The sequence below is a fragment of the Gluconobacter sp. genome, assembly GCF_047723935.1.
Lineage (GTDB): Bacteria > Pseudomonadota > Alphaproteobacteria > Acetobacterales > Acetobacteraceae > Gluconobacter.
Genome location: NZ_JBDOBO010000011.1, coordinates 1 through 57,671, shown reverse-complemented (window position 1 = coordinate 57,671; position 57,671 = coordinate 1). Strand labels below are relative to the sequence as shown.

The window sequence follows — 57,671 nt, the reverse complement described above, 5'->3', positions numbered from 1 at the left end:
CAAGTCGAACACGCAGCCGAGGACATGCGTCTTCTGGCAGAAAGTGGCGTGGATCATCAGCTTCTGAACGTCGATGAAATCATTGCGCATGAGCCAGGTCTGGCCCATGCCCGCCATCGCCTGCGCGGTGGCCTCCGCCTTCCAGGCGATCAGACGGGTGATGCGCATCTCTTCACACGTCGCCTCGCGGCCATGGCCGAGCAGAAGGGTGTGAAGTTCCGCCTTGGCACCACGATTGAAGCCATCGAAGCGGCTGACAAATCTATCGTGAGCATTCGTACCAGCGCTGGCCGCCTGACAGCAGATGCGTATGTGCTGGCTCTTGGCAGCTACTCCCCGCGTCTGATGAAGCCGCTGGAGCTGCGTCTGCCAATTTATCCGGTCAAGGGTTACTCCCTGACCATGCCAATCACAGATGAGAGCCGTGCGCCGGTATCCACGGTGAATGATGAAACCTACAAGGTTGCCATCACCCGCCTCGGGGATCGCATCCGCATTGGCGGCACAGCCGAACTGACTGGCTTCAGCCTGCGCCTCAGCCCGGACCGTCGTGAAACGCTGGAACTGTCGTTCAACGAGATGTACGGCGGCGGCGACCTCTCCGCCGCCCGTTACTGGACCGGTCTGCGTCCCTGCACGCCAGATGGCACACCCATCGTCGGACCAGCTCCGCGCTACGGCAATCTATGGCTTAACACCGGTCACGGCACGCTTGGCTGGACGATGGCAGCGGGCTCCGGCCAGATCGTTGCAGACCAGATCTCCGGCCGACAGACGGCCATCCCGTCACTGGATCTCTCTCTCGATCGCTACCTGTAAAACGATGCTGCTATCGGCTTTATAAAGCTGATAGCAGCGTTCTTTCTCTGGCAGACCGATCTGACGTGATCTGCCAGAACCAGCTTTCAGCCATACTCTTCCGCTCAGGCGGACAGAAAAGCCTGAACGTCCTCTGCGGACACTGTGCCTTCGTGCTCAAGCAGCTCCTGCTTGCCACCAACATGATGGGGCATCACCATCAAAGGTGTTCCGTCATCCATGAAACGAATACGCAACGTCTCCCAATCTGGTGCCACAAACTGCTTGTAAGCCTGCACTAAAGCGCATTGGTCGATACACCAGTTGGTCGGATTATCCGGATTGTAGGCAATTTGAAGATAATTATGCAGGAAACGGGCGATGTCGGGCACTTTCTCCGCATTCCCAAAGTAGGAGATGCCAGCCCCAAAACCCCACGGCTCTCCAAAAAACTGATGGCCGGCCTTATCGTAAGCATAAAGGCGGAAGCCATAATCTGCCGTGGCTTTCATCTCTTCCCAGAGTGTCAAAAAATCTGACGGAAAGTAGCCGTCGCAGTCTGCAGTAATGACCGGACAGCTCCAGCGCTCGGCAATTTCCGGAAAAATCAGATATCGAATGGCCGTATAGGTTGCACCGTCGCGGTAGGTCAGCGGGCCATGCGCGACGGTGAAATCAAGCCCATAATCATGCCCTGACAAGGCACTGACCATTTCTTCCAACCAGTCCAACTGTTCACTAGTCGGGCTATCGATACCCAGACAGAGCCGGATGCGGCCACCCTTCGCTCGGGCCATGCACACTTTCAGCAGAGACAGGACAAGCTTGGGAATAAACTGGAAGTATCCAGTATCACAGCCGAAAACCAGACAAAGCTCTGGCTGAACGTCCTCCTGCCCCGGAAGAACACTGGACTTCCAAGTCCACCCCGAGGTTCCAAGACGGTCTTCCACGACTTTGTTTTCAAGGCCAGCAACCTCAGCTTCAGGCAACCAGGAAAACACACCGCAATTATAGTGGATTGGCATGATCCCGTTTTCGATGGCTTGGGTCTTGGCCTCGCCATAATGCCTGTCTGCGGCAGCTCGATCCCCGGACAGCCACGCATCATGCCCTAAACAAATCTCGCTCCAGTAACGGACGCCATTACCAGTCTGATCATGGCGCAAAAGCGCCCGACCACGGTCTCGGCTTTTACTGAAACAGAACTGCTCAAACATCAGACTATAGGCCTGCACCACATCCTGATTGTTTGTTGCGGCCAGCTTCTGAGAGAGCATCAGGGAATCAAAAAGAGGATCGAAGCCACTACCTGAAACCTGTTGCATCAGTTCTGGCAGAAGAAGAAGCATGTTCTCTCCTGCTGCCATTCTGGCCTGCAGGTAATCAAACTGCTTGAGCATGGTCGAATCAGAAAATTTTTGCGCCAGCGCATCCGAGAGATGCTTAGTCGCAGTGGCATGATCTCCCATGCGCTCCGCCAAGACGGCCTGGAAATAACCTAGATCCGGACGGTCATCATAAAGGCGGGCATATTTTAGAAACTCTTGTCCGAAAGTCAGTCTTTCCTGCTCTACACACATCCGGGCCAAATACAGGAGATGAATGATTTCATGCGGTGCAGCGGACACCCTTAAAATCTGCCTGCGCAGTTCTTCAATCTCAGGGGTAGAAACTGCCCCGACGAGACTTTCGGACATGCCACGCAAAAGCCTGCACAAGAGGGGGGACGGGCACGCTCCTAAAATCCAGACGGTTTCATCGCCTGCAGTCTGCAGAAGAATAGTATCCCCTTCGATTGTCCCCAGAAGTGTCTCCAATGGCCATTTCTGATCCCCAATGAAGAGAGAAAATTCCTGAATATACGGCAGCTGTAGAGGCCCATTCCCAATGGACCACCTCCGCGAGAGCAGCGCATGCAGGACAGGAAGCAGAGAGGCCTTGATTGGTAAGAAGCTCTCCCATTCCAGATGATAACCTGCCCAGTCCAGGTCTATGGCGTTGCGACTGGACAGGAACTCCGTACCCATCGTCAAAACACACAACGGTCGTACGGCCCCCGGCAAAGGACAGAGCGACAAACCTGCCCAACTGGGCATCATGTCATATCCGCCTTCTACCAGAACGGGTGTGACCACTTTCAACAATACGTCTGCAAAAGATGCTGTGCATAAACAGGCTTCCCTGCTGGAAACAAGCGTCCCATGCCAAGACAAAAGATAAGAGGCCATGAAATCCACACCCGGAAAATTGAAACGACTGTATGTCTTGCAAGCAAAGGTTTGAGAGGACCGTACAGTAAAAACAAAAAAAGCGGGACCAGCCTGAGCCAATCCCGCTTTCCTCTACTTACCGCCCGGTAAAACCGGGTAAGCCGCCATTAGTTGGACGGTGCTGCTTCATCCGTCGTGGAGGCAGCAGCGGCAGCCTTCTTGTGCTTCTTGTGATGGTGCTTCTTGTGATGATGCTTCTTCGTGGTGCTCGTCTTGTCGGACGTTGCAGCATCCGTGGATGCAGCTTCCGGAGCGGCGGCAGGCGCCGCCGGTTCTGCTGGCGCGGCAGGAGCCGTCGGAGCAGGCGTTGCTTCGACCGGAGCAGACACTGGATCAGCGAAAGCCGGAGCAGCTGTCAGGGCCAGAGCAGAAACGGCGGCGATTAGGGAACGATTGAAAAGGCGCATCTGAGAACAAAGCTCCAGAAAACTAAAAAACGGACCACATTTCAGAAAAATCGAAGTGGCCATGCTTTGAAATTAGCACCAGTGCGCGTCTTCGTCGTGCATTAACTTTATGAAATTTCAGGGGGATAGAGGTTCCTCTTCGCAAATACGCCTCAATTCCGCCAAAGTCCCGTCGAGGACTTCCTGATTTCTTGCCCCTCGACTCTTAGCCATAAAAAAACGCGCACCGGAAGCCCGGTGCGCGTTTTTCAAAATCTATTCCCTAAGGGGAAAGATCAGCTTTCGCGGCTCTTGGAAGCGCGCTTACGCTCGTTCGGATCCAGATAACGCTTACGGATACGAATGGCGGACGGCGTCACTTCAACCAGCTCATCGTCTTCGATGTAGGCGATGGCCTGCTCAAGGCTCATACGGCGCGGCGGCGTCAGAAGCAGGGCTTCATCCTTGCCGGATGCACGCATGTTGGTCAGCTTCTTTTCACGGACCGCATTGATGTCCAGATCGTTCTCGCGGGAGTGCTCACCCAGGATCATGCCTGTGTAAATCTTCTCGCCAGCGTCCACGAACATCGTGCCACGATCCTGAAGGGCGAACAGCGCGTACTGCGTTGTCTGACCATCTTCAGCGGAGATCAGCGAGCCGTTACGACGGCCTTCGATCGTGCCGACATATGGCAGATAACCATGGAACAGACGGTTCATGAGGCCCGTGCCGCGCGTGTCGGTCAGGAACTCACCGTGATAGCCGATCAGGCCACGGGACGGGATCAGGAACGTCAGACGAACCTTGCCACCACCGGACGGACGCATGTCCTGCATCACACCCTTACGCAGGGACATCTTCTCGACGACAACACCGGAATACGGCTCGTCAACGTCGACCAGAACTTCTTCGAACGGCTCTTCACGATCGCCGGTCTCTTCGTTTTCACGGAAGAGAACGCGCGGACGACCGATCGTCAGCTCGAAGCCTTCACGGCGCATCTGCTCAATCAGAACACCAAGCTGAAGTTCACCACGACCGGCAACTTCAAAAGCTTCGCTTTCCGGGCTTTCCGTAACCTTAATGGCCACGTTGCCTTCGGTTTCCTTGAAGAGACGGTCACGGATCTGACGGGACGTAACCTTCTTGCCTTCACGGCCACCCAGCGGACCATCGTTAATACGGAAGGTCATGGACAGGGTCGGCGGATCAACCGGGCGGGACGGCAGCGGCTCGCTGATGGACGGGTCAGCAATCGTGTCCGGAATCGTTGCTTCGGACAGACCGGCAACGGCCACAATGTCACCAGCTTCGGCTTCATCAACCGGCACGCGATCCAGACCACGGAAAGACAGCAGCTTCGTCAGACGGCCGGTTTCAACAACCGTTCCGTCCGGACGCAGCACGCGAACCGGCATGTTCACCTTCGCACGGCCCTGATCGATACGACCCGTCAGGATACGGCCGAGGAAGTTGTCGCTCTCAAGGATGGTTGCAACCATGCCGAAAGGCGCATCCTTGTCGACGTTTGGCGTCGGGACGTGGCGCAGAACCAGATCGAACAGCGGGGACAGGTCCTTCTTCGGTCCGTCCAGCTCAAGATCAGCCCAGCCCTGACGGCCGGAAGCGTACAGCATCGGGAAGTCGAGCTGGTGCTCATCAGCGCCCAGGGACGCGAACAGATCGAAGATTTCTTCGTGCACTTCGTCCGGACGCGCATCGCTACGGTCGATCTTGTTCACGACCACGATCGGGCGAATGCCACGGGCCAGAGCCTTGCCCAGAACGAACTTCGTCTGCGGCAGAGCACCTTCAGCGGCGTCAACAAGGATGATCGCGCCATCCACCATGCTCAGGATACGCTCGACTTCGCCACCGAAGTCAGCATGGCCCGGCGTATCAATGATGTTGATACGCGAGTCTTTCCAGACAACGGATGTGCACTTGGCGAGAATGGTGATGCCACGCTCGCGTTCGAGGTCATTGCTGTCCATCGCGCGATCAGCAACGTGCTGGTTCTCGCGGAAAGAGCCGGACTGCTTGAGGAGCGCGTCAACCAGCGTGGTTTTGCCATGATCGACGTGCGCGATGATGGCGATGTTACGGATTTCCATGTGGTCTTCCAGACGGTGCATCGAAGATGAGAATTTGCGCCGTCTTCTGCACCGAATCCCGCGAATATGCAAACTCTGTCGCAGTCTTTTCGTAAAGGGGCCGGGTTGAGTGAGGCGCAAAGCTGGTCCACATCTTCGGAAAACACAGTCTTTCCGCGAGAAGAATCCACCATGTCCGACCATCATCCAACGGGGCCTTCCGCCCCGGGAACTGACGCCCTGAGCCAGCTTGGCCGTAACACGGCCGCCGCAAACAGCCCGGAAGAAGCTGTTCTGGAGCGTGTGCCCTCCCCTCATCAGGGTCGCAAATACGTTGTGCGCTTCACAGCACCGGAGTTCACGTCTCTTTGCCCCGTAACTGGCCAGCCGGACTTCGCGCACATCGTCATCGATTACATCCCGAGCAAATGGATCGTGGAGAGCAAGTCTCTCAAGCTGTACCTGACCAGCTTTCGCAACCATGGCGCTTTCCACGAGGATTGTTCCGTTGCGATTGCCGAACGCCTTGTCGAACTACTCGATCCGGAATGGCTGCGCATCGGAGCCTACTGGTACCCACGCGGCGGCATCCCAATCGATGTCTTCTGGCAGACAGGTGAGCCACCAGCAGGCGTCTGGATTCCCTCACAGGACGTTCCCGGCTATCGGGGCCGCGGCTGAGACATGACTGAAGCGGCTGCCATTGCCCGTGCCCGCGGTCCTGTCACCCAGGCACGGCTGGCGGTTGATTTCAGACGGATTGGCCTTGAACCCGGCATGACGGTTCTGGTTCATACGGCCATGAGCCGTATTGGCTGGATCTGTGGCGGAGCAAGAAGTGTTATTGAGGCTCTTCTTCAAGTTGTGGGGCCGGAAGGCACGATTGTCATGCCTGCGCAGTCTTCGGACCTGAGCGATCCCGCCGGATGGTGTGATCCACCCGTTCCACAGACCTGGTGGGACACGATCCGAGCCAGCATGCCTGCGTTCGATCCTCGCACAACCTCCACGCGGGGCGTTGGCACAGTTGCCGAGACCTTCCGCACATGGCCTGGGACGCTCCGAAGCCTGCATCCGCAGGTGTCCTTTACAGCCCGGGGGCCACGGGCTGCAGATATTCTCTCCAGCCAGCCCCTCGAAGACCCGTTTGGCGTTGTTTCACCTCTCGCGGTTCTGAACCAGTGCGGCGCTCACGTGCTGATGATCGGCACAGGCTGGGAAACCTGTACGGCACTTCATCTGGCGGAACGGCTCTCAGATCCGCACGGCCCCACGTTTGAAGATGGAACTGCTCTGCTGGTGAATGAAGAACGTCGTTGGGTCCGGTTCCGCATGCCGCAAACGAATGTGGAGCGCTTTCCGGCCATCGGGGCAAAGCTGGATGGACAGGCCATGCTGCAACATGGCCATGTCGGGGCGGCCCCCTCGCGGCTGTTTCCAGTTGCGCAGGCCGTTGATACGGCCGTGGAAATGTGGAGCTTACCGTCCCTTATGACGTAACCGGGATACGTATTTCAGTCCCCCTGTGCGGGCTCTTCCTGAGGGCCAGCACAATGAGAACCACTCCATAAACAAGCGCCACACCATCCACACTCACAGCCAAAGACGTGGCCGTTCCCGACGTCAGAGATCGTGTCATGTCTGTCAGGGGGATCAGAAGGGTCAGCACGCCAGCCACACTCAGAAGGGGGCGAAGACTTTTCGTTCCGCCCCAACACGCAGCGACAGTAAGGCAGATGAAAAAGACTGTGTAAAACAGGGCCTCGGCTGCCTGATAGTGGCCGCCTTCTGGTAAGAAAGGCGCGGCAGCAAGAACTGCGGATACACCGCTGATGCAGCCAATAATGCAGCCTGTTGTCAAAGCCGAAAGGCAGCGCGTTCCAAAGCTGTCTTCCGTCAGACCAGCGGAGCGGTCACGGCGCCTGCGCGATGAGATCCAGAGCTGATTGCCTGAGTAAAACAGGAATGCTCCACCAAACCCCAAAACAGCATAGCCCCACCGGATCAGCCACCCTCCGTAAGTCCCGAAATGCAGAGCGTAGATCAACGTGAGGGCCTGGAATGCTGGCTTCTGATGGTTGGGCAGAAAATCAGTTGAGATCAGGCGCCCTGTGTAAGGATTGACCTCGCCATACCCCCCATCCGGTCGCCGGCTGATCTGCGCCGCATCCTGTACCGTCACGTGCAAAGACAGCTTCCCGCCCCGGCTGGAATAGGCCAGCGTGTCCAGCTCAAGCCCCGGAACCTGCTTTCGGAAGGCATCGACAATCGCCAGCGGCTCAAGAAGTGCCTGAGGCCGGTCACCCTGGTGCGAGTGATTTTTCTGAGGCGGATGTGCGGACACTGCTGGCAGAAACAGGGTTTTTTCCACCGCCATGATGGGCTGATGAAATGCAAACCCAGCAGCCGTTGCAGCCATCACGATGTGAAACGGCAGGGAGCAAACACCCAGCAACGTATGGAAATCGAGCCACATGCGGCGCAGATTTTCGGTCAGTCTTACGGCAAAGAGATTACGAACCAGAGAGGGCAGCAGAACAATCGTGCCCGACACAAGCGCCACAGCATACAAGAGCGCCACAATCCCCATGATGAGGCGCCCATATTCCCGGTTCAGGGGAAGGCCTATTCTTTGATGCAGGATGTTGAGGAAATACCCGACCTGCGAGGGTGTTCTCGTCTGGGTAACGAGTGTGCCATCTGCGGCCAGACCTGCATAAACTGTCCGTGCAGGCCTATGGTCCCTGTCTGATGAGACAACCCACATGAGGCTCGATGGACTGGTCTCATCCGGATGCAAAACCACAGTATGGTTGGCAACCATGGACGGATTTGCCGTCTCGGCCTTCTGCACCAGTTCGGACAGGCGATCTGCCGGAACCGGCGCTGGCAACGTAGCTGTGCGAGAGGCCCAGTTCCCCAGCGGCAATTCAAACATCGTCATTCCACCGGCGTAGAAGGCGATGAACAGGAACAGTCCCGCCATAATGCCGACCCAGCTATGAACGTTCCGGTAAAGCCGGACGAGATCCCCGCGAATCTTCATGCCATGACACCATGCAGAAGGAAAAACAGGACCCACACCCCGGCATTTGCAACAGCCAGTGCCAGCCATGCCTGACGGGGCGAGCGGAACAGAAAAGAAAATGCCACCACGAGCCCCCAGACAGGCCCGGGAAACCAGCGCAGGATTTGAGACGTAGCTGTCTTGAGTTGGGCATCGGCGTGAAACAGTAACCCAAGGACGCCCATCAAACCGATCGCCAGCGTCGCGCCAAGGATCAGGCCAGCCAGCACCTTTCCGATCCACCCGGTTCCATCCAGGGGCTTGGCCTGTGTCGAACTACTCACGATGATCGTTCCTGAGGTCTGAAAAGCGCCAGGGCCAGAGGCAGCAGACTACACGCCAGCATCAGCACGGTTCCAACGGCCAGCAGTGCTGTGAGGAGATGCATCCTCAGGGCCATTACCTCTACCGCAGCCAACAGACTGAGCAGACCCGACACTACGCCTGCACGCAATGAGAGAGAGCGACGTATCAAACACTGAGACGGCGCCGACAAGTAAAACAGTTCTGCTGCGAGAACGGTCAGGACTACAGAAAGGAGTTCGAACACCACGGGCCATTTACCAACGATAGGACAAAGTAACGAATACTGCTCGTCCAGGCGCCCAGGCACAGGCAACCGAACGCGTACACATTGCTACGTAATGTCGGTTTGCGATGTTGGTCCCATTGAACTGCATTCCAAAACGCCGGTAATCCAGATGAGCCTGCAAATCCCAGACAAGCTGGCTTGGAACCGTGAATGTTTCCGGCAATGCTCCTGCCGTATTGCCTGTATAGCGTACACCTGCACCTAGTCCCGTAACCCAGTTTTTCGTCAGCCGAAAATCCCGCTTCAGGAACAGGGATGCCATATGAGACGGGACCGCAACCGGGCGCTGGTTTTTCTGGGCCGCAACGGTTGTCTTTGTAATCCGGGGATCCTGATAGGTGAAAGAGGCCAACATATCGATCCTGTATGGAAGACGTCCGACGCCTTCCGCCTCAAACCCACGCGTTCTCTGTTCGCCCGTCTGGATGTCATAGGTCGAATCAGCCGGGTCAGTTGTCAGAACATTGGTTTCGACCAGATTGAAGAAATCAGCCGTCAGCATGAAATCTTCGCCCCAAGGCGTTCCGTGCGGCGGCTTGTATTTCAGGCCAGCCTCGATCTGCTTTCCGCGCGTTGGCAGGAAAGGCGTATTCTCACGCGTCGTTCCGACCTGAGGCTGAAAAGATGTCGCATAAGAAACATAAGGCGCCAGGCCGATAGAGGACTTGTAGAGCAGCCCGACACGCCCAGTGAAAGCATTGTTCTGTTGAGGGGTCTGTGTCCCCGTACGATTATCGACAGTGAGACTTTCCGTAAAATCCTCTCGTCCTGAAAGGGTCAGATAGAAATGATGCCACTCCGCCTGTTCCTGCGCGTAAATCCCAGTCTGCGTCTCGGTCTCGTTCGTATTGGTCGTAGTGCCATAGGTTGGCCAACTGATCGTGCGATAGACGGGGTGGTACAGATCCAGGGACGGAGCCGTTCTCTGTCCGCGGCGGCTGGCCAGAAAATCACTTCGGAAATCCACACCAGCCAGTAGCTCATGATGCACCGGCCCCATCTTGAGCTTCAGGTTGGAGCGCGTATCCAGCGTCACGTTGTTGTAATTGGCGGACTGTAGCAACGCCCGTCGCGTCAGTGTGCGTTGATCAGAAGACAGGGCAACAGCCGTCACGAACCGATAGTCCAGATCCAGATGCGCGTATCGCATATTCTGGCTGATGGTCCAGTTCGGGGTCAGGCGCCGCGTGAAGCTGTAACCAAGGGCGACCTGACGCTTCGAATACACATCATAATCAGCATCGCTACTCAGGAAATTACGCGCAATGTACCCGTAAGGACTGGCAAAAAGCGTTCCAACAGACGGGAGAAACTGCGCTGTTGACCCTGCATCAAGCTGTTCATAGCTCGCAAGAATCGTGAAATCTGTCTTGCTATCCGGGCGCCATCGCAGGGACGGCGCCACATAGACTTCGTTATTCTTGATATTCTTCGCGTAGGTGTCGGACTTACGCAAAAGACCATTGAAACGCCATAGAAGCGTCTTGCCGGAATCAATGGCTCCCCCGACATCCGCAGCGCCCTGAACGCGGCTGTAAGATCCAGTCTGAAACGCAACCTCGTTCTGTTGATTTTCACGGGGTCGTTTGCTGACCGCATTGATGATGCCGCCAAGCTGCCCGGAGCCATACAACGCCGATGAAGCCCCACGCAGCACGTCCATTTCTTCAAGTCCCCACGGCTCTATGCTGAAGGACTGCGAGGACGCGGCATCGGGCGTACGTGTTCCATCAAGATAGATATCCGGGGAAAAACCCCGGATTGTCCCGAAATATCCGCGTGGGTCATCCTTGGAACCATAGTCAGAAACGCCCGCAGCGTAGCGAACCGCCTCGGACACACTGCGTGAGTTCAGCATCGCCATGCGCGCCTGGGTAATAACCGTCAGGTTCTGAGGAACATCTTCAAGCGGCGTGGACGTTTTGGTTGCAGCATTTCCGCCAGCCGAAAGCAACCCGACATGGCTGCCCTTCACTTTCAGGCGCTCTTCCCGGGCGTGATCAGCCGATTGTCCCTGCCGAACAGGCTCAGGCTGATGATGCCTTGAACCTTCCTTCTCCGGCTCCTGCGCGAACACCAGACCCGAAGGCAGCCCCAGCAACACTGTTGCACAGGGAATAAGACACGACCGTACCCGCATCGCCAAATCTCCGAAAAGCGAGCGGGGAGATAACACTAATGATAATTATTCTCAACAACTGAAAGCTGGAAACTCCGAAAAGCCTTCGAAATCTCCATCACTTTTTCAAATCATTACCTACGGTCGCACGCCTGTAACCAAACAAGCGTGCTCCTACGCCTCAATTCCCAACTGTCCCTGGAAGTAAAGCAACGGGGCTTCATCACGAACGGTGATGGACGTCGGCTTTGCCATGAACAGCGCGTGCGTACCGCCCTGAAACGTCTCCACCAATTCGCAGTGCATCTGCACCAGTGCGCCATCAATAAACGCCGTACCGTCTTCCGCTCGCACCACGACGTCTGATCCGAACTTATCTGCCGTGCGGCTGGCAAACAGCATGGCCACATCCTTGTGGCTGTTGTTCAGGATGCTCAGACCAAAACGCCCGGCTTCAGCAATGGCCTTGTAGGTCGAGCTGCCACGATGCAGGCAGATCAGAAGCAGGAGCGGATCAAGGGAAACAGATGTCAGGGCGCTGATGGTCGCCCCCTGTTCGCCTTCGCTTCCTTTGGCGGTCACAACAGCGACACCCGTTGCGAAATGGGACATCGCCCGGCGAAAGTCCTGCTCATTCAGTGTCGTCATGACAACTCTCCTGCCATCGTCGGAATTTTTGGTTCCGGCACCATTACAGGAGAACCACGACTGTCACCAGAAGCGGCCCTTTCGCAAGACGATCTCTTTTTCAGAAGCGGGCCGTCATGGGGTGGGCGCCCATGCGGCCATCTTCACGATCAAGTTTTGCGATCGCCGCCATGTCGTTCTCTGTCAGGGTAAAATCGAAGACATCCAGATTCTCCGCCAATCTCTTCAGGTTCGCCGATTTCGGTATCACGATAAGACCGCTCTGCAGATGCCAACGAATGATGACCTGAGCGGGCGTCCGCCCTACACTTCGAGCAATTTCCCCGATCGTGGCATTATCCAGCACCTGCCCTTTCCCAAGCGGACGCCATGATTCCGTGCGGATATTGTGTTGTTCGTTAAAGGCCCGCAGCGCCTTCTGCTGAAAAAATGGATGAAGTTCGATCTGGTTAACAGCCGGCACAACGCCGGTTGCATCCATGATGCGCGACAAATGTTCTGGCTCGAAATTGGACACGCCAATGGACTTGACCCGCCCCTCCTTTTGCAGCGTCACGAGGGCCTTCCATGTTTCTACGTACTGACCCTGTTCCGGCATTGGCCAGTGAATAAGATACATGTCCAAAACCGGACGACGCAGCAGACGGCAACTTTCCTCATAAGCGCGCAGCGTACTATCGTAGCCCTGCTCGTCATTCCAGACTTTCGTTGTCACGAATACATCGGGGTAGTCCGCCAGACCTTCACCGACGCCATCTTCGTTCCGATAGAGGCGTGCCGTATCGACGGAGTGATATCCGAGCTTCACAGCCTCCCGCACAACCGTTGCTGTCTCTTCAGGAGGCGTCTTCCACACACCCAGCCCAAGCTGCGGAATAACGCGGCCATCGTTCAGCATAATTCTTGTCTGGTTATCCAGATATGGCACCTCATCGTTCATCAGAAATTCCTTTTCAAATCTTGTTCTTACAGACCAAACGCCTGATCGGCCGCCTGAGTTCAGGCTGGCACCACGAGCTGTGAAAGCTTGCGCGCCAGAGCTTCTGTGCTGAAAGGTTTCACCAGCAGAGCACATCCAGGTTCAAGCAGGCCTTCGTCCAGAATATTCTGCTCCGCATAGCCGGTAATGAACAGAATTTTCAGATCGGGAAATCTGTCTCGCATCCGCGCAGCAAGCTGCCGCCCGTTCATTCCCCCTGGCATACCGATATCCGTGATCATCACGCTGGGCTGAACGCCATTCGAAAAACGATCTGACAGTTCCAGAGCTGAAATACCGTCTTCTGCTGTCAAAACCCGCGCGCCCAGATCTCCAACGACATCACTGACAATAAGTCGGACCGCTTCCTCGTCATCCACAACCAGAACCAGCTTCCCAGACAGTCGAACAGACGCCGTTTTTGTCAGCAAATCACCTTTCGAAACATCTGCTACCAACAGGTCGGCTGGGCCGTCATAACGGGGCAGCCACAGACTGACTGATGTTCCTTCTCCGGGCCGGGACCTGATCTGCGCCTGCCCACCAGACTGACGGGCGAAACCATAGATCATGCTCAACCCCAGACCTGTCCCCCTCCCCAGAGGCTTAGTCGTGAAAAACGGATCAAACGCGCGCTGAAGCGTCTCTTCCGCCATGCCGCAGCCGTTATCCTCAACCTTCAGAAGCACGTAGTCGCCAACAGACACACCCGCTTCATGACTGGCCACAGGGCCCAGAGAGGTATTGGCGCTCACAATCCGAATGGTTCCGCCGCTCTCCTGCATGGCATCCCGTGCGTTGATACAGAGATTGAGCACTGCGTTCTCAAGCTGGTTGGCATCCACCCGTGTCGTCCAGATACCCTGTTGCAGATCAAACTGGATCGACACCAACGGGCCGACACTCCCGCGCAAGAGCGTCTCCAGACCACACACCAGACCATTCACATCCGTAGGAACCGGATCTAGCGGCTGACGACGCGAGAACGCCAGCAAACGGTGTGTCAGGGATGCTGCACGCCGCACCGCGTCCTGTGACGCCGTGATATAACGGTCAAGACCAACAGTCCGTCCCTGCACCAGCCGGGTTTCAAGGAGTTCGAGACTTCCACCTATTCCGGCGAGAAGGTTGTTGAAGTCATGAGCAAGGCCACCTGTGAGCTGGCCCACGGCTTCCATCTTCTGGGACTGACGCAACTGCTCTTCCAGATCATTGCGTTCAGTAATGTCGCGGCCAACACCGTAAATGGTGTCACCTTCATTATTGAAATTCCAGTTATACAGCCGCCATGTGCCGTTCCGGTGCTTCATCCGCACATCCAGTGCGACATCGGACCCAGGCGTACTGAGTCGAACCCGGTCAAACGCTTCACAGACCGCAGCCTGATCATCCGGATGACACAGGGCTTCAATCCTCAGCCCGATCAGACCTTCCTGTGTGTAGCCCAGCGCTCGCAACCAGGAGGGACTAACAGCCATGTAGTGACCACTTCGGCTGATGATAACGAACAGGTCCTTGGCGATGGTCCAGAGGCGGTCACGTTCCCGCGTTCGCTGGCGGATCCGCTCCTCCAGCATCACGTTCATCTCACGCAGTTCCTGCTGGGTCTTGGCCTGGCGCATGGCGGCATGGGTGCGGTCCGCCACAGCGCGTGTGAAAACGATTTCTTCTTCCGTCCAGACATGCGGAACCGTGGAGTACACACACATCACGCCAACCAGCCTGCCAAACTTGAACAGGGGGACATGAAGAAGAGCGCAAATATTGAGATTTTCGAAGCGTTCGACATGCTTGAGGGTCAAGGCATCCAGACGCACATCCGAAATCGCGACAGTCCGCCCACGCGCCAGAAGCGGTCCGTAATCGCCATAATCGCGGAAGGCATGAAATCCACGAATGGATGTCTGATGCTGAACCTTGCTTCCTGATCCGAGCGTGACCGTGCGCATGGCGCCGATCAGAATACCTGTTCCCGCTTCGTCGACTGTCCCGTAAGCAGCACAGTTTGCGGAGAGCTCGCGACACAGGATCTGGGCGGCAACGCCTTCCATTTCATCAGCATTTTCTAGGGCGCGCAGCCGATCCCCAAGCTCCACCAAGGCTGCCTGACGCAGAGACTGTCTCTTGCTGTGATCAATATCGAGCACGATACCAGGAAAACGCAGCGGGCGTCTGTCTTCGGTCAGATCGCAGCGACCATTCCCTTCAAACCACCGCGTCCCCATCGGTGTGCGGACACGGAATTCGAAATCACATTGTCCGCCCGTATGCAGGGCATTCGTAATAGCGGCTGCAACACGCCCCTGATCTTCAGGCTCAATGGCGGCATAGAACGCGGTAGCTGGAACACCCTGCTCCAGTGCCTTTGCGTCGAGGCCAAGCGTTTCAGCCAGGCGGGCATCCCCGATCACGAGAGAGGAATTGTCATCCCACATCCATGTTCCGGCGATAGCACCTGCGTCCAGTGCAAGCTGAAGCCGAAGACTGGATTGATTGACTTCCGTCAGATCACGTCCGGTCGCCAGAAGACGCTGAACGTCTCCGTCTTCTCCGAAGATCGGCGTAACGGCGACATCCCAGAAGCGACGGTTTCCCCGCATGGTACTGGCATAGCCCTGAAAACGCCCGGCCTCTCCACTCAAGGCCGTCTTAACTGCTTGCATGGCCATGATACGAGCCTGACCTCGCCACAGATCAACCCAGGGAACACCGTGCAGGATAATCGGGCTATCGAGCTCCATGGCCTCGATACCACCCGCGTTGATGAACCGGATGCACCCGTCCAGATCGAGGATATGAATGCAGTCCGGAGAGCTGGACAGAAGAAGATGGGTAAAGGCTTCACTGGACCTGAGCGCTTCAGCCACCATGGAAGCATTTGAAACATCCATGATCACACCGACGGAATACAGATCCTCGCGGTCGGGCTGATCATCATCCCGCCAACCTCGAATGAGCAGATGCCGCACCATTGTCGGCCCCTGCGCATGCGAAACCATAAGGCGGACACGGTATTCGAAGCTGCCCTCTTCCCTGAGTTCGTCTTCTGCAACGCTCTCATAAGCAGCACGATCGTCCGGATGGAGGCAAGCATATGCATCCTCCATCGGAAGCCCTTGCATCAAACGTTCTGGAGGAAGCCCCCAAATCTGCGCAAAACGTTCATCCCCAAACAGAATACGGCGCGTCAGGTTGCAACGGAAAAAACCCATTTCTGCGGCTTCAGCCATACGCTTGATACGGCGGTCCAGCCGATGAAGCTGACTGGCCAATCCAGAACCATCTGCCATCGAAAATGATTGGGCAATATGGCGCGCGCACAGTGCCTGAACATTCTCCAGCCCCGGCGTTTTACATCTGACACACAACCAGACCTCGGGAGCGTTTTCATAAACCGGGAGGCTGCAAACACCCTTAGGATTTCCGCTTTCAAGCTCGGCGAGAAAACTGCTGTCTCCGCCAGAAGCTATCACCCATTCCCCACGACGATCCCGCAGGACCAGCGCAGCAGCCCCACCACCCAGACTGGCTGCCAGGGCCAGCAGATGCTCCGAGAAGTCTTCAAGAGCTGTTCTGATCTGATGCACGATCGAAGGAAGAGCATTGCCACTGGCTTGCGCTACTTCTGAACCGGCCGTCATGCTGTCTCTCCCGGTCACGCCGCTTTTCCGGGATGGACGAGGGCCGACCTCACACTAACAGATCTGCACAGGAACGCAGCCTCCTGCCTGTGTCCTTTTCCATAAAACCTTTGCGACCATCAAGACCGTGCTGCGTTTCCTTCGCCATGTGCCATCTGCTGAAGAAGGAAACCCGCCATGCTTGGAATTGATCTGAGTGGTCGTACAGCCCTTGTTACAGGGTCCACTGGCGGGATCGGGCTCGCCATAGCGCGGCGCCTGGCAGAAGCTGGCGCAACCGTCATCATCAACGGCCGCAAACAGGAAAGCGTCGACAAAGCGCTAGACGTTCTCCGGGAACGTATTCCTGGTGGTACCTTTCGCAGTGTGGTTGCGGATGTTGGAACGGCCGAAGGATGCGACACGCTTATAAATACTGAAAGCGCCGTTGATATCCTGATCAACAATGCCGGAATTTTTGGCCCCAATGACTTCTTCAAAACCACGGATGAAAGCTGGCAGAAGCTGTTCGAGGTAAACCTCTTTTCCGGTGTCAGGCTGGCGCGTGCCTATATGCCCGGCATGAAAGAGCGTAACTGGGGCCGTGTCCTTTTCATTGCATCGGAATCGGCAATCAATATTCCTGTGGAAATGATCGACTACGGTGTCAGCAAAACGGCCATGCTGGGCCTTGCCCGCGGTCTGGCCAAGGATATGGCGGGGACGAATGTCACGGTAAATTCCATCCTGCCAGGACCGACCCTTTCCGAGGGTGTAGAAGACATGCTCAAGGCCCAGCACCCTGACAGCACTCAGCCTGTGGAAGAGCTTGCGGCGGATTTCGTCCGGAAGCACCGCCCAAGCAATATCCTTCAGCGCATGGCAACAGTTGATGAAGTCGCGAATATCGTTGTTTACGCAGCATCGCCCCTCGCCTCTGCCACGACGGGTGCAGCTTTGCGGGTTGATGGTGGAACCGTCGATACGATCTAAAGACCCGAATTGAGAATAATAAAAAAGCCCCGGCGCCTTTCGACGCCGGGGCTTTTTTATGGGCCGTTACAGGCTCAGCCGCGACGTGCAGCGGCCAGCTTCTGATCTGTGCGATACTGGCTCAACGCATACACGGACCAGATTGCAGCCGGGATCCAGCCAATGACAGTCACCTGAAGGAACAGGCAGATAATACCTGCAAACGGGCGACCAATGGTGAAGAACTGAAGCCACGGCAGAAGCAGGGCAAGAATGAGACGCATAAGATAGTCCTTTCCTTAAAACAGGATCCGTCATTCTTCGTCAGGTCTGACATGGATGCAATGTTTCATCCGCCATGTCCGCCGTCAGGCACACTCGCCAGCTTCACGACAAATCAGTTCCAGCAGCAGCAGAGATCGACCGGTGACGGTGTATTCATGCTTCTGGTCAAAGACTTCTTTCTCAATCTCGCCACCAGCGTCTGGCTGGTTTGTGTCCAGCAGAAGCTTCCACCGGCCTTCTCCTGTCTCTGGCAGTATGAATGGAACGGCGTCTTTCCATCCATTAAATACAAGCAGAACAGTCGCATCTGACCCGCGTCGCATGATGCCACTCCGCTGGCTGCGGCCGTCAATCATCAGACCAAAACACTGATCATGCCCCCAGTCTTCCGGCATCATCTGGTTGCCGCCAGCAGTCAGCCAGGTAAGTTCCTGAACATCCAGCTCTTTATTGTAAGCCTCCGTCAGAAAGCGCCCACGCCGGAGAATGGGATACCGGCGCCTCAATCCTGTTAAGCGGCGAACGAAACTCTGAAGTTGGGCGCCTTCTTTGCCGATCTCCCAGTTCAGCCATGAAATCTCACTGTCCTGGCAGTAGGCATTATTGTTCCCCTGCTGCGTCCGGCCAAATTCGTCACCGGCCAGAAGCATCGGCGTTCCCTGTGACAGCAGCAGTGTGGACAGCATGTTCCTGCATTGGCGCCAGCGAGTAGCATTAATATCCGGGTCTTCTGTCGGTCCTTCCACACCATAATTGAAGGATCGGTTATCGGGAGAACCATCCTTGCCGTCCTCCCCGTTCGCATCGTTATGACGCTCGTTGTAGGAAACGCAGTCCATGAGCGTGAAGCCATCATGAGCCGTGACAAAATTCACACTGGCCCATGTCTGCCGCCCACTGTGGTTGAAACGGTCCGGGCTGGCCAGAAGCCTGGGCGCAAGGGCGCCTGACTTGGCCTCGCCACGCCAGAAATCACGAACAGTATCCCGGAACGTGTCATTCCACTCCGCCCAGCCCGGCGGAAAATTCCCAACCTGATACCCGCCGGGGCCAACGTCCCAAGGCTCGGCAATCAGTTTCACATGCGACAGCACCGGATCCTGACGGCAGACACGCAGAAACGTTGCATCATTGTGGAAACCGTCTTCTTCACGGGCAAGTATTGTTCCGAGATCAAACCGAAATCCATCAACACCCATTTCCTTGACCCAATATCTCAAGCTGTCCGCAACAAAGCGGATGCAGTTCAGATGTGTCAGGCTGAATGTGTTTCCGGTTCCTGTTTCGTTTATGTAATGTCTTTTGCTGTCCGGCATGAGCCGGTAATAGGAAACATTATCCAAGCCCCGGAATGAAAGGGTAGGGCCAAGCTCGTTACCCTCGGCTGTATGGTTATAAACAACATCCAGAATAACTTCGAGGCCCGCCTCGTGGCAGGCACGCACCAAAGCCCGGAATTCCTGAGCCGCATTATCAGGCTCTGCTGCGTAATGGCTTTCGGGGGCAAAAAAACCGATCGTATTATAGCCCCAGTAATTTCTCAGGCCCTTATCCGCCAGAAATTTGCTACTGACAAAGCTCTGAACAGGCAGGAATTCCACCGCCGTCACACCCATATCCCGAATACTTTTCAGAAGTTTCGGGTCTGACAGTCCGGCATAGGTTCCGCGCAGTTTCTCGGGCACTGCACCATTCAGCCGCGTGTATCCTTTCACATGCATTTCGTAGATGACCGTATCCGTCCAGGGTGTGTCAGGATGGTCAAAATGCTGAGGTGTCGGATCTATGATGATCGCTTTTGGTACGAATGATGCACTGTCTGCCGTACTGTAACTCAGGTCCTTGTCAGGATGGTCCAGCTCATATCCAAACAGGGAAGGATCCCATGTCAGATCGCCATGAAATGCCCTGGCGTACGGATCCATCAGCAATTTGTTGGGATTGAACCGATGTCCTTCATCCGGCTCATAAGGCCCATGAACACGGTAACCATATAACTGCCCCGGCTTCAGATCCGGGATCCATCCATGAAAAACATGATCGGTATATTCGGGCAGACGGATCCGGTCTGTTTCACGTGTTCCGTTTTCATCAAAAAGGCAGACTTCAACAGCTTTGGCGTGGGCAGAAAAAACGGCGAAATTGACCCCGGAATCGTCATACGTAGCTCCGAGATTATTGGGGTTTCCTTCCTGTAATCCCTTCTGACGCGAACTGCTCATCTTGATTGTTCCAGCAAAAACGCAAGCCAGCTTTCCTGCCCCGTGGCAGAGCCGTGCAGCTTTCAAGGCGGTAACGCTGGAGCGGGGTCTGACATGGCTGTAAATTATTTGTGAAGGCGTTTCCAACACCATCCATCAGACGTTGTGCCCTCGACAAAGCCAAAAAATATCCAACTCCGCATGATAGCGAGAAGGGGGTGTGTGATGACAACGAATACGCCCGTATCAGCCCTGAGAGAACTGCAACTCCTGTCTGTGGCTGCGGAGATCTATCCGCTGATCAAGACCGGAGGGCTGGGAGATGTTGTTGGCTCACTGCCGGCCGCACTTGAACCTCATAGAATCTGCACGCGCACCCTCGTTCCCGGCTACCCAGCCGTTCTGCACGCACTCTGCAATCGCAAAGAAACGATCCGGATTGATAATGTTCTTGGATATACCGTCACGATCTGGGAAGGCCGGACCGATGGAAACACGCTCTATGTCGTAGACGTCCCAGAACTCTATAACCGTCCCGGCAATCCATATCTTACTCCAGACGGGCAGCCCTGGAGCGACAACGGCATCCGTTACGCAGTCCTCTGCCGAGCGGCTGCCTTGATTGCCTCCGGAACACTCCCGGGCTGGAAGCCCGACGCAGTTCTGAGCCATGACTGGCACGCCGGGCTGGTTGCCGCCTATCTGCGCTATATGGAGGGCCCGACACCGCCGGTGGCCCATGTCGTGCATAATCTCGCGTTTCAAGGGCTCTTTCCCCGCGAAATGCTGCATACATTCGGTTTGCCGGACTGGTCTTTTACCTTCGACCAACTCGAATATTACGGCCAGATCAGCTTCATGAAGGCTGCGCTTCAGCTTTCAGATCGGCTGATCAGTGTGTCACCAACTTATGCAGAAGAAATTCAGACCCCTGAGGAAGGAATGGGGCTGGATACCGTCCTGCGGGCACGTTCCAACGCCTTGACCGGTATCCTGAATGGCGTGGACCTTCGGGAATGGAACCCCATGACCGATCCCTCCGTTTTTTTTCCTTATGCGGTTGGAGACATCATCGCGCGCCGTGCGAACAAGCGTGTGTTTCAGGCTGAGTTTGGCCTTCCCCAGAAATCGGATGCTCTGCTTCTCGGGATGGTCAGTCGTCTGACAACACAGAAAGGGGCTGACCTTCTCGCAAAGCTGGCCCCTCGCCTCTTTCAGGAGAATATCCAGCTCGCTGTTGTCGGTGTGGGTGATGAAGGCATCATGCAGGAGTTTGCGGCCCTACGAAGCCGGTATCCGCAAAATTTCGTCTGCCATCTGCGGTACAGCGAAACACTCGGCCACAGACTACACTCTGCGGTCGATGCATCCTTAATCCCCTCGCGCTTTGAACCCTGCGGCCTGACACAGTTTCATGCGCTGCGTTACGGATCAATCCCGATTGCAGCCCGCGTGGGAGGGCTGAGCGACACCATTATTGATGCCAATTCAGCCGCCGTGTCAGAGGGCGTTGCAAACGGAATCCTGTTTTCCCCCACAACGGAAGACATGCTGTATCTGGCAATCCGCCGCGCGCAGGCATTGTTTCGTCAAAAAGCCGTCTGGGCACGGATGCAGCGGAATGGGGCGCTGCACGATGTGTCCTGGAATGGCAAAGCCGCGCAATACGCCCGCCTGCTGCAGGATATGACCGGCCATGAAACAGTCATGACAGAGCCGGGCAGTGATATCGCCCCACGCCGGGCCGATCCGGCATCTGCACGTCCACGGCTGTCACGGCAGGTTGCCCGGATGCCGCGCACCGCGGGCGACACAGCCACGTCCGCACTTGTTCCATTCACGCCCCGTACGGGCACCCGATCCTGAAGGTTTTCCGCATAATGGCTCGTCCGGTCGATCCCGTTCTTCAATCCATGACAGACGCACTTATGGCCGGGCAGTGCAGTGACCCGTTTGCTCTGCTCGGCCGCCACCGGGATCATCGCCAGGATATTGTGAGAGTCTTTTACCCTGATGCAGTGGAAGTCCATCTCATGGTGGAACAGGCATCAGGGCAGGTCCTGGAAAAGACCATGCGTCGGATCGATGATCGCGGCCTGTATTCCGCCACGCTCCCCCGCTCCGCCCGCTATCACCTGCGCATCCGCTGGGCCGATGCCTGGCAGGACACCCATGACCCATACAGCTTCGGCCTTCTTCTGGGCGACATGGATTTGTATCTTTTTTCAGAAGGGAAGCATCAGCAGATCGACCAGATGATGGGCGCCATCCCCATGACCGTTGACGGTGTGAGCGGCGTCCGCTTCGCAGTGTGGGCGCCAAATGCCAAGCGTGTTTCCGTCGTGGGAGATTTCAATATCTGGGATGGCCGCCGGCATTGCATGCGCCTGCGTCATGGCTCTGGCGTGTGGGAGTTGTTCATTCCCAGCGTACACGCTGGAGAGCGTTACAAATACGAAATAGTCTCTCAGGATGGACGCGTCCTTCCCGCCAAGGCTGACCCCTATGCCAAAGCCGCAGAACTTCCGCCTGCCAATGCCTCTGTTATTGCAGCACCAGATGACTTTGTCTGGCACGACGCAGACTGGATGAGCACGCGCGCGGCCAGACATGCCAGTCAGGCTCCCATTTCAATTTACGAAATTCATGCCCCCTCATGGCGGCATCCCCAGCATGGCAATGACATCATGACATGGGAGGAACTGGGAGATGCGCTCATTCCGTATCTTCAGGATCTGGGATTCACTCATTTGGAGCTCCTCCCGATCGCGGAATATCCCTATTCCGGCTCATGGGGTTATCAGCCGCTCAGCCTGTATGCGCCTACAGTGCGCCATGGTTCACGTGCTCAATTTGCCAACTTCGTTAATCGTTGCCACCAGGCTGGCCTCGGCGTCATCATCGACTGGGTCCCGGCCCACTTCCCAGCGGATCAGCACGGGCTTAGCCAGTTCGATGGCACACACCTCTATGAACATGCAGACCCGCAGGAAGGCTATCATCAGGACTGGCACACCCTGATTTATAATTACGGGCGCAATGAAGTCTGTGGTTTTCTGGCGGGGAGCGCTCTCCATTGGCTTGAACAGTTCCATGTCGACGGCCTGCGCGTCGATGCTGTCGCGTCCATGCTGTACCGGGATTACAGCCGCAAAGAAGGCGAATGGCGCCCCAATATTCATGGAGGGCGCGAAAATCTGGAAGCGGTCAATTTCCTGCGCCATCTTTCAGAAACACTGGAAGACCTCCACCCCGACACAATGCTGATCGCGGAAGAATCGACGTCCTGGCCAGGCGTGACAGCGCCCGCCAGAACAGGCGGCCTGGGCTTTACCTACAAATGGAATATGGGCTGGATGCATGACACGCTGCGGTACATGGAGCTTGATCCGCTCTGGCGCAGTTACCACGCAAACGACATCACTTTCGGCATGATCTATGCTTATTCGGAACGTTTTATCCTGCCACTTTCCCATGATGAGGTTGTTCACGGAAAAGGGTCTCTCCTGACCAAAATGCCGGGAGATGAGTGGCAGAAACATGCCAATCTGCGCATACTCTATGCCCTGATGTGGGCCTATCCGGGCCGAAAACTTCTCTTCATGGGTGGAGAGCTGGCTCAACCGCACGAATGGAATCATGAAGGTGAGTTGGCATGGTATCGGCTGTGGGACGGGTATGGCCGCGGCATGCATGAGACGGTTCGTTCCATCAACACGCTGTATCGCTCGCACCCTGCTCTTCACGCTTCCGATGATGAGCATGAAGGGTTTCAGTGGCTCGTTGCCGATGATATCGCAAACACCGTTTTTGCCTGGCTCAGACAGTCTCCAGATGCACGCCCTGTTCTTGTTGTGGGCAACATGACGCCTGTTCCCCGCATGAACTACCGCATCGGCGTTCCATGGCGCGGTGAATGGCGAGAGCTCCTCAATACAGACGCAGCCCATCTGGGCGGAAGTAATCTCGGCAATCATGGGCGAGTGTACGCCCAGGATATTCCCGCCCATGGCATGCCACACTCTGTCGAACTGATCCTCCCACCCCTTGCCGTGCTTTATCTTTCTCCAGCCCCCTGAGACAAAGGACGCAGCGCATGTCTTCCTTCAGGTTTAAAAACCGCCTGGGTGCAGAACTCATCGCTCCCGATCGGACACGGTTCACGCTCTGGGCTCCCTCCTGTGAGAGAGTTTTCGTGGAGGTGGAGGACCTTCCGCCCATCGCCATGAGGCGACACGCAGATGGAACATTCGTCGCCGAAGCACCTTGCGGTGCCGGAGCGCGATACCTCTACCGCGTCCGCGACAACGTCACGGTTCCTGACCCGGCCAGCCGCTTTCAGCCTGATGGCGTACATGGGCGAAGCGAAATTCTTGACCCCGATTTTTATGATTGGAAAACACCAGACTGGAAGGGGCGCCCATGGGAAGAAACAATCATTTACGAGACGCATCTGGGTCTTGAAGGCAATTATGAGGGCATGAAAGCCCGCCTTCAGGAACTGGCAGATCTGGGCATCACAACCGTTCAGTTCATGCCGGTCAACAGTTTCAGTGGTCACTGGAACTGGGGATATGATGGCGTTCTGGTTTATGCCCCAACGCCAGCTTATGGACGGCCGGAAGCCCTGAAGGACCTGATCGACCATGCTCATTCACTGGGTCTGATGGTCTTTCTGGATGTTGTGTACAATCACTTCGGCCCAGATGGGAATTACCTGCTGGAATATGCAAAGGGCTTCTTCGACCCGCGCTACGACACACCCTGGGGTGATGGTATCGACTTCCATAACCCAATCGTAGCAGATTTCTTTATCGACAATGCGCTTTACTGGCTGATGGAATATCGCTTCGACGGCCTCCGCATCGATGCCGCATGGGCCATTACGGATCGACAATGGTTTTATAAACTTCAAAGCCGCATTCACAAGACTGTCGAAAAAGGGCGGCATGTCCATTTAATCCTTGAAAACGAGAACAATGACGCGGGCCTTCTGCGCGATGGCTATTCCGGACAGTGGAGCGAGGACTGGCACCACACCCTGACCGTCATGCTCAGCGGAGAGGACAAGGGGTTTTTCCTGCCGTTTCATCACGAAACAACCGGCTTGCTTAAACGTGTCCTGACAGAGGGGCTTGCGTGGCAGGGCGAATATTTTCCGCCGCGTCGGAAACCGCGTGGCAGTCCGAGCAGCGATTTGCCTCCAACAAAATTCGTAACGTTTTTACAAAACCACGATCAGATCGGTAATCGCCCTCTGGGGGAAAGATTGATCACCCTTTCTGACCCGGACGCCTTCAAAGCCGCCTATGCACTGCTTCTTCTTTGCCCCATGACGCCAATGCTATTCCTTGGGGAAGAGTGGGGCTCAAAAGCACCATTCTATTTCTTTTCAGATTTTCACGGCGCTATTGGCGAGAAGGTCCGTCGTGGGCGCGAAGAGCAGTTTGCCGAATACTGCAACCTGACGGACCCGGAAATTCTTGCGACACTTCCTAGCCCCACTGACCCGAAAACATTTCGAATTTCTCGCCCGGACCGAGCCGAACGGGACACACCGGAGGGTCAGGCATGGCTTGCCAGAACAAAAGAACTTTTGGCCTTACGCCATTCCAGAATTACGCCGCACCTGAAAGGAGCTTACAGCGCGGGAGCTGATATTCTGGGAGAGAAAGCTGTCATTGCCTCCTGGACTCTTGGGGACGGCAGCCTGCTGACCATCGCCGTTAATCTGGGGACAGACACTGTCTCGCTCTCCGAGCCAGAAAACATCTTTTACGAAACCAGCCTTAAACGAGCATCCCAGACGCTTCCGCCCGGAACGCTCGTTGCGGCACTTGGTCGCGCCTTTTAACAAGAGCGACCTACAAAATTACAGCGGACGGTCGCCCTGGCTGGACGCTGTTTTTTCGTTCAGCCAGCCGCCCTGAAATCCCGCGCGCTTCAAACCATCACGCAGGTAAGGATTCTTTTTCATCGTGTTCCACACGAAGCCACTGCGCCAGTTTTCCAGCATCAGCAGAATAGGTCCCTGATCAATGCCAAGCTGCTGCCCGTCGACCCAGTAATCATTCTTGTCTTTGAATGACGGGTTGAAGGAGTCCAGGAAGCCATACTGATTGTAAATCCGGCTTCCGTAGCGCTTGCGCATCTCTTCCAGTGCGGGAAGAGCAATTTCAGGCGCGAAGGCAATCGATCCGCCCGCGGCTGTTGGTGCAATGGTGCCATCGTCCAGAATGTAATCCCGGCCTGCACCACGCGCACTGTAGGCGAGGTAATGGCGATGCTTTCCGTCATAATCCTGCTGAATGTCCCCGGGGCCATCACAGGCGGTCAGACCCCAGATATTGGCACCGTAGTCCTTCCAGTCTCCGGGATTAGCCTGTGCGTAAGCGCGCTGCGCGTACACGGCTTCACGCCCGTTTTGGAAATAGTCATCATCATGCTTGCGATTGAAATCGTCCTGAATGCCACGGAAATCAATCCAGGATTCGCTGTACTGGTGACCAAAGAGTGGTGCGAAATTCAGCAGCTTATGGCCCTGAAAATCTCCCCATTGCCCGTCGTAGGTTGCCGTCCAGGTCTTCCATGTTTCTGCCGCAAGGGGATGCGTCGGCGATGCAATGGCCAGAAGATAAATGATCAGACCTTCATTATAGCCCTTCCAATCCGTCGTGATGAACGTGTTGGGCGGCGACCAGCCCATGCTCAGCCAAGGGCCATGCGCTTTCATCCACGTCCAGTCGATACGACGGTACAGGCGATCAGCAATGTCGCGGATTTCTTTTTCCTGCGCAGTATCCCGGTCATAATAAGACTGGGAAAAGAGAACACCGCCCATGAGAAGCGTTGTGTCTACACTGGAAAGTTCAGACCAGTCCGCGACGCGCAGGCCGGTATTGGGGTCCAGAAAATGGTAGAAAAAGCCTTTGTACCCTGCTGCACCTGAAACCTTGTCGTTCTGCGGCAGACCAATCAGAAATCTCAGGGTCGTCAGCGTGCGGTCCGCAGCCTGTTGGCGGGTTATGTATCCGCGCTCCGCTCCAATCCCATAAGCCGTCAAACCGAAGCCCACACCCGCAATGCTCGCAGCACCATTCGGCAAGGGAGACCGATCAGGGATCAGCCCATTCTTGGGGTTGGCCGTATCCCAGAACCATCGGAACGTCCGATGTTCCAGATCTTCCACAAAAGCCTGATCCGCTGTCGTGAGGGATGGTGGTTTGTCGGCCTGCGGTATCGCCGCGCCTGCCGCAATGGCAGACCCTGAAAAGATGGCAAGATGCACAACTCCTGCCGCCACTCCAGTCCGGAGGATACGGGAGGATGAAGCACAGAACTTTTGTCCTGCACGTCGTGCTGTCGAGAGAAACCTGCTGCCTGGCGCAGGCTGCATCCGAAAGTCAGTGCTCATAGGTTCACCATAAGCGCAGAAGATGCATCACTTGAACGTGGTGTTACATCACAACGGCGTGATGTCTGCGAGGCTTGGAAAACTGCCAGAAATATCGAAAATTATCCACTCTGAAATTCAAACATCCGGAGCGGTTTTGTAAGCTTTCGTTACATAGACGATTCTCACATCCCGATGTCGTCAGACCTCCAGAAGACGAGCAGCAATTTCTGCCGTTACGAAGGCTGCAATCATCTCAGGACGCTTGTCCCGTACGCCAAAATCTCCAATCGGGCACACCAGTTTATCAATCTGCTGCTGCGGGATGTCGATTGCCCGGAACGCACTTTCAAAACGTTTCCGTTTCGTACGAGAGCCGATCATCCCAACGTATCGCAGATCATTTCGCGCCAACGCTGCCCCCGTAATGAGGGCATCCAGAGTGTGACTTTGTGTCAGCACCAGAACGCCCGAACCAGCAGGCGCTGCATTCAAAGTGCTTTCCCAGTCGGATGTGATCTGTGCTTCGACTGTTGGCGGAACAGGCCCGAACTCATCTTGCCGGGCATCAACCCAGACAAGCCTGAGGGGCAGAAGCGCCAGCGATTTCGCCAGCGCTCTCCCAACATGCCCTGCTCCGAACAGAATCAACTGAGGCAGCATCTCCCGCTCCTTCCAGGCCCGACGCTCAATGTCATCCAGGTCCCGTATACGCTCGATGCTAACCGTTACGGCACCGCCACAGCACTGATTGATGGCAGGCCCCAGCGGGATATGCCGCTCCAGATGATCGTCACCATTGGTGAGAAGGGCGCGGGCATCCGCCATGCAATCCCACTCCAGACGCCCGCCACCGATCGTGCCAACCTGCTCGTGTTGTGTGAGGAGCATATAGGCTCCGGCCTCACGCGGCGTGGAGCCCTTGGCGACCAGAACCGTAATTCTGGCCACCGCCTCCCCCGCATCACGCCAGCGGCGGATGGCTTCCAGCATGATCAGTCGATCTCGCCACGGAGGCTCATGGCAGTCCGCAGAACCCGTTCCGGCGTCGCGGGCGCATCAAGCTGCGGGCACGTCCTGTAATCGTTCAGGCTGGCCAGCGCATCCGAAATGGCCTGAAGAACGGCCACGCCATGCACAAACGGTGGCTCTCCTACCGCCTTGGACCGGAAAATCGTCTCTTCCCGGTTCGGCATATTCTCAAGCAGTTCCACGTTGAAAATACGCGGACGATCCGAACAGGCCGGAATCTTGTACGTACTCGGAGCATGGGTCCGCAGACGGCCAGCAGGATCCCAGACCAGTTCTTCCATCGTCAGCCAGCCAGCACCCTGCACGAAGCCGCCTTCAATCTGCCCGACATCAATATCCGGATTCAGGGACTGCCCGGCGTCATGGAGAATATCCACGCGGTCCATGGTGTTCTCACCCGTCAGCAGATCAACGGACACTTCGGCACAGGCCGCGCCATAAGCGAAGTAATAAAACGGACGTCCCCGCCCCGTTGCTGGGTCCCAGGAAATCTTGGGCGTTTTGTAGAACCCATTGGAAGACAGGGAAATACGGGCAAAATAAACCTGCCAGGCGAGTTGCTGGAAAGTCATGACGTCTGACCCGACATGCACGCCATCTGGCAGGAACTGCACGTCTTCCTCAGCAACGTTCCACTTCTCGGCGGCAAACGCGATCATGCGGCGCTTGATCTTGGTGATGGCATCCAGAACTGCCATGCCGTTCAGATCTGCCCCGGAAGACGCAGCCGTTGCGGATGTGTTGGGAACCTTGCCCGTTGTGGTGGCTGTGATGCGGACCCGATCGGACGTCAGGCCAAACTCACGCATGGCAATCTGCACCATTTTCGTGTGTAGACCCTGCCCCATCTCCGTCCCGCCATGGTTCACCTGCACGGAACCATCCGTGTAAACATGAACCAGAGCACCAGCCTGATTGTAATGTGTCGCCGTGAAGGAAATGCCGAATTTTACTGGCGTCAGGGCAATCCCGCGCTTGATGTAACGACTGGTTTTATTGAAAGCGCGGATCTCTTCCTTGCGCTTTGCATAATCGCAGCGCCGCACCAGTTCCGTGACAATTTCCCGGCTAATCGAGTCTTCCACCGTCATATGATACGGCGTGATGTTCCGATCCGTCGTTCCATAGAAATTGCGTAGTCGCACGGTCACAGGATCAAGCCCCGTCGCGAATGCGACTTCCTCAATCACGCGCTCTGCCGCGACAATGCCTTGCGGGCCACCGAAGCCTCGATAAGCCGTGTTGGACTGCGTATTGGTGCGCAGTGGTTCGGAACGAAACCGTACGTCCGGATAAAAATACGCGTTGTCCGCATGAAACAGCGCACGATCCACCACAGGTCCGGACAGATCGGCGGACCAGCCACACCGGGCGGCCAGAACCATATCGACCGCCAGAATGTCACCGTCATCCGTGAAGCCGACATCATAATCTACGACAAAATCATGCCGCTTGCCGGTCATCATCATGTCGTCGTCACGGTCCAGACGCATCTTGGCAGCCTGCCCGGTCAGATCAGCCGCAATGGCCGCCAGACAGGCCGCAGCATTGGCCTGCGTTTCTTTGCCCCCAAAGCCCCCGCCCATCCGGCGCACTTCAGTCGTGACCAGATGATGCGGCCGCCCCAGAACACACGCCACCAGATGCTGCGTTTCAGACGGATGCTGCGTGGAAGACCAGACACGCATTTCCCCGGCCTCACCCGGCTGAGCCAGAGCGGCCTGGCCTTCGAGGTAGAAATGCTCCTGGCCGCCCATCGTGATATTGCCAGACAGACGACGCGGTGCGGCAGCCAGTCCGGCATCCACATCACCACGCTTCATGACCAGCGGACGCCAGACCAAATCACCGCCAGCTTTCCGCGCCTGAGCGACGTTCAGGATAGCGGGCTTTTCTTCATACTCAATCTTGGCAAGCCGGACGGCCTGACGGGCAGCCTGCCGGGACGTTGCCACTACGGCAAACATCGGCTGGCCCCAGTAATAGACATGATCCGTGGCCAGCAGAGGCTCATCATGCGCATGAACCGGGCTGATCTCGTTCTCGCCCGGAACATCCTCGGCAGTCAGAACCCGCACCACACCCGGAGCAGACCGCACGGCGCTCAAATCCATGGACACAATGCGGGCATGCGCCTTCGTGCTCAGTCCCGGGACAACATGCAACATGCCTTTCGGCTCAGGCATATCGTCAATGTAGTTTGCGCGCCCTGTCACATGCAGGATCGCGCTTTCATGCTTCATGCTGGTCGAGGCAGCACCCTGAACCATCGGGATCTTGCGAGCTTCAGACATGGGCGAGCCCTCCCGTACGGGCCAGACGGGCCTGTGGGCCGCCCGTTGTTTCCTCAAAGAAGCGCGTCAGCAGATTCGCGGCGACTGTCCGGCGATACCAGTCTGTGGCGCGCATATCCGTCAGAGGCGTGAAGTCCTGTGCAATCGCATCCCTTGCGGCGTCCAGCGCAGCCTCATCCCACTGGCGGCCGAGCAGAGCCGCTTCAGCATTCGCTGCGCGTTTCGGTGTCGCTGCCATCCCACCATAGGCCAGCCGGACGGACGTAATGATTCCGTCTGCATTCCGGCGCATGAAAAAAGCCCCCAGAACCGCTGAGATATCCTGATCGAACCGTTTGGAAATCTTGTAAGCGCGGAACTGAACGTCCTTTTCAGGAACCGGAAGGGTAACGGCTTCCACAAACTCCCCGGGCCGCCGATCCTGCTTTCCATAAGCAATGAAATAGGCTTCCAGAGGCATGGAGCGACGTTCATTGCCCAGTCGCAAATGCAGGGTTGCACCAGCGGCAATGAACATTGGTGGCCCGTCGCCAATCGGCGAACCATTGGCGATATTTCCACAGACTGTCGCGCTGTTTCGCACCTGCGTTGAGCCCAGCCGACGGATCATCTCTGCCGCATCGGGGAGAAGTTCTGCGATAAACGGCTTGGCTTCCTGATAGGTCACGGCAGCCCCGATCGTCAGGCCTCCATCCGTGCGCTCAATCTTCCGCAACTCAGGGACACGGCCGATCGAGACAACATGCCGCAGTTGCTTCATGCCTTTGGTCACCCACAGACCCACATCCGTTGCCCCGGCGACAATCGTGGCATCGGGATGCTGCACCAGCGTTTCGGCCAGAACATCGACACTCGCCGGAATTGTGAGGGTGCCTTCCGTGCCGGACAACTGAACGGTTTCACCATCATTCAGGGCTGTTAGACGCTCCGTGATCGTTTCAATCTGAGCATCGAAACGGTCCGGCCCGGCGGACATGGACTGTTTCATGGCCCGTACGATCGGCGCGTATCCGGTGCAGCGGCAGAGATTTCCAGCCAAAGCATCGTCAATCTGGGCGTCATCGACAGTCGCGTCAGGCCTCTTGCGATACGCGGCCATGGACATGACAAAACCAGGTGTACAGAAACCGCACTGTGAACCGTGCTGTTCAACCATGGCAGCCTGCACAGGATGCGGTGCGTCCGGCGTACCGAGGTCTTCAATCGTATAAACCTGTGCCCCGTCCAGCATGCTGACAAACTGGATACACGCATTCACAGCACGCCAGACGAGCCGGTCCTGATCCAGTCGCACGACCAGTACAGTGCAGGCACCGCAGTCGCCTTCGTTACACCCTTCTTTCGTTCCGGTCCGGCCACGGTCACGCAGCCAGTCCAGAAGTGTCAGGGTCGGGCTCAGGCCACTGAGAGTGCAGTGCTCGTCACCGAGATAGAATTGTACAGCCTGTCTCATGATTCTTGCCCTCCATGAGGCAACACGCGCAAAGCAAAACGAAAGAAGGCTGGCTGGACTGTCAAAGTTCGACCCTGGGTAAAGATGGGGAAACCCCGAATATGAAAATGGGAGACTAGCAGAGTCCTGCACTGAAGAGGGCGTTGCCGTCCATATCCAAGATACGCATAACGCGTTGCTTTTTCGAGAGCACAAATTACGCCCGCTGGAGCATACGACCGAGCACACTTTTGGCTTCGTTATGCAGCAGATTGAACGACGCCTTTTAAGTGCGCAGCCTTAGAGGAGGCCTTTCAGAACAGACCAGAGTTCGGGCTGCTCCACAGCACTGATTGTGAACCTCAACATGCTCGACGGTGCCTGCGTTGGAGAAAATAATGTTCCGGGTGCCAGAAGCATCCCTTTTGCAGATGCCGCCCGCGCAACGGCCTCAGAATCCTGCCCACAATCCGCCCAGACGAAAATACCCGCAGGCGGAAGATACGGCAGCGTAAGACCACATCCGATGAGCGCATCAACACATTTCTGGCGCGCCTGATTGACCCTCTGCCGGAGCCGGGAAAGATGCCGACCGTAGTGCCCATCTTTCAGAAGACGCGCCATGACGTTTTCTCCCAGCTGCGGCGTACATAAACCGGCCAGAAGTTTTAAATCCGTCAACCGCGCCACAATATCCGGACGGGCCGCCAGCACACCCACTCTCAGGCCAGCCGCCATCGTCTTGGCATAGCCTGTGACGAGAATAACCCGTTGCAGGCGGTCCATGGATGCAAGACGAATAGCAGTGCCGTCATGGAAGTCCGCGTAGGTATCGTCTTCCAGAACCATGAAGTCATATTTCTCGGCCAAACGCAGGATATCATGCGCCGCTGCGGCTCCGAGAGTATAGCCCGTGGGGTTGTGAACGACGCTGTTAATCAGGAAAAGCTTCGGTTTATGCTCCGCAGCCAGACGCTCCAGAACCTCCAGATCCGGCCCTTCCCGTCCCCGCGGCACACTGATGATTCTTGCCTCGTAAGCGGCCAGGCGACCGAAAATCAACGGCCAGCCCGGCTCCTCAACCAGTACCGTATCTCCACGCTGGACCATCAATCTCAGCACAAGATCAATTCCATGCGTGACACCCGCCGTCATCAGCAGATGATGATCCGGATGCGCAGCGATGCCCTGACCACCCAGCATGGCTGCAATATGTCGGCGTAACTGCGGGCTCCCCTGGGGGTGGCCGTACTGCAGCAACCCAGCAGAATCTTCCCGTGCGGCAGCCCGAATGGCGCTGGCGATCAGATCCGCATCCAGCCAGTGAGGTGGAAGAACACCAGATGCCGCAGTCAGGCGATTAGACTGCCCGGTGCCGAACATTTCGCGCAAAAGCCATGTCACATCGAGCTTTGACTGTTCCGACGGCGCCTGCGTTATGGCTTCCGCAAAGACCGGCGGCTCGACGGGCGAGCGCACGAAATATCCCGCGCCCGGCCGTGACAAAACCAGCCCGCGCGCCAGAAGACGCTCATACGCTTCCATCACCGTATAGCGACTGAGCCCTGCACTTTCGGCCATTTTGCGAACTGACGGCAGGCGGCTGCCGGGCCTGAGCCTGTGTGTCTCTATACGCTCGGCGAATTCAGTCTCGAGTTGCGCAACGAGCGTTGTGTCACCACCACGGACGGGCTTCCAGAGAGGAAATGTCCCATGCTGAGCTGGCGTTACTGTCATGGTCAAACCTCCGGAACAGTCTGAAAGAATCCTGTTCAACTGTACCGGTACTGTTCCGGTAATCCTTGTCATAGTGATCAGGATCATCCCGTCTGCAACAGGAAATTCCGTCATGCCGACTTACTGGCAGGCTTTTGCGCCTCTCGTTCTTTTCACGTTTGTCGCATCCGTTACGCCCGGCCCCAACAATATGATGCTGGCGTCCTCCGGGCTGACACACGGTTTCCGCCGAACGATCCCACACATGCTTGGGGTTGCGCTGGGGTTTGTCCTGATGGTGGTCATTCTCGGCCTTGGTTTGGGAAGCCTGTTCGAGCATGCACCCTGGTTTTACGTTGGCCTGAAATATGCCAGCGCGGCCTATCTGCTCTGGCTGGCTTGGAAAATTGCTACATCCTCAGCAACGCCTGAAGCCAATGGGAAAGGAAAGCCCATCAGCTTCCTGCAGGCTGCTGGTTTCCAGTGGGTCAACCCGAAAGCCTGGGTCATGGCCGTCGGTATTGTTGCAGCCTATGTTCCGAAGGAAGGTTTTTTCTTCAACCTTGCCATCGCTGGCGTCATCTGTGGGTTGGTGAATTGCCCTTCCGTCGCGCTCTGGGCTGGCTTTGGCGCAGGCATGAGACGGTGGCTCCATCGGCCGCTTCTGTTACGGAGCTTCAACTATGCGATGGCTCTGTTACTGGTCGCTTCCCTTTACCCATTGGCTTTCGAAACAGCCTCTCGCTGAATTTCAACGTCACAGAGGGTAATGGCAGGCAACCTGCCGTCCCTCACCAACGGGCTGAAGTATAGGACGTTCTGTTGCACAACGCGGCTGGGCAATCGGGCAGCGGGTATGGAAACGACACCCTGATGGCGGATTGATCGGGCTAGGCACGTCACCTTGCAAAGGAAGCGGCAAAGCCCGATCCGGGCGCGGAACCGCATCCAGCAATGCTTTGGTATAGGGGTGTGCCGGCCGGTCCAGCACGTCCAGACCGTGTCCCTCTTCCACAATGCTGCCCAGATACATGACAGCAATGCGATCTGCCATTTGCCGGACAACGGACAGATCATGAGAAATAAAGATGCATGCCACGCCGAGAGAGGCCCGCAGATCCCCAAACAGATTGACGATCTGAGCCTGAACAGAAACGTCCAGTGCGGAAACGGGCTCGTCTGCGACAAGAAGCTCCGGCCCTAGCGCCAAAGCGCGGGCAATGTTCAACCTCTGTCTCTGCCCCCCGGAGAACTCATGCGGGAAACGCCCGGCGACCGACTGGGAAAGACCCACCTGATCAAGTAGTTCTGCAACGCGCTCCCTAACCCCGTGCCGACGATGAATGCGGAGGGGCTCGGCCAGAGACTCTCCCACCGTTCGACGTGGATTGAAGGCAGCAGAAGAATCCTGAAAGACCATCTGCATTCGCGCGCGCCAGGGGCGCATTGCGCGATCGGACAGCCCGGAAATTTCCTGCCCGTCGAACAGGACCTTGCCAGATGTCGGCTGCGTCAGACCAATCAGAGTACGTCCCAGGGTCGACTTTCCGCAGCCGGATTCCCCGACGAGCGCCAGAGCTTCTCCTTTCCGTACCTGTAGGGAAACACCCGAGACAGCATGCAGCACACGTCCCCGGCCAAAATGGTAAGATTTCTCCAGATTGCGCGCTTCCAGCAGAACACTCATGCCGCATACAGGACACACGCCACGCGTCGTCCCTCCTCGATTTCAGTCAGGGGCGGACGCACGGCACATTCTGGCCGAACGACGCTGCATCTGGGAGCAAACACACACCCGGTTGGACGATTATCAGGTGTCGGCGGCTGACCTGGAATGGTTGGAAGCCGTTCGGGTCTGGGACCGTCCAGGGGTGGAATGGCCGCTAGCAACGCCTGAGTGTAGGGATGCAAGGGATGATCCAGCACATCCCGAACCGGGCCATTTTCAACCACCAGTCCCGAATACATGACTGCCACATGTGTGCAGGCCTGCGCGACAACACCCATATCGTGCGTAATCAGCATGACCCCGGCGCCTTCTTCCCGGATTTCGCGCAGCAATGTCAGGATCTGAGCCTGCACTGTGACGTCAAGCGCCGTCGTTGGCTCATCGGCAATTAGCAGGGCCGGTGTGCAGGAGAGTGCCATCGCAATCATGGCGCGCTGGCGCAGACCGCCTGACAGTTGATGAGGGTAACGCTTTGCGGCCATGGCCGGATCGGGCACACCCATCCGTTCCAGAAGCTGCACCGTCCGTGCACGGGCCTCACGTCTGCTGACGCGATGATGCAAACGGATCTGCTCGTCAATCTGCGCCCCGATAGACCTTACTGGCAAAAAAGCCGTCATCGGGTCCTGAAAGATCATCGCAATCTGCGCACCCCGGAGCTTACGCATCACCTTGTCCGGGAGATTGACCAGTTCCTGTCCAGAAAAGAGGATGTGCCCGGATGCTTTCAGGCCGGGAAGAAGCCCCATGACGCTCATGGCCGTGAGGCTCTTGCCCGACCCGGATTCCCCCACGACCCCCAAAGCCTCGCCAGCATTCAGACGCAATGAAACACCTTCAAGGAGCCGCGTACCGCCGGGCAGGTCCAGCTTCAGGCCCTGAATATCGAGCAACTGTTCAGCGTCCATGCTGACCATCCCTGATACGCGGATCGAGGAGCGCATACAGTCCATCCACCAGAGCATTCGCGATGACAACGAACACGGCTGCATACATGACCGTCGCCATGATCAGAGGCAGATCCAGGGTGGCCAGAGCCTGATAGGTCAGACGTCCCACGCCCGGCAAAGCAAACACGACTTCTGTCAGCAACGCTCCGCCGCCTAGCAACTGCGCAAAATCCAGACCGAAGAGCGAGACATAGCTCAACCATGACAGCCGCAATCCATGCCAGAGCCAGATACGAGCCGGCCCTGCGCCTTTCGCTCTTGCCGTGCGGATGGAGTCTTCTCCCATTGCGCTCAGAAGCTCTGATCGCAGGATGCGGGCATATAGTCCCATGAAGGAGACCGAGAGCGTCAGCGATGGAAGAAGCAGCGATTTCGACCAGCCGATCGGACTTTGAGAGAGCGGCACATATCCCAGCGGAGGCACCCATCGAAACAGCCACGTATCGTGCCAGCGACTCTGGGTGAACAGATTGATCACCTCCCCGAGCCAGAAAACCGGCATGGACAGCCCGATCAGACCCAGCACCATCAGGACCCGGTCCACCCAGCTATCCCTCAGCACCGCGGACGCAACGCCAATTCCCAGAGAGCCCACAACCCAGAAGAAGGCAGCCCACACAACGAGGGACAGCGTTACCGGCGCCGCAGACGCCACTTCTGGTACGACTTTCTGACCGTGATTGACGAAAGACGTGAGATCTCTGCTGACGAACAGTTTCTCCATCATCCGCACGTACTGAACAGGCAACGGGCGGTCGAACCCATATTCGGCGCGGATCCGCGCCATGACCTGCGGACTGGCCCCTCTTCCTGCGATACGCGCAGTCGGGTCTGCTCCGGGAGTGGCGAAGAAAATGCAGAATACCAGAACGGAAATGCCGAAAATCACCAGCGCCATCTGTCCGGTGCGCGACAGGAAACTGCGTATCATCGACCGGCTCCTTTCGGATCCAGATGATCCCGAAGGGCATTCCCCAGAACATTCAGGGCCAGCACTGTCACGACAATCGCTATGCCCGGCGCTATGGCGACAATCGGCCTCGTATAAAGAAGGCCTTCTCCATCCTGAATGAGCGTTCCCCATGACGCTGCTGGAGCCTGCACACCAAGAGACAGAAAGGACAACGCCGATTCCGCCAGAAGGCAAAGGGCCATGACGAGAGGCCCGAGAACAACCATCGAAGGCGCAAGACTAGGCAGGATTTCACGTCGGAGAATACGAAAATCCGAGGCCCCCATTCCCCGGGCCGCCATGACGAATTCTGCTCGTGACAAACTCAGGACACGGGCTCGCAATGGGCGGGCGGCATACGGCACATAAACCAGCGCAATGATGCCTATGGGAATCAGAAAGCTATCGGCAGCAAGCGTTATAAACCCCAGATGAAGGCCATGCCCTACCGTTACAACCGACAGTGAAATGGCAAACAGGTAAACCGGAATAGCCCACAGGATATCGAGCAAGCGGGACAGAACAACATCCACCCAGCCCCCGAAATATCCGGCACAAATACCGATACTTCCGGAGAGGCACAGACACAGCACTGCGGCCGATGCCGCGATCAACAGGGAGCTTCGACCGCCATACAGCAGACGAGAGGCAACATCCCGTCCCTGGGAATCAGAACCCAGCATATAGGCGCCCGGTGACCAGTCCGGCCCCAGAGGCGTCAAACCCAGATGCAGAGGATTATCGTTCGGCTGCATCAGGTCCAGTAACTGGCCGTGACGTGTGGTGGTTCCAGCGATATTGGAAGAAAACGGGTCCACTCCCACCATTTGGGCGTAGAGCGGAGCGCATAAGCTCGCCAGAACGACAAGCCCCAATGCCGCGACTGCAAGAGCAACGCCTTTCTTGACGGAAAGCGCGCGGATCATTCGTAGAAAACCGTTTCCTCCCACACACACTCCCATCTGCCGATCTGTTCAGCCTACCGTTCTAGCGGACCGACAGGGGAAGAGAAGAGGTGTAAAGGAAGAAACGTAAATCGTTTATTTCAGATCGGCCTCAGAACGGACCGTGCATGCTGCGAGACCAGACGGCGCAGGGCGGACAAATCTGTCAGGGTCTGGTTATGCAGCCCGCGAACGCTGTCATGGGCGGCATAGAACCGGCGCGCACCCGTTGCGCTGACCAGAATGGCAACGCCGAGAAAAATACCATTGATTTCGATAACTGTGGAACCAAGCATGACGTCGAACCTTAAAAGCGCCCGACATCTGTGTGCTGCCGGGAAATTACGAATGGAAAGAGAAAGAATTCCGGCGCGCGGAAAGTCGGCAACACGGGGGTTGCCAGCAGCACATTCGACACATCATCAGGATGCCCTTCCGGTGGATCAGTTCATGCTCTCATAACGGATGAAACGTCGGATCGTCAATATATTACGATAAACAATAAGTGATTCAAAAAATCATATATCATATTACTTTTATTTATCGTTTTTTAAGGCCAAATTCCATCCTGCCCTTTTCCACGTCCTGTGATACAGAAATGATATGAACAAAAAGGCCTTGTCTTCCCCCGCTCCCTTCGAAGGTTATGCCGCTCCGCGCGGTAAGGTTTACAACTCATTCCTGGAGACAGTCGGGGGCACGCCGCTCGTTGCACTGCCCCGCCTGACGGAACAGGAAAAGCTTCAGGGGCGCCTCCTGCTGAAGCTCGAGTTCTTCAACCCGCTAGGCTCCGTCAAGGACCGCATTGGCGTTGCCATGCTCCGCGATGCCGAGGCCCGCGGGCTGATCACGCCGGGACGGACAGCCCTCATTGAGCCGACATCCGGCAATACCGGCATTTCCCTAGCTTTCGCGGCTGTTGCACTGGGCTATCGCTTGATCGTCACCATGCCGGAAAGTGCCTCCATTGAGCGGCGCAAGATGCTGCGTCTCATGGGCGCGACAACTGAGCTGACACCTGCAAATGACGGAATGGCCGGTGCCATCCGCCGAGCCGAAGAACTGATGGAAACGCTGCCTGACGCATGGATGCCAAGTCAGTTTGAAAACGACGCCAATCCGGCAGTTCATGAGCAGACAACCGCGTTGGAAATCTGGAACGATACCGCCGGGCAAGTGGATATGGTTGTAGCCGGACTGGGCACTGGCGGCACGGCTTCCGGAATTGCGCACGGCCTCAAGAAACACAACAAGGCGATCAAGGTCTTTGGTGTAGAACCACGGGAAAGCGCCGTTCTACATGGGGATGAACCTGGCCCCCACGGTATTCAGGGTATTGGCCCCGGATTCCAGCCGGATACGCTGGATCTGCGGGCGCTGGATAGCGTGATTGAGGTTTCAGAGCAGGAATCGCTGACAACAGCGCGTCTTTGTGCCGCCGTCGAAGGCATTCCCATCGGAATTTCTTCCGGTGCCGCACTCTATGCGGGTATGACTTTGGCCAAGAAAACCGCCAATCGGGGCAAGACGATCGTTGTTATCGCTCCGTCTTTTGCGGAGCGTTATCTCTCCACACAGCTTTTCGACGGACTGGCCTAAAAACGTTCAATAAAATAACTTTATAATATAGTTATTTTATTGAACTCTGATTTATGTTCGTTGTTAATCCAGATCACAAATTCTGATCGGGAATTGTCTCCCGGTCAGGTTTCTGGAGGCTTTGGGCATGAACCTTTTCTCTGGCCGCGCAACTGCTCTGGACCTGGCAGCGAGTGCTCGAGCGCTTTCCTTTCAGCACTCGTCTGAAGAGACGGTTCTTGCCGCCGAATTTCATCACATCAAAACACAGTTCACGCCTTTGCTTGTGCCAGGGCTTTTCGGTTCCGGACAGCACCACTGGCAGACCCGATGGGAAACTGCTTTTGGCCTACCTCGCCTGCATCAGGCAGACTGGGAAAACCCGACCCCGGAAGAGTGGGACGCTGCACTGACGCAGGCCATTCAGCAGGCAGAAAAACCTGTCCTTCTGATCGCCCATAGCCTTGGTGCGGTCCTGACCATGCGGTGGCTCGCACAGCATGAGTCGTCCAATGTCGCGGGGGCGTTCCTCGTTGCGCCAGCGGATATTGAGCATACGACTCACCCGGAAGCATCCCGCATCAACGCGTTTGCTCCACTTTCAGAGGCTCCCTCTCCGGTTCCCGTCGCCATGATGGCCAGCCGGAACGATCAGTGGCTTTCCAACGATCGTGCCCGGCTACTGGCACAACGGTGGCAGGCCGAATTTACGGATGCCGGTCTGACAGGACATGTGGGGAGTAATGATTTTCTAGGGCTCTGGAGCCATGGCGCCAGAACCCTTATCTCCTTTGTTCAGCGCCGCCTCACGACACCAGCTCAGTGAGAATGTGGTTTCCAGCGGTTCAGAAGCAGAGAATTACTTACGACCGAGACTGAGCTCATGGCCATGGCTGCACCTGCGACAATCGGGTTCAGCATGCCCAGTGCGGCCAGTGGCAGACCCAGAACGTTATAGATAAAGGCAAAGAACAAATTCTGCCTGATTTTCGAAAGCGTAGCCCTGGATAGGGAAATGGCATCCAGAACGGCCGCCAATTCACTCTTCATAAGCACGACATCTGCCGTATCCAATGCAACGGCAGAACCGGCCCCGACGGCAAAGCCCACATCCGCTGCTGCCAGGGCCGGGGCATCGTTGATGCCATCCCCGACCATCCCCACAACGGCACCTTCAGCGCGATATTTCGTCACGTTTTCAGCCTTGTGCTGCGGTAAAACGCCAGCGAGGTAATCATCCACGCCAACCTGCCGCGCAACAACCGCTGCGGCACGCTCATTATCGCCCGTCAGCATGACAACCTTGATTCCACGCGCCTTCAGCGCTGTAACCGTTGAAATGGCATCCGGGCGAAGACCATCCCCCAACGCGACGATGCCAAGCAGGCGTCCTCCCGTGGCGACCGCAATTACGGTCTGCCCTTCATTTTCGAGCGCCGCCACCGGAAGAGCATCCAGGCTGTAGCCGGCCTGCGTGAGATAGCGCGGAGATCCGAGCAAGGCTGCCTCTCCGTCAATCTGTGCCTCAACGCCCAGACCTGGGATGGCCTTGAACCCATCCACACTCAAAATCGTCGCATGGTGAGCTGATGCATAGTCCACAATAGCCCGAGCCAGAGGATGCTCGGAATTCTGCTCCAGAGAGGTGGCTACGGCCAGCAGACGGTCAGCCGAAACGCCCTCAGCAGGATGCAAACTGGTGACGGTCGGGCGACCTTGCGTCAGGGTTCCAGTCTTATCGAGAATGATTGTCGTAAGTTTCTCGGCTTGCTCCAGCGCATCTGCATTCCGGAACAGAATACCATTCTGGGCCCCTCGCCCTGTCCCGACCATGATGGCCGTCGGTGTAGCCAGACCAAGCGAGCAGGGACAGGCAATGACGAGAACAGAAACCGCTGAAATCAGGCTCCATGTCATGGAACCTGTGACCAGCCATCCGATCAGGAAAGTCGCAACAGCGAATGCGACAACGGCGGGAACGAAGATGCCGGAAACACGGTCTGCCAGTCTCTGGACATTTGCTTTCGATCCCTGCGCCTGCTCGACCATGCGAACAATCCGCGCCAGAGCTGTATCCGAGCCAACACCTGTTGCCTTAACTCGCAGCATACCGTTCGCGTTGATCGTACCGCCAAAAACTTCATTCCCAGCCTGCTTCAGAACCGGTACGCTTTCGCCCGTCAGCATGGCTTCGTTCACATCGGAAGCACCATCCAGCACCTCGCCATCCACCGGAACACTCTCGCCCGGCCGGACGACAAAAATGTCTCCGGTGTGCATATCAGCTACCGCACGATCAACCAGAACACCGTCCCGCTCAACATGTGCGGTTTGCGGCTGAAGCTGCAACAGGCTTTCAATCCCTGCACTGGTACGCACTTTGGCGCGCGTTTCCATCAGCTTACCAAGTGAAATCAGGGTGATGATTGCACCGCTGGCTTCAAAATAAACTGGCTGGGGCAAGTGCAGGATCGCGACCACGGCACTGAACAGATATGCGATGCTCGTTCCCAGAACGACCAGCACATCCATATTCGCCGATCCGCCCCGAACTGCATTCCAGGCCCGGCGATAAAGATGAGCGCCACAGACGAACTGAACCAGCGTCGCACTTACAAACTGAACAGCAAGCGGGACTGTCTCCATACGCCCCAGCAACATGCCGAACATCTCAATGAAAAGCGGTAGTGCAAGTACGAATGTCAGCAGAAAGCGGTTTCGCTCCCGACGCCACACAGCTTCACGCTTTGCCTTCGGATCTTCGCGCTTGCCTTCATCCAGACGGGATGCCCCAAATCCAGCCTTGGTGATTTTGGTCGCAAGATCGTCCAGTGTCACAATGCCTGGAACATAAGTGACATGCGCACGCTCGGCAGCGTAATTCACGCTTCCCTGCACGGACGGCATCCGGTTCAGGACCTTTTCAATCCGCGCAGCGCAGGCAGCGCAGGTCATGCCCGTAATTGCGAAGTCCACACTCTGCTCATCCACCGAGAAACCGGCTTTGCGCACTGCGGCAATAACGTCCCCGACTGTGGTGCCTGAGCCCTCCAATTCGACCTGCGCACGCTCAGACGCAAAATTGACGGCTGCCTGAACACCGTCCTTGCGGTTCAGAACTTTCTCGATCCGCGCAGCGCAGGCCGCACAGGTCATTCCACCAACTGGAAAACTGACCGTTTGTGACATCTGGGACTCTCCTGAGCGGACGGAATTCGCGAAGCCACAGGCTCCAAAACAAAGGGGAATAATATACCCCCATATAGTATTATAAAAGACGCTGAACAGTTACGCTTTTTTCGCGAAGAATCATTTCCTGGCCATGAAATGCTTTGAGGGCTGCGTGATGCGCAACACTGATGAGGGTGATGTGAGGCAGGCGTTCAAGGAGGCGCGCATAAAGATCAGCCTCGTTCTTCTCATCCAGAGCAGAGGTTGCTTCATCGAGGAACAACGTGGACGGTCGAGCAAGAAAAACCCGAGCAAATGCCAGTCGTTGCTGCTCTCCCGGAGATAACACGTCTCCCCAAGCCGCTTCATTCTCCAGATCTGGCATAAGGAACTCCAGATTTGCCGCCAGCAGCGCCTCTTCACAGGCGTCACGGGCATAGCGATCCGGGGTTGCTGGATAGCTAAGGGCCTGAAGCAAAGAGCCAGCCGGAACATAACTGCGCTGAGGCAGAAACATAGCATCGCGCATGTTGAAAAAAATATGCCCCTTCCCCTGCGTCCACAGTCCAGCGAGAGCCCGTAGCATGGTGCTTTTCCCTGCCCCGGATGGCCCGCTAATGAACCACCGCTCTCCCGCAGGAACATAGAGGCTTCCTATATCCGCGATGCGAGAGCCATCAGAGCGATCCAGAGACAGACCTTTGATTTCAATCCCGTCTGCATCCGTCGGCGTCCGGACGATACCACCGGCCGGAAGGCTCACGACAACACGCTCAAATTCCCCCAGACGCTGAAGGATGGAGCGAAGGGTTGCCAGATCCGTGTAATTTTCGATGAACCATTGCAGGCTTCGGCGGACATTCATGAATGCTGAATTGATTCGCGAATACAGACCAAACGTCAGAGCATGTGCCAGCAGCTTCGGCACAAGCAGCGCCCACAAAACGATATTAAGCCACCCGTATAGAGTTCGACCACAGTATTGGCGCGCCAGGTATAGGTCATGACGCTGTGCCAGTTTTTGGCAATACGGTTCAGGCATTCGGACAAACGGAAGTGCTCCGCAGCCTCTCCACCATAGAACGCGATCTGTTCCGCATTACGGCGAACATCCAGCAGGGTCGCGCGTAAATCAGCATCGTAATGCTGCTGACGATAATTAGCGCTTACGAGGGGGCCGCCTGCTTTTTCAAGCACGAACGAGACCAGAAGAATGGAAATCGTCGTTCCAAAGAACATGTATCCGGGGATGACGACGTGCCAGCCATGCCAGACAAATGAGAGTGTTCCACCAATCGTCCAAAGTACGACCGCAAAGGACAAAAAGGTTGTGACAGCCTGAATGGCTTCCAGCCCGAGGCGGAGCGTCCAGACGGTCATCTGGGCCAGATCATCGGCAATACGCTGATCCGGGTTATCAGCCCGGTTCTGACCATGTTCCAGATGATAATACGCGTCATCGGAGAGGTATTTGCGCAGATAAACCCGTGTATTCCACAGGCGCCAGCGCATGGAGAGCACCTGTGTCATATATTGCTGGATGACTCTCATTCCTGCGCTAAGCGACGTCATCAGAATATAAATGGGCAGCAACGCAATGCAGGCCGCAACACGGTACGCGAACATCGTGTCAAAAAAGGTCTGGTCCCATTTCCCAAACCACACTGCGACCTGAACATCCAGGAAGGATAAGCCGATAATGCTCCCCAGAAGGCCCAGCGCCTTCCAGCGGTCTTCCGACCGCCAGTAGGGGAGCAGAACCTTCCAGTCAGAAAGAGAATGTGGGGGTGTCGGGGGTTCAGTATGTGCCACGAAGCGTTGCCATGAAACTGCGGGGAGCGGCCGGGAAGTTAAACTGCCAGACGCCGCTGGCACGCTCGTAATAATAGCGGTCTGTCAGGTTATAGGCGTTCAACTGAAGTTTGAGATGCTTGTTGAACCGGTATCCAATGACGCTGTCGAGCGTCATGTAACCGCCCTGAACTGTCGTGGCATAACTGCCCCGAAGATTACTGTATGCGTCCAGCCCGACACCAAAATTCAGCCCTTTCAAACGACCTTGCTGCACATTGTAATGCACCCAAGACTTGAACATGTGATGCGGTGAGAAAACGCCCCCGAAGTCTGAAACTTTCGGGTTGGAAACCTTGGTATCCAGATATGTATATCCGATGGAGACATCCAGTCCCGGCAGGATCTGGCCATCCACCTGCGCTTCCCAGCCTTGCCGACGGATTGGGCCGGTCGTGATATAAAAGCTGGTGTGATCCGGGTCCTGTACAGGCTGGTTCACACTCTCCATACGAAACAGGGCTGTCGAGATGTTGAGGCGCCCATGGAAGTACTCGCCCTTAAACCCCGTTTCGACCTGATTGCCCTGCTGCGGCGTCAAACCTTCTCCGTTGAAAGTCAGCCGCCCCACAGAAGGTGTGAAGATGCTGGCATAGCTGGCGTACCAGGAGAGGTTGGGCGTGATCTGATACACCGTGCCGAGATAAGGCGTCAGTTGACCATGAATATTCGCCGTGGTTTTCCATGGGCTTTCCGGAGAAGGACTGCCATCCCGCGTCTTTTCGGAAAAGCGTGACACGCGGCCGCCAAGAATCAGCGAAAGATGATGGATCAGCTCAAGACGCAGTTGGCCATAGAAGCCCCACTGATAAGCATTGTCGTCTGTGCCTTCAGCCCCGTCCGCCGGATTATAGGTAATACTCCCTGCGGCAGGCTTCTTTACAACTGCCGTATTGTTAATGCTGACATCAGAGTAGAGCGCGTCTGAGTTTACAGCTCCGTAGGCAACGTGTGTGTTGTAGGCGTTATAATTAAAGCCCAGCAGCAAATGATGCGTCCGGTGCAAAAGGCGGAAGCTGCCTGTTGCGTAGATGTCCGCGGATCTGGAGGTGTTTGTGCCCCGGTATGGAAAGTTTCCAGCGTCCTTGTAGGTCAGGCGCCCTGTCTGGGTATCAATGTTGGTCCACGGCTCATTATAAAGCGTGTTGTAGCTTTGGTCGTAGAATGTCCCACGTGCTGTGACGCTCCAGTCGCCCCAGAGCTTCTGCGTCAACGAGGCGATCGTCTGCTGCGTCATGTAATTGCTATAGCCCCAGGGCGGTGTGGGGTTCGCATCCCGGCCGCCATACCAGAGCGTCCGCGTGGTCGTGACGGGGAGCCCGTAATAGGGTGCATCAATATTCTGCTTCTGAGCCGCATGAGACACAAGGAATGTGGTGGACGGTGTAATATCCCATTCCAAAGCGCCATAGGCCTGCCACATCCGATTGTGGGCATACTTGTAGAAGTAATCGTTATCCTGAAAGACGTCGGCCGTACGGAACCGTAGCGTTTTGGAGCGATTGAGCGGAACGGTCAGGTCAATATCGGCGCGATAGTTATTGAAGCTACCAACCGAGGCACTTCCGCTTGCTGCAAACTCCTTGCCGGGCTTTTTCGTGACCTGATTGACAACGCCGCCAGCTCCGCCAGCGCCCTGTAATAACCCGGCCGATCCGCGCATAACCTCGATCCTGTCAAACATAGACAGGTCAAAACTTGCATTATTCAGCGTTCCAGCAGCGTTCGGCGTGTTATCGATGGATGTCGTGAGCTGATAGCCGCGTGAATAGAAATTACTGTTGGCGGTAGAACCGGGAAGAACGCGGATGCCATTAATCTGCCGCATGGCGTCCGTCATCGTCAGCATGTTGGAATCTTCCATGCGCTGCTGTGTGATGACAGAAATGGAGTGCGGAATATCCTTCAATGCGACGAGCGTTTTACCCCATGCCTCTACGGCGGGTGCGGTATAGGAGCGTGGCGTTCCATAAACACGCAGGTTCTCTGTTCCGCCGTCTACGGTCGAGGCCAGATCGGGGCTTTGGGCCACGGGTGCTTCAGCAATAGCGGCTGTAGTTTCCGGAGAAACCATCGGCTTCCCGCAGACCTGCCGTCCCCCCGCATCTTTGTGCTGAATGCGGCAATGAGACATTTTCTGGCGTGTTTTCTCTCCGCGTTCAGCAGCCTGAGCATCAGGAGCGGAGCCCATCAGGACAGTCCCGCAAAGAAGGGCAGACCCGGAGACCGAGAACTTCAGGAAACGTCTGGATGCGTCAATGCCGTGATGTGTCATAAAACCTGCCCAGAAAAAATAACTCTGCCGCACAATTTGTTTCGATTTGACAATATAACGCTGCAGCATGACACCCGGACTGGTTTCACAGATTGAACCGGGCGTTGTGTACCGTGCGCCTCTCTGAAAGAGAAGGCGACGCGCGCTAGGAAACCAGGTCGAACCCTGTCTCTTCAACAGTTTCAGCCAGCCCCGCAGGAGTTGCCACGTCGGGATCGTACGCCACCGTAACCTGCCCCCCAGCCAGTACGACTGTAACCGCTGAGACGCCGTTTACGTGCTCCAACGCCTCGCGCAGACGCTTGGCACATCCTTCGCAGGACATTCCTTCCACTTTGAGATGTGCTGTCTGCGTCATGATCATTGTCCTTCCGGCTTACTCAGTATCCTTGGAATACTGCGATTCTTTCATACCCCTGTTGGGTATATGTTTTTCTCCTATGCGGTTTGCGGGCGGTTTTGAAATTAAAATCGTTAATATAACGTATTAAATAATGTGTACGGATGGGGGGTATCCAAGAGAAATCCTGTCTCCCTCCTTTTTGTGTATGCTCTGTGAGTGAAATCTCTCTTCCATTCATTCCCTGCCTGGGTATAGGATCATTGCAGGAGGCAGGCGAAAGGACATCCAGACGCCTGTGGAAGACAGGGATCTGTGATGCTCAAAACGCATACCCGGACATGGCTTGGCATCATTGCCTGCCTGCTGATGCAGGTGGGACTGATGGCTGGTGCCTTTCCGGCGCATGCAGCATCCCGGGCACACGCCATGGCCATACCGCACTGCGCATCCATGACTCACAAGACGTCTGATGCCTACGACAAGCACAGTATGCCGGGCCTCGGAACTCCCATTCTCCATGATCATCGCCACGCAGGGCATGGACAGGGCTGCTGCCACATCCATTCCGTGTCGGCTGAGCCTCTCTTGACGCTTGCGAACACACCCTCATTGTCGGCGCACCCTGCGATTGCCAGACGCTTTGCCAAAACAGGCCACACATCGCTGTCTGGAACAGACTGGATTCCGACGCCACCTCCCCCCAAACAGCTGATTTCCTGAAACGACCCGATCCGCAGCTTTGCTGCGGCTGGAGTGTGCATCCGTGCGCTCCGGTTTTCCTGCACCGTTTCCCGGTTTTCAGCTGATGCCTAATTCATTCGACCTCATACGCCCCCTGACGCGGCGGCGTTTTGTTACGAGCCTCGGTGCGGGAGCGTGTCTGGGCGCCCTGCCTCACAAAGCACAAGCGAGCACTCGCACGTCTACGGGCCTTCTGCCTCTCACCCCTTCCAATGTCTGGGATCTAAAGGTCAGCCGAACGCATATTTCTCTCGATGGAAAATCCATGCATGCCCCCAATATTGGTGGAACAGTGCCTGGCCCCATCCTGCGCTGGAAACAGGGCGAAACCGTTACACTGAATGTCTCAAACGCGCTGGATGAAACAACGTCGATCCATTGGCACGGCATCCGCGTCCCGTCCTATATGGATGGCGTGCCGGGCCTGAGCTTTGCGGGCATCCCACCGGGCGAGACTTTCAGCTATCGCTTTCGCCTGCATCAGAGCGGCACATATTGGTATCATAGCCATTCCAACATGCAGGAAGCGATGGGACTGTATGGCGCCATCGTCATTGACCCCATTCGTCCTGATCCGAATGCCTGCGACCGGGATTATGTCATCTTTCTGGGAGAATGGACGGATGTCATGCCCCATGACATCGTCAGCAATCTCAAAATGCAGGATGACTATTACGTCTTCCGTCAACGCACGGCCGCATCCTTTCCCAAAGAAGCCCGTGACGCAGGGAGCGCCATGGCCGCTCTGAAGGACCGGCTTGCCTGGTCCCGGATGAACATGGCCGCAACCGATATCGCGGATGTTTCAGGGGCTATCTACACCTATACATTGAACGGCAACGCGCCAGACATGAACTGGAACGGCCTGTTCCGCCCAGGCGAGCGTGTGCGTCTGCGCTTTATCAATGGCGCCACCATGACTCTGTTTGACGTGCGGATTCCCGGGCTCGAAATGCTCGTCGTTCAGGCGGATGGCAACGACGTGGAACCAGTTCCGGTTGATGAATTCCGCATCGGCGTGGCGGAGACATATGACGTCATCGTTCAGCCCAGGGAAGACCGGGCCTATACGATCTTTGCTCAAAGCGAAGACCGAACAGGCTTTGCCCGCGGCACACTGGCGCCTCGCCCCGGCATGAGTGGGCTTATCCCGCCCATGGACCCACGCCCCGTCCGCACCATGGTCGACATGGGTATGGGCAACATGAAGCCGGGAGAGAGCATGGACCACATGGCGATGCCCGGAATGGACCATGGCACGGACATGAAGAACATGCCTGGAATGGATATGTCTCACATGGACATGAGCCATATGGGTCATATGTCCATGCAAAAGATGGAAATCGACGATCCTGGGCCGCCGCCGATTAATGTCGAAAACCAGAACGTCGCGATGATGCCGATTGATCGGACAAACAGCCCAGGGGATGGGCTGGAAAACAATGGCCGACGCGTCCTGAATTATGGGCAGCTTCGCGCGACACGACCGGGCGCAGACCGCAGGCCTCCATCACGTGAGATTATCCTGCATCTGACGGGAAACATGGATCGTTATATCTGGGGCTTTAATGGCCGGAAGTTCTCAGAGTCCGGACCAATCCGCCTCAAAAAAGGAGAGCGTGTCCGCTTCACACTGATCAATGACACCATGATGGAACACCCGATCCATCTGCATGGCCTGTGGAGTGAACTGGAGAATGGCCAAGGCGATTATCGCCCTTACAAGCACACCATCATTTCACAACCGGGATCTCGCATGAGCTATCTCGTGACGGCAGATATTCCCGGCATGTGGGCCTATCACTGTCATCTGCTCTATCACATGGATCTGGGCATGTTCCGCACTGTGGTGGTGTCATGAAAGCCGCCTGGGCAGCAACCATGCTTCTGGCTGGAACCGGTATGGCTTATGCCGAAGACACCACGCAGTATCACGCCGCGGATGCTCCGGTTCCGGGCGCGGTCACGCATCTTGGCAACATCATGCCCGTGATGATGGACCAGAGCAGCTGGTTCCATGGCATTCTGGAGCAGGCAGAAGGGCGCTATGCCCCCGCCGGCACTGATTTCCGCTGGGACGGTGAAGTCTGGTACGGCACGGATTATGACCGACTCTGGATCAAGTCTGAAGGTACACTTGAGAAAGGGCGCCTGAGCGATGGCCAGCAGGATATTCTCTACAGCCGCGCCATTTCCACCTACTGGAACCTTCAGGGAGGCGTGCGTGTTGACCTGGATGATGGTCCGACCCGGACGTGGGGGGCCTTCGGTATTCAAGGGCTGGCCTTATACCAGTTCGAGTTCCAAGCCACAGGGTATGTCAGTGATCGTGGGCGCTTCGGTGCCCGCGTCGAAGGATCATACGATTTCCTGCTGACCAATCGCCTTATTCTCCAGCCTCAGGCGGAGTTCAATCTCTATACGAAGTCTGATCCAGCCCGACAGGCAGGCGCAGGCCTGTCAGACGTCGATGCCGGGCTTAGGCTTCGTTACGAGCTATGGCGAAAATTCGCGCCTTATGTGGGCGTTACATATTCCGGCCACCTGACACAGGCCCGCAGAATCATACGGGATCAGGGCGAGAAGCCCGGCTCGGTACGCTTCAGCCTCGGCATCAGAAGCTGGTTCTGATCTTCACTTTTCAGGAGTTCTCATCATGAAAAAAGCTCTTCTCACTGCTTCCGCTCTTCTGTTCGCCACAGCGGCATATGCTGCCCCCAGCCACACAGCCGAACCAAAGGCACCAGTGGCCGTAAAGGCAGATCCTCTGGCAGGCCTGACCATGGATCAGCAGATGGAACTCTGCGAGCGCCTTGAAACCCTCAAGACGCAGAACAAGCCCCTGGCGCCGAAGATGCAACAGCAACTCAAGGCCTGTCAGGCGATGAGCATGGACGCTCCTTCTGATTCAGCACCAGACGCGACACAGGACCGCTAAATCCACCGATGGAAAAGAGGAGGCGTCAGCGCATCATCCGGCGCACGACCTGCAAAAGCTCGTCAATCGCCTCTTCACCGCCGTCCGTCTGCACGGCTTTCCTGACACAACCATTAGCGTGCGTGGACAGGATCTGGATGGAAACACCGTCCAGCGCGGATTTTATGGCAGAGATCTGTGTGAGAATATCAACGCAGTAACGGTCATCCTGAACCATGTTCAGGATACCACCAACCTGCCCCTCGATCCGACGAATGCGGTTCAGCAGCGCCTTCTTCTGAGGCTGCTCGACGCGCTTCTCACCGGGTATCTCACTGGTGGCACAATGCACACAGCCGTCTGCCGGAATCTCGTCTTCTCTCGTCATACTCTTCATAGGTCACGGCTCCTCTGCGGTCATGCGAAGGCGTTCATAGCATCTCCACGCTCATTCCGACCATTCAGCCCTATCAGACGGGCTCTTTCTGGCGTTCTTGAGGCGGCCCACATGATATCACGCAAGAAAAATCCTGAGGCACACAGTCAATAAGTAAACTGTGGATGCAAATAATTCTCATCTCTCTCTTTTCGCTCCCGTCGGATGAGCCTATCTAGGGAAACGGCCAGCACGCCCAAGGGAGAGCTGGGAGGCACTGGGATAAGAAACTGATGTGGTATCTGAATACACTCTCCAAGGGAGATCATGCCGTTATTGATCGGGTCGAAGAGCTGACACTGGCAGACCCCATTTCTGCCCGCCTCGGTGAACTTGGCTTTGTTCCGGGCGAAAGAGTGGAAATTGTAGCGACCGGTCCAATCGGCGCAGACCCTATTGCTGTTAGTCTTGGCACATCCCGTTTTGCGCTCCGCAAAGGAGAAGCAGCGCGTATTGTTCTACGCCGCCCAGTCTGACCATCATAATGACGTCTCCCGCCTCGCCGTCTCCTGCGTCTCATGTGTTACAAACTGCCCTTGTTGGAAACCCGAACTGCGGCAAGACTTCGCTTTTCAACCAGTTGACCGGGAGCCGTCAGAAAGTAGCGAACTACGCTGGCGTCACTGTCGAGCGAAAAGAGGGCTTTTTCTCCACGCCGCAAGGTCGCCCTATCCGCGTTCTGGATCTTCCTGGTGCTTACAGTCTGGCCTCTACGAGCCCGGATGAGGACGTCACGCGCGATGTCTGCCTGGGACAGCACCGTACTGAAAAACGCCCCGAACTTCTGATCAGCGTTATTTCTGCAACCAATCTTCGGCTGCATCTGCGCTTTCTGCTGGAACTTCGTCAGCTTGAAGTCCCCGTAATCGTTGCGCTCAACATGATGGATGAAGCCAAGCGCAATGGCATGACCATTGATATTGCCGGGCTTGAGCAAGAACTCGGCATGCCGATTGTGCCTGTCATCAGCCTGAACAGGCAGGGTGTTCAGCCTTTATTGGAAGCTTTGGACCGCCCTCTTCCGCCTCCGCCAAAAGCGCTTGTCCTGGACGCGGACCTTCATGCTGAAGTCCGGCGTCTGCTTCAGGCTTATGTTACGGATCGCTCTGCTGGTCATGCCAGATTAGTCGATCGGCTGGATCGCTGGTTCCTGCATCCAGTCTGGGGCCCGGTCATTCTGCTGGTCGTGCTGTTTGTAATGTTCCAGACAGTCTTTGCCTGGGCCCAACCCCTCATGGATGCTCTGGAAAGTGGCATTACCATGCTTGGGGATTTCATCCTCAGGCCACTGCCTGACGGTGTCTTGCGGAGCTTACTGGCTGATGGCGTTATCGCGGGCGCAGGAACAGTCATTGTTTTTCTCCCGCAAATCCTGATTCTCTTCCTGTGGATTCTGGCCTTGGAAGAATCTGGATATCTGCCCCGTGCAGCATTCCTCTTGGACCGTGTCATGGCTTTGGCGGGACTGAGTGGCCGGTCTTTCATCCCGCTTCTTTCCAGCTTTGCCTGCGCCATTCCCGGCATTATGGCCGCACGCACTATCCAGAACCCGAGGGATCGACTGGTCACGATTCTGATTGCTCCACTCATGACGTGCTCCGCCCGTCTGCCAGTTTACACACTGCTGATTGGCGCATTCATCCCGCACAAAACAGTTCTCGGAATTTTTGGAATTCAGGGGCTGGTTCTGTTTGGGCTCTATGCTCTGGCGATCGTCAGCGGCATCATCGTCGCCCGCATCATGACGCGTGGCGTCAAATCAGAAGAACATCCACTCCTTCTGGAGCTCCCCCCGTACCGGCGCCCTAATCTCAAGAGCCTAGCGCTCGGTCTGTGGCAGCGTGCTGTGATGTTCCTGTCACGGGTTGGTACCATCATTGTATCGCTGAATGTCCTGCTCTGGGGGCTATCCAGTTTCCCACTTCCCCCCGCCGGCGCAACCGGTGCTGCTATTGACTACAGCCTTGCGGGCCGGATTGGCCACCTGATGCTCCCGATTTTTGCTCCCATAGGTTTCAACTGGCAGATCTGCGTTTCCCTGATTCCCGGCCTCGCTGCACGTGAAGTCGCCGTCAGCGCGCTTGCAACAGTCTATGCACTCGGGGTGAGTGAAGACGCTGCATCCGCGAAGCTTCTACCACTTCTTTCAAGCCAATGGAGCATTGCTACCGCTCTCTCGCTGCTGGCATGGTATGTTTATGCCCCGCAATGCATCTCGACTTTGGCTGTCATGCGACGGGAAACCCGGTCCATGAAAGTCGTTCTGGGAGCAACAGCATATCTTTTTGGTTTGGCATATGTCGCAGCCTTCATCGTCTATCACGTCGCCAGGGCTGTCACAGGAGACGCATGATGATTGAAACAATCGTTGCCATTCTACTGGTCAGTATCGCAGCACTCTACTGGTATGCACGTCTCTTTCCAGTAAGCTGGGGGCGCCTGAAAAATGCGTGCGGCTTTCAGACACACACACCTGTTCCGGCCCCATCAAAAGGGTGCAGCAGTTGCAAAGCGTGCAGTGGAAAATCAGGAGGGTGTCACTGAGGACACCTTCCTTGGATTTCAGAGACATTGCTCCATGTGCAGGTGGGTGTTTTCTAAATCCTTAGACAAACCGGAACTTTGTATTCCCTACAAAATACCCGTACAAAACTCTGACCGTCCCCAGCTCAGAGTAAAAGTTCTTGTTCAAATTCAATTTTCTACCGAGCTCAGTCTTTAGTCGGGTAAAAGCTTATATATTTCCCCTTCTGCTTGGCATTACTCTGGCTTTATGGACATTTCCTCTTCCCTTAATATCCGGGAAGCTTCCTCCTGTGGCTCAGGCAGCCCGAGGGGATGTCATCCAGCACATGATCGGACAAGCCTACTTCCTGAGGCAGGACTGGCATTTGCCTCTCCTTGTTGCAGACCGTCTAGTGGCTCCTGCTGGCACCAATATCGCCATGACAGACAGCATCCCGCTCGAGGCTCTGTTGCTTAAAGCACTGCATATTTTCTTTCCCGGAATGCAGCAGGGCATAACGTTATTTCTCGCCTTATGCTGGTGCCTTCAGCCCATTTGCGCTGTGTTCGCACTACGGTCGATGGGAGAGAAACGTCTGCTTCCTGCCATAGCCGTCAGTTTACTCAGCGCTTGCTTCCCAACGTTCTTGGCCAGAACTAGCCACACCGCCCTTTGCGCCCACTGGATTCTTCTTCTCGCCATAGGGCTGTATTTCAGAGCTGTTCAGCCGCAGGGCTCCTCCAAGCCTACGTGGGTTCTGGCAGCGCTAACAAGTTTGACCCTTCTGGTGCATCCTTATCTGATGGTGATGGTAGGAGCGCTTCTGGGTGCAATTCCATTATCCATTTTCTTCAGAGAAAAACGCTGGAAAGCATGTAGGTCCAGCGCAGCAGCAGCCTTGGCAGCTGGAGCAAGCATTCTGCTGGCAGGAAAAGTTTTGGGCTACTGGGGTGGCGCCAGCGGAGGGGGCTATGGAATCTACTCCATGAACCTCGCATCACCGTTCTGGCCGGCCCGGTCCAGCCTGTTCTTGCAGGCTACACAAGCAGAAGCTGATGCCACCGGGGGCCAATACGAGGGATATCAGTATCTCGGAGCCGGCCTTCTCTTTCTCCTGGCCATGCTTTTATGTCGCAAAAAAGGATGGACCCTTTTCCGTCAGAGCATGACCCGAAATATTGGTCTTTTGCTTGCCTGTCTGGCTCTGACAGTCATTGCTCTCTCCAATAGAATATACTTCTTTCATACTTTGCTCTTCCAGACGCACATCATGGTTCCTGGCGCTGAACAAATGCGCTCATCAGGACGTATGTTTTGGCCAGTCGCTTATGTCATTCTCCTTGGAGCAGTCTGGGGCGTCTGCAAGGTATGGCCTCGGGGGGCGCCTGTCCTCCTCAGTCTGGCTGCTATTTTGCAATGGGTCGACACACGCGATTTACGTCAGTCTGACCGCATGGCTGAGGCTCAGTTGCTAAGTCCTCCATTAGCGGCTGATAGTCATTTGTTTGAAATAATGCATGCCTTTGAGCATGTTGAAATTTATCCTCGCCTTGAATGTGATGCCACGAGCCTTGAAGAGGATATGCCGCTTATCTATGCAGCCGCTTATCAGAATGCATCCGTCAACACGATGTATACGGCTCGTTCACTCCCGGAAGGCGCATGCCATCTCGCCCAAGAAAATCCCCATTATCTCGACGATAAAACCCTTATCGTTCTTAATGGCCCGCACCGCCTGGCAAATGCATCGTCTTGGATTGACCGTACACAGGCCAGTTGCGGAGCAGTGAACACTCTCATCCTCTGCGCCAAAAAAAATCTAAATTTACCCTCTGTACCGTCCTCAACACCACTGCCTCTCAATCAGACAATTTTCACGTCATCAAATTACCCGCTCCACACAGAGCTTCTGGAAAGCGGTTGGTCCGGGTCGGAGGACTGGGGAACGTGGAATGAAGGACGCCAAGCCTTTCTGTTTCTTCCCGTACCTAAAGACACCAAAACAGTTACAGTAATTCTGAATTTGCAGGCGGCACCAGGAGAAACGAAAAAAGTAAAAGTGTCCTTACATGACCAGGTTTTAGCTGAGTGGTCTGTATCCCCAGAAAAATCAGAATATTCTGTAACAATTCCCACACTTTCTACCGAAAATATTCACCTGAAACTGGATGTTGATCACCCAGTGCATTTGCCGACAGATCCACGTTTTTTAGGAATTGGAATTTCAAGCGTAAAAATAGTAACCCCAAACTGAAGAAATAATATCAGTTATAGATTTTCCTCAAAACATAAATAGGGCGCTGCTTAGTCTCCATATAGATGCGCCCTATATATTCTCCCAACATCCCAATGCTGATAATTTGAACGCTACTAAAAAGAGTAATAGCAGCAAAAAGAGACGCATACCCGGGGACTGGGTTACCCCAGAAGATTGTACGAATTATAATAAAGAAACCATACACGAGAGCACACAAAGCTCCCATTGTTCCAAGATAAGTCCAAAGACGTATGGGAATAGTTGAAAAGCTTGTGAAGCCCTCTAAAGCAAAATTCCAAAGTGAAAAACCTGAGAACTTTGTCGTTCCAGCTGAGCGAGGCAACCGAGCATAATCAACAGTAACGGTGCGAAAGCCTACCCACGCAAATAGACCTTTCATAAATCTCTGGCGCTCCGGAAGCCGCTTGAGCGCATCCACGACACATCTGTCCATCAAACGAAAATCTCCAACATTTTCGGGGATCTGGATATGTGAGATTTTACTGTGAAGCTCGTAGAACCAAGCCGCTGTCTTCCGCTTCAGAGTGCTGTCGGTGGAACGATCAACACGTCGCCCTAATACAACCTCAGCCCCTGCGCGCCAAGCCTCTACCATCTGAGAGATCACCTCAGGAGGATCCTGCAGGTCGGCATCAATGATAACAACAGCATCACTATCCACAGCATCCAACCCGGCTGTTAATGCTGCTTCTTTACCAAAGTTTCGAGATAGTTCGAGAATTCGAAACCTAGGATCTTTTTGTGAGAGATCTAATAATTGAGCGAGTGTCGCATCACTGCTTCCGTCATCAATACAGACAATCTTCCACTCTATTGAGGGAATTTTTTCTAAAACAGGAATGATCTTGTTTGCAAAAATTGTGATCACACCTTCTTCATTATAAAAAGGAACGATCAAGGAAATAGTCTTCAACACACATTACATCCTTCGAAGTCTCAACAATCTTCAAAAGAGAAGGGATTTTTATTATTCGAATAACAATTCTCTGATAGGTTTTATTACAGATGTCAACAAAATATTATGTTCATTAACAGACGAATGCTAGTCGTTCATGCGTTTTCTGATGATTACAAGAGTCAGCCGATTGGGGGCTCGG

General features: G+C 55.8%; 46 protein-coding genes and 1 pseudogene (1 of these 47 running past the window's edge). 19 read left to right on the top strand and 28 right to left on the bottom strand.

Annotated features, from left to right (window positions below; translation table 11 throughout):
- A protein-coding gene (locus tag ABF979_RS06780; protein ID WP_046900180.1) for a D-amino acid dehydrogenase crosses the window boundary here: on the top strand, positions 1-819 show its 3' portion. The gene continues 435 nt to the left of window position 1, outside the view; the window shows 819 of its 1,254 coding nt (coding positions 436-1,254); the start codon falls outside the window, past its left edge; its stop codon occupies positions 817-819.
- Positions 820-923: 104 nt separating this feature from the next.
- Here ABF979_RS06780 and ABF979_RS06775 read toward each other — a convergent pair whose 3' ends face one another.
- The 3 genes from ABF979_RS06775 to typA all read right to left on the bottom strand — a co-directional run bounded on the left by ABF979_RS06775 (position 924) and on the right by typA (position 5,574).
- Complete coding sequence (locus tag ABF979_RS06775) at positions 924-2,900, bottom strand: hypothetical protein (protein WP_415558687.1); 1,977 nt, start codon at positions 2,898-2,900, stop codon at positions 924-926.
- Positions 2,901-3,178: 278 nt separating this feature from the next.
- On the bottom strand, positions 3,179-3,478 hold the full coding sequence (locus ABF979_RS06770) for a hypothetical protein (protein WP_046900907.1): 300 nt from the start codon (positions 3,476-3,478) through the stop codon (positions 3,179-3,181).
- 275 nt (positions 3,479-3,753) lie between these two features.
- Positions 3,754-5,574, bottom strand: coding sequence for a translational GTPase TypA (typA, locus tag ABF979_RS06765; protein ID WP_086634249.1), 1,821 nt, complete (start codon positions 5,572-5,574; stop codon positions 3,754-3,756).
- A 171-nt stretch (positions 5,575-5,745) separates the two neighbouring features.
- Between typA and queF the strand changes: the two genes are divergently transcribed.
- Both queF and ABF979_RS06755 read left to right on the top strand, forming a co-directional pair.
- Entirely contained in the window at positions 5,746-6,234 is a 489-nt protein-coding gene (queF, locus tag ABF979_RS06760; protein WP_202206224.1) for a preQ(1) synthase, read from the top strand.
- A 3-nt stretch (positions 6,235-6,237) separates the two neighbouring features.
- The gene (locus ABF979_RS06755) at positions 6,238-7,053 is read left to right on the top strand and encodes an aminoglycoside N(3)-acetyltransferase (RefSeq protein WP_415558684.1); all 816 of its coding nucleotides are present in this window, start codon (positions 6,238-6,240) and stop codon (positions 7,051-7,053) included.
- Here the strand turns inward: ABF979_RS06755 and ABF979_RS06750 are convergent.
- The 7 genes from ABF979_RS06750 to ABF979_RS06720 form a co-directional block, all read right to left on the bottom strand.
- Positions 7,043-8,599 carry a PepSY-associated TM helix domain-containing protein gene (locus ABF979_RS06750; RefSeq protein WP_415558683.1) on the bottom strand — a complete coding sequence of 519 codons (1,557 nt, stop codon included), beginning with the start codon at positions 8,597-8,599 and terminating at the stop codon, positions 7,043-7,045. The two genes, ABF979_RS06755 and ABF979_RS06750, sit on opposite strands and share 11 nt — an antisense overlap.
- The gene (locus ABF979_RS06745) at positions 8,596-8,904 is read right to left on the bottom strand and encodes a hypothetical protein (RefSeq protein ID WP_371822673.1); all 309 of its coding nucleotides are present in this window, start codon (positions 8,902-8,904) and stop codon (positions 8,596-8,598) included. The genes ABF979_RS06750 and ABF979_RS06745 overlap by 4 nt, the downstream gene beginning before the upstream one ends.
- Positions 8,901-9,173, bottom strand: a complete 273-nt coding sequence (locus ABF979_RS06740; protein ID WP_415558680.1) for a hypothetical protein — start codon at positions 9,171-9,173, stop codon at positions 8,901-8,903. Before ABF979_RS06740 ends, ABF979_RS06745 begins: the two co-directional genes overlap by 4 nt.
- Before the next feature lie 7 nt (positions 9,174-9,180).
- Positions 9,181-11,352 carry a TonB-dependent siderophore receptor gene (locus ABF979_RS06735; RefSeq protein WP_415558678.1) on the bottom strand — a complete coding sequence of 724 codons (2,172 nt, stop codon included), beginning with the start codon at positions 11,350-11,352 and terminating at the stop codon, positions 9,181-9,183.
- A gap of 153 nt (positions 11,353-11,505) precedes the next feature.
- A complete protein-coding gene (locus tag ABF979_RS06730) occupies positions 11,506-11,979 on the bottom strand; it encodes a flavin reductase family protein (RefSeq protein ID WP_046900185.1) in 474 nt (157 codons plus the stop codon).
- A 100-nt stretch (positions 11,980-12,079) separates the two neighbouring features.
- On the bottom strand, positions 12,080-12,919 hold the full coding sequence (locus ABF979_RS06725; RefSeq protein ID WP_415558677.1) for an aldo/keto reductase: 840 nt from the start codon (positions 12,917-12,919) through the stop codon (positions 12,080-12,082).
- Between the two features lie 59 nt (positions 12,920-12,978).
- A complete protein-coding gene (locus ABF979_RS06720) occupies positions 12,979-16,599 on the bottom strand; it encodes a PAS domain-containing protein (RefSeq protein ID WP_415558675.1) in 3,621 nt (1,206 codons plus the stop codon).
- A gap of 177 nt (positions 16,600-16,776) precedes the next feature.
- On the opposite strand from ABF979_RS06720, the gene ABF979_RS06715 reads away from it, so the two are divergent.
- A complete protein-coding gene (locus ABF979_RS06715; protein ID WP_415558673.1) occupies positions 16,777-17,571 on the top strand; it encodes an SDR family NAD(P)-dependent oxidoreductase in 795 nt (264 codons plus the stop codon).
- Between the two features lie 74 nt (positions 17,572-17,645).
- Here the strand turns inward: ABF979_RS06715 and ABF979_RS06710 are convergent, their stop codons facing one another.
- Both ABF979_RS06710 and glgX read right to left on the bottom strand, forming a co-directional pair.
- Positions 17,646-17,834 (bottom strand): YqaE/Pmp3 family membrane protein, encoded by a 189-nt coding sequence (locus tag ABF979_RS06710; protein ID WP_086634214.1) that lies wholly within the window; start codon positions 17,832-17,834, stop codon positions 17,646-17,648.
- An 84-nt stretch (positions 17,835-17,918) separates the two neighbouring features.
- Entirely contained in the window at positions 17,919-20,057 is a 2,139-nt protein-coding gene (gene glgX, locus ABF979_RS06705; RefSeq protein ID WP_415558671.1) for a glycogen debranching protein GlgX, read from the bottom strand.
- A 204-nt stretch (positions 20,058-20,261) separates the two neighbouring features.
- Between glgX and glgA the strand changes: the two genes are divergently transcribed.
- The 3 genes from glgA to treZ are packed head-to-tail and all read left to right on the top strand — an operon-like array spanning position 20,262 to position 25,890.
- Positions 20,262-21,902 carry a glycogen synthase GlgA gene (glgA, locus tag ABF979_RS06700; RefSeq protein WP_415558670.1) on the top strand — a complete coding sequence of 547 codons (1,641 nt, stop codon included), beginning with the start codon at positions 20,262-20,264 and terminating at the stop codon, positions 21,900-21,902.
- Between the two features lie 14 nt (positions 21,903-21,916).
- Positions 21,917-24,115 carry a 1,4-alpha-glucan branching protein GlgB gene (gene glgB, locus ABF979_RS06695; RefSeq protein ID WP_415558668.1) on the top strand — a complete coding sequence of 733 codons (2,199 nt, stop codon included), beginning with the start codon at positions 21,917-21,919 and terminating at the stop codon, positions 24,113-24,115.
- Positions 24,116-24,132: 17 nt separating this feature from the next.
- A complete protein-coding gene (gene treZ, locus ABF979_RS06690) occupies positions 24,133-25,890 on the top strand; it encodes a malto-oligosyltrehalose trehalohydrolase (protein WP_415558666.1) in 1,758 nt (585 codons plus the stop codon).
- A gap of 18 nt (positions 25,891-25,908) precedes the next feature.
- Here treZ and ABF979_RS06685 read toward each other — a convergent pair whose 3' ends face one another.
- From ABF979_RS06685 to ABF979_RS06665, 5 genes are all read right to left on the bottom strand, one after another.
- Positions 25,909-27,450 (bottom strand): glucoamylase family protein, encoded by a 1,542-nt coding sequence (locus ABF979_RS06685; protein WP_415558664.1) that lies wholly within the window; start codon positions 27,448-27,450, stop codon positions 25,909-25,911.
- A gap of 180 nt (positions 27,451-27,630) precedes the next feature.
- Complete coding sequence (gene xdhC / locus ABF979_RS06680; protein ID WP_415558662.1) at positions 27,631-28,422, bottom strand: xanthine dehydrogenase accessory protein XdhC; 792 nt, start codon at positions 28,420-28,422, stop codon at positions 27,631-27,633.
- A gap of 2 nt (positions 28,423-28,424) precedes the next feature.
- Entirely contained in the window at positions 28,425-30,755 is a 2,331-nt protein-coding gene (gene xdhB / locus ABF979_RS06675) for a xanthine dehydrogenase molybdopterin binding subunit (RefSeq protein WP_415558661.1), read from the bottom strand.
- Positions 30,748-32,208, bottom strand: a complete 1,461-nt coding sequence (gene xdhA / locus ABF979_RS06670; protein WP_415558659.1) for a xanthine dehydrogenase small subunit — start codon at positions 32,206-32,208, stop codon at positions 30,748-30,750. Before xdhA ends, xdhB begins: the two co-directional genes overlap by 8 nt.
- Before the next feature lie 279 nt (positions 32,209-32,487).
- Complete coding sequence (locus tag ABF979_RS06665) at positions 32,488-33,924, bottom strand: PLP-dependent aminotransferase family protein (RefSeq protein ID WP_415558657.1); 1,437 nt, start codon at positions 33,922-33,924, stop codon at positions 32,488-32,490.
- Positions 33,925-34,036: 112 nt separating this feature from the next.
- On the opposite strand from ABF979_RS06665, the gene ABF979_RS06660 reads away from it, so the two are divergent.
- On the top strand, positions 34,037-34,651 hold the full coding sequence (locus ABF979_RS06660) for a LysE family translocator (RefSeq protein ID WP_086634204.1): 615 nt from the start codon (positions 34,037-34,039) through the stop codon (positions 34,649-34,651).
- Positions 34,652-34,660: 9 nt separating this feature from the next.
- Here ABF979_RS06660 and ABF979_RS06655 read toward each other — a convergent pair whose 3' ends face one another.
- The 5 genes from ABF979_RS06655 to ABF979_RS06635 all read right to left on the bottom strand — a co-directional run bounded on the left by ABF979_RS06655 (position 34,661) and on the right by ABF979_RS06635 (position 38,774).
- Positions 34,661-35,590: an ABC transporter ATP-binding protein gene (locus tag ABF979_RS06655; protein WP_415558655.1), complete on the bottom strand. Its 930-nt coding sequence runs from the start codon at positions 35,588-35,590 to the stop codon at positions 34,661-34,663.
- A complete protein-coding gene (locus ABF979_RS06650; RefSeq protein ID WP_415558653.1) occupies positions 35,587-36,540 on the bottom strand; it encodes an ABC transporter ATP-binding protein in 954 nt (317 codons plus the stop codon). The genes ABF979_RS06655 and ABF979_RS06650 overlap by 4 nt, the downstream gene beginning before the upstream one ends.
- Positions 36,530-37,513 (bottom strand): ABC transporter permease, encoded by a 984-nt coding sequence (locus ABF979_RS06645; protein WP_415558652.1) that lies wholly within the window; start codon positions 37,511-37,513, stop codon positions 36,530-36,532. Before ABF979_RS06645 ends, ABF979_RS06650 begins: the two co-directional genes overlap by 11 nt.
- Entirely contained in the window at positions 37,510-38,460 is a 951-nt protein-coding gene (locus ABF979_RS06640; protein WP_415558650.1) for an ABC transporter permease, read from the bottom strand. Before ABF979_RS06640 ends, ABF979_RS06645 begins: the two co-directional genes overlap by 4 nt.
- Positions 38,461-38,579: 119 nt before the next feature.
- Positions 38,580-38,774: a hypothetical protein gene (locus ABF979_RS06635; RefSeq protein WP_046900203.1), complete on the bottom strand. Its 195-nt coding sequence runs from the start codon at positions 38,772-38,774 to the stop codon at positions 38,580-38,582.
- On the opposite strand from ABF979_RS06635, the gene ABF979_RS06630 reads away from it, so the two are divergent.
- From ABF979_RS06630 to ABF979_RS06620, 3 genes are all read left to right on the top strand, one after another.
- Positions 38,773-38,940: a hypothetical protein gene (locus tag ABF979_RS06630; RefSeq protein ID WP_415558648.1), complete on the top strand. Its 168-nt coding sequence runs from the start codon at positions 38,773-38,775 to the stop codon at positions 38,938-38,940. The genes ABF979_RS06635 and ABF979_RS06630 overlap by 2 nt on opposite strands.
- A 141-nt stretch (positions 38,941-39,081) precedes the next feature.
- Positions 39,082-40,077 carry a cysteine synthase A gene (gene cysK / locus ABF979_RS06625; RefSeq protein WP_046900204.1) on the top strand — a complete coding sequence of 332 codons (996 nt, stop codon included), beginning with the start codon at positions 39,082-39,084 and terminating at the stop codon, positions 40,075-40,077.
- 127 nt (positions 40,078-40,204) lie between these two features.
- On the top strand, positions 40,205-40,882 hold the full coding sequence (locus ABF979_RS06620) for an RBBP9/YdeN family alpha/beta hydrolase (RefSeq protein ID WP_211499807.1): 678 nt from the start codon (positions 40,205-40,207) through the stop codon (positions 40,880-40,882).
- Here ABF979_RS06620 and ABF979_RS06615 read toward each other — a convergent pair.
- The 4 genes and pseudogenes from ABF979_RS06615 to ABF979_RS06600 form a co-directional block, all read right to left on the bottom strand.
- Positions 40,876-43,245 (bottom strand): heavy metal translocating P-type ATPase, encoded by a 2,370-nt coding sequence (locus tag ABF979_RS06615; RefSeq protein ID WP_415558645.1) that lies wholly within the window; start codon positions 43,243-43,245, stop codon positions 40,876-40,878. The two genes, ABF979_RS06620 and ABF979_RS06615, sit on opposite strands and share 7 nt — an antisense overlap.
- 109 nt (positions 43,246-43,354) lie before the next feature.
- A pseudogene (locus ABF979_RS06610) lies at positions 43,355-45,039 on the bottom strand (ABC transporter ATP-binding protein/permease); the annotation flags it as partial.
- Complete coding sequence (locus ABF979_RS06605; RefSeq protein ID WP_415558643.1) at positions 45,026-47,422, bottom strand: TonB-dependent siderophore receptor; 2,397 nt, start codon at positions 47,420-47,422, stop codon at positions 45,026-45,028. The gene ABF979_RS06605 and the pseudogene ABF979_RS06610, both read right to left, overlap by 14 nt.
- A gap of 76 nt (positions 47,423-47,498) precedes the next feature.
- The gene (locus ABF979_RS06600; RefSeq protein WP_415558641.1) at positions 47,499-47,711 is read right to left on the bottom strand and encodes a heavy-metal-associated domain-containing protein; all 213 of its coding nucleotides are present in this window, start codon (positions 47,709-47,711) and stop codon (positions 47,499-47,501) included.
- A gap of 300 nt (positions 47,712-48,011) precedes the next feature.
- Between ABF979_RS06600 and ABF979_RS06595 the strand changes: the two genes are divergently transcribed.
- The 4 genes from ABF979_RS06595 to ABF979_RS06580 all read left to right on the top strand — a co-directional run bounded on the left by ABF979_RS06595 (position 48,012) and on the right by ABF979_RS06580 (position 51,375).
- Complete coding sequence (locus tag ABF979_RS06595) at positions 48,012-48,416, top strand: hypothetical protein (protein ID WP_415558639.1); 405 nt, start codon at positions 48,012-48,014, stop codon at positions 48,414-48,416.
- 85 nt (positions 48,417-48,501) lie between these two features.
- Positions 48,502-50,298: a copper resistance system multicopper oxidase gene (locus ABF979_RS06590; protein ID WP_415558638.1), complete on the top strand. Its 1,797-nt coding sequence runs from the start codon at positions 48,502-48,504 to the stop codon at positions 50,296-50,298.
- Positions 50,299-50,318: 20 nt separating this feature from the next.
- A complete protein-coding gene (locus ABF979_RS06585) occupies positions 50,319-51,068 on the top strand; it encodes a copper resistance protein B (RefSeq protein ID WP_415558695.1) in 750 nt (249 codons plus the stop codon).
- Positions 51,069-51,093: 25 nt separating this feature from the next.
- A complete protein-coding gene (locus tag ABF979_RS06580; RefSeq protein WP_415558636.1) occupies positions 51,094-51,375 on the top strand; it encodes a hypothetical protein in 282 nt (93 codons plus the stop codon).
- 25 nt (positions 51,376-51,400) lie between these two features.
- On the opposite strand, the gene ABF979_RS06575 is transcribed toward ABF979_RS06580, so the two are convergent.
- Positions 51,401-51,742 (bottom strand): metal-sensitive transcriptional regulator, encoded by a 342-nt coding sequence (locus ABF979_RS06575; protein WP_046900914.1) that lies wholly within the window; start codon positions 51,740-51,742, stop codon positions 51,401-51,403.
- 281 nt (positions 51,743-52,023) lie between these two features.
- Here ABF979_RS06575 and ABF979_RS06570 point away from each other — a divergent pair, with 281 nt between their 5' ends.
- From ABF979_RS06570 to ABF979_RS06555, 4 genes are all read left to right on the top strand, one after another.
- The gene (locus tag ABF979_RS06570) at positions 52,024-52,266 is read left to right on the top strand and encodes a FeoA family protein (protein WP_415558634.1); all 243 of its coding nucleotides are present in this window, start codon (positions 52,024-52,026) and stop codon (positions 52,264-52,266) included.
- 8 nt (positions 52,267-52,274) lie between these two features.
- Positions 52,275-54,143: a ferrous iron transporter B gene (gene feoB / locus ABF979_RS06565; protein WP_415558633.1), complete on the top strand. Its 1,869-nt coding sequence runs from the start codon at positions 52,275-52,277 to the stop codon at positions 54,141-54,143.
- Positions 54,140-54,334 carry a hypothetical protein gene (locus ABF979_RS06560; protein WP_415558632.1) on the top strand — a complete coding sequence of 65 codons (195 nt, stop codon included), beginning with the start codon at positions 54,140-54,142 and terminating at the stop codon, positions 54,332-54,334. The genes feoB and ABF979_RS06560 overlap by 4 nt, the downstream gene beginning before the upstream one ends.
- Positions 54,335-54,642: 308 nt before the next feature.
- Entirely contained in the window at positions 54,643-56,550 is a 1,908-nt protein-coding gene (locus ABF979_RS06555; protein ID WP_415558693.1) for a DUF6311 domain-containing protein, read from the top strand.
- A 10-nt stretch (positions 56,551-56,560) separates the two neighbouring features.
- Here the strand turns inward: ABF979_RS06555 and ABF979_RS06550 are convergent, their stop codons facing one another.
- Positions 56,561-57,490 carry a glycosyltransferase family 2 protein gene (locus ABF979_RS06550; RefSeq protein ID WP_415558631.1) on the bottom strand — a complete coding sequence of 310 codons (930 nt, stop codon included), beginning with the start codon at positions 57,488-57,490 and terminating at the stop codon, positions 56,561-56,563.
- Positions 57,491-57,671: the final 181 nt, after the last annotated feature.

What these genes read in the sequence shown, in the direction of transcription:
- ABF979_RS06775 (WP_415558687.1), bottom strand. Translation starts at nt 2,900, where the DNA reads ATGATGCCCAGTTGGGCAGGTTTGTCGCTCTGTCCTTTGCCGGGGGCC.
- ABF979_RS06770 (WP_046900907.1), bottom strand. Translation starts at nt 3,478, where the DNA reads ATGCGCCTTTTCAATCGTTCCCTAATCGCCGCCGTTTCTGCTCTGGCC.
- typA (WP_086634249.1), bottom strand. Translation starts at nt 5,574, where the DNA reads ATGGAAATCCGTAACATCGCCATCATCGCGCACGTCGATCATGGCAAA.
- queF (WP_202206224.1), top strand. Translation starts at nt 5,746, where the DNA reads ATGTCCGACCATCATCCAACGGGGCCTTCCGCCCCGGGAACTGACGCC.
- ABF979_RS06755 (WP_415558684.1), top strand. Translation starts at nt 6,238, where the DNA reads ATGACTGAAGCGGCTGCCATTGCCCGTGCCCGCGGTCCTGTCACCCAG.
- ABF979_RS06750 (WP_415558683.1), bottom strand. Translation starts at nt 8,599, where the DNA reads ATGAAGATTCGCGGGGATCTCGTCCGGCTTTACCGGAACGTTCATAGC.
- ABF979_RS06735 (WP_415558678.1), bottom strand. Translation starts at nt 11,352, where the DNA reads ATGCGGGTACGGTCGTGTCTTATTCCCTGTGCAACAGTGTTGCTGGGG.
- ABF979_RS06730 (WP_046900185.1), bottom strand. Translation starts at nt 11,979, where the DNA reads ATGACGACACTGAATGAGCAGGACTTTCGCCGGGCGATGTCCCATTTC.
- ABF979_RS06725 (WP_415558677.1), bottom strand. Translation starts at nt 12,919, where the DNA reads ATGAACGATGAGGTGCCATATCTGGATAACCAGACAAGAATTATGCTG.
- ABF979_RS06720 (WP_415558675.1), bottom strand. Translation starts at nt 16,599, where the DNA reads ATGACGGCCGGTTCAGAAGTAGCGCAAGCCAGTGGCAATGCTCTTCCT.
- ABF979_RS06715 (WP_415558673.1), top strand. Translation starts at nt 16,777, where the DNA reads ATGCTTGGAATTGATCTGAGTGGTCGTACAGCCCTTGTTACAGGGTCC.
- ABF979_RS06710 (WP_086634214.1), bottom strand. Translation starts at nt 17,834, where the DNA reads ATGCGTCTCATTCTTGCCCTGCTTCTGCCGTGGCTTCAGTTCTTCACC.
- glgX (WP_415558671.1), bottom strand. Translation starts at nt 20,057, where the DNA reads ATGAGCAGTTCGCGTCAGAAGGGATTACAGGAAGGAAACCCCAATAAT.
- glgA (WP_415558670.1), top strand. Translation starts at nt 20,262, where the DNA reads ATGACAACGAATACGCCCGTATCAGCCCTGAGAGAACTGCAACTCCTG.
- glgB (WP_415558668.1), top strand. Translation starts at nt 21,917, where the DNA reads ATGGCTCGTCCGGTCGATCCCGTTCTTCAATCCATGACAGACGCACTT.
- treZ (WP_415558666.1), top strand. Translation starts at nt 24,133, where the DNA reads ATGTCTTCCTTCAGGTTTAAAAACCGCCTGGGTGCAGAACTCATCGCT.
- ABF979_RS06685 (WP_415558664.1), bottom strand. Translation starts at nt 27,450, where the DNA reads ATGAGCACTGACTTTCGGATGCAGCCTGCGCCAGGCAGCAGGTTTCTC.
- xdhC (WP_415558662.1), bottom strand. Translation starts at nt 28,422, where the DNA reads ATGCTGGAAGCCATCCGCCGCTGGCGTGATGCGGGGGAGGCGGTGGCC.
- xdhB (WP_415558661.1), bottom strand. Translation starts at nt 30,755, where the DNA reads ATGTCTGAAGCTCGCAAGATCCCGATGGTTCAGGGTGCTGCCTCGACC.
- xdhA (WP_415558659.1), bottom strand. Translation starts at nt 32,208, where the DNA reads ATGAGACAGGCTGTACAATTCTATCTCGGTGACGAGCACTGCACTCTC.
- ABF979_RS06665 (WP_415558657.1), bottom strand. Translation starts at nt 33,924, where the DNA reads ATGACAGTAACGCCAGCTCAGCATGGGACATTTCCTCTCTGGAAGCCC.
- ABF979_RS06660 (WP_086634204.1), top strand. Translation starts at nt 34,037, where the DNA reads ATGCCGACTTACTGGCAGGCTTTTGCGCCTCTCGTTCTTTTCACGTTT.
- ABF979_RS06655 (WP_415558655.1), bottom strand. Translation starts at nt 35,590, where the DNA reads ATGAGTGTTCTGCTGGAAGCGCGCAATCTGGAGAAATCTTACCATTTT.
- ABF979_RS06650 (WP_415558653.1), bottom strand. Translation starts at nt 36,540, where the DNA reads ATGGACGCTGAACAGTTGCTCGATATTCAGGGCCTGAAGCTGGACCTG.
- ABF979_RS06645 (WP_415558652.1), bottom strand. Translation starts at nt 37,513, where the DNA reads ATGATACGCAGTTTCCTGTCGCGCACCGGACAGATGGCGCTGGTGATT.
- ABF979_RS06640 (WP_415558650.1), bottom strand. Translation starts at nt 38,460, where the DNA reads ATGATCCGCGCGCTTTCCGTCAAGAAAGGCGTTGCTCTTGCAGTCGCG.
- ABF979_RS06630 (WP_415558648.1), top strand. Translation starts at nt 38,773, where the DNA reads ATGACGTCGAACCTTAAAAGCGCCCGACATCTGTGTGCTGCCGGGAAA.
- ABF979_RS06635 (WP_046900203.1), bottom strand. Translation starts at nt 38,774, where the DNA reads ATGCTTGGTTCCACAGTTATCGAAATCAATGGTATTTTTCTCGGCGTT.
- cysK (WP_046900204.1), top strand. Translation starts at nt 39,082, where the DNA reads ATGAACAAAAAGGCCTTGTCTTCCCCCGCTCCCTTCGAAGGTTATGCC.
- ABF979_RS06620 (WP_211499807.1), top strand. Translation starts at nt 40,205, where the DNA reads ATGAACCTTTTCTCTGGCCGCGCAACTGCTCTGGACCTGGCAGCGAGT.
- ABF979_RS06615 (WP_415558645.1), bottom strand. Translation starts at nt 43,245, where the DNA reads ATGTCACAAACGGTCAGTTTTCCAGTTGGTGGAATGACCTGTGCGGCC.
- ABF979_RS06605 (WP_415558643.1), bottom strand. Translation starts at nt 47,422, where the DNA reads ATGCTGCAGCGTTATATTGTCAAATCGAAACAAATTGTGCGGCAGAGT.
- ABF979_RS06600 (WP_415558641.1), bottom strand. Translation starts at nt 47,711, where the DNA reads ATGACGCAGACAGCACATCTCAAAGTGGAAGGAATGTCCTGCGAAGGA.
- ABF979_RS06595 (WP_415558639.1), top strand. Translation starts at nt 48,012, where the DNA reads ATGCTCAAAACGCATACCCGGACATGGCTTGGCATCATTGCCTGCCTG.
- ABF979_RS06590 (WP_415558638.1), top strand. Translation starts at nt 48,502, where the DNA reads ATGCCTAATTCATTCGACCTCATACGCCCCCTGACGCGGCGGCGTTTT.
- ABF979_RS06585 (WP_415558695.1), top strand. Translation starts at nt 50,319, where the DNA reads ATGCTTCTGGCTGGAACCGGTATGGCTTATGCCGAAGACACCACGCAG.
- ABF979_RS06580 (WP_415558636.1), top strand. Translation starts at nt 51,094, where the DNA reads ATGAAAAAAGCTCTTCTCACTGCTTCCGCTCTTCTGTTCGCCACAGCG.
- ABF979_RS06575 (WP_046900914.1), bottom strand. Translation starts at nt 51,742, where the DNA reads ATGACGAGAGAAGACGAGATTCCGGCAGACGGCTGTGTGCATTGTGCC.
- ABF979_RS06570 (WP_415558634.1), top strand. Translation starts at nt 52,024, where the DNA reads ATGTGGTATCTGAATACACTCTCCAAGGGAGATCATGCCGTTATTGAT.
- feoB (WP_415558633.1), top strand. Translation starts at nt 52,275, where the DNA reads ATGACGTCTCCCGCCTCGCCGTCTCCTGCGTCTCATGTGTTACAAACT.
- ABF979_RS06560 (WP_415558632.1), top strand. Translation starts at nt 54,140, where the DNA reads ATGATGATTGAAACAATCGTTGCCATTCTACTGGTCAGTATCGCAGCA.
- ABF979_RS06555 (WP_415558693.1), top strand. Translation starts at nt 54,643, where the DNA reads ATGATCGGACAAGCCTACTTCCTGAGGCAGGACTGGCATTTGCCTCTC.